General features: G+C 58.9%; 54 protein-coding genes, 1 tRNA gene and 3 pseudogenes (1 of these 58 running past the window's edge). 25 read left to right on the plus strand and 33 right to left on the minus strand.

All coding sequences use genetic code 11. The features are described 5' to 3' along the window. The first annotated feature begins 412 nt into the window (after positions 1–412). Entirely contained in the window at positions 413–1,297 is an 885-nt protein-coding gene (rarD, locus tag ACRER8_RS02790; protein WP_431744838.1) for an EamA family transporter RarD, read from the plus strand. A 155-nt stretch (positions 1,298–1,452) separates the two neighbouring features. On the opposite strand, the gene zapE is transcribed toward rarD, so the two are convergent. Beyond that, positions 1,453–2,574 carry a cell division protein ZapE gene (gene zapE / locus ACRER8_RS02795; RefSeq protein ID WP_431744839.1) on the minus strand — a complete coding sequence of 374 codons (1,122 nt, stop codon included), beginning with the start codon at positions 2,572–2,574 and terminating at the stop codon, positions 1,453–1,455. A 9-nt stretch (positions 2,575–2,583) separates the two neighbouring features. Then, positions 2,584–3,792, minus strand: a complete 1,209-nt coding sequence (locus ACRER8_RS02800) for an MFS transporter (protein WP_431744966.1) — start codon at positions 3,790–3,792, stop codon at positions 2,584–2,586. 314 nt (positions 3,793–4,106) lie between these two features. On the opposite strand from ACRER8_RS02800, the gene ACRER8_RS02805 reads away from it, so the two are divergent. The 3 genes and pseudogenes from ACRER8_RS02805 to ACRER8_RS02815 all read left to right on the plus strand — a co-directional run bounded on the left by ACRER8_RS02805 (position 4,107) and on the right by ACRER8_RS02815 (position 7,913). After that, a complete protein-coding gene (locus ACRER8_RS02805) occupies positions 4,107–5,552 on the plus strand; it encodes a SulP family inorganic anion transporter (protein ID WP_431744840.1) in 1,446 nt (481 codons plus the stop codon). A 564-nt stretch (positions 5,553–6,116) separates the two neighbouring features. Next, positions 6,117–7,055: pseudogene (locus ACRER8_RS02810) on the plus strand (HAMP domain-containing protein); the annotation flags it as partial. A 129-nt stretch (positions 7,056–7,184) separates the two neighbouring features. Next, a complete protein-coding gene (locus ACRER8_RS02815; RefSeq protein WP_431744967.1) occupies positions 7,185–7,913 on the plus strand; it encodes a methyl-accepting chemotaxis protein in 729 nt (242 codons plus the stop codon). Positions 7,914–8,059: 146 nt separating this feature from the next. Here the strand turns inward: ACRER8_RS02815 and ACRER8_RS02820 are convergent, their stop codons facing one another. Then, on the minus strand, positions 8,060–8,620 hold the full coding sequence (locus ACRER8_RS02820) for a cysteine hydrolase family protein (protein ID WP_431744841.1): 561 nt from the start codon (positions 8,618–8,620) through the stop codon (positions 8,060–8,062). Between the two features lie 52 nt (positions 8,621–8,672). Beyond that, the gene (locus ACRER8_RS02825) at positions 8,673–9,596 is read right to left on the minus strand and encodes a LysR family transcriptional regulator (protein ID WP_431744842.1); all 924 of its coding nucleotides are present in this window, start codon (positions 9,594–9,596) and stop codon (positions 8,673–8,675) included. 118 nt (positions 9,597–9,714) lie between these two features. Between ACRER8_RS02825 and ACRER8_RS02830 the strand changes: the two genes are divergently transcribed. The 7 genes from ACRER8_RS02830 to ACRER8_RS02860 all read left to right on the plus strand — a co-directional run bounded on the left by ACRER8_RS02830 (position 9,715) and on the right by ACRER8_RS02860 (position 14,937). Next, positions 9,715–10,464, plus strand: a complete 750-nt coding sequence (locus tag ACRER8_RS02830; protein ID WP_431744843.1) for a 3-oxoacyl-ACP reductase family protein — start codon at positions 9,715–9,717, stop codon at positions 10,462–10,464. 166 nt (positions 10,465–10,630) lie between these two features. Then, positions 10,631–10,720: transfer RNA gene (locus ACRER8_RS02835), tRNA-Ser, on the plus strand. Positions 10,721–11,042: 322 nt separating this feature from the next. Then, complete coding sequence (locus tag ACRER8_RS02840; protein WP_431744844.1) at positions 11,043–11,522, plus strand: helix-turn-helix domain-containing protein; 480 nt, start codon at positions 11,043–11,045, stop codon at positions 11,520–11,522. Between the two features lie 266 nt (positions 11,523–11,788). After that, a complete protein-coding gene (locus ACRER8_RS02845) occupies positions 11,789–12,082 on the plus strand; it encodes a DUF6388 family protein (RefSeq protein WP_431744845.1) in 294 nt (97 codons plus the stop codon). A 148-nt stretch (positions 12,083–12,230) separates the two neighbouring features. Next, positions 12,231–12,920: a crotonase/enoyl-CoA hydratase family protein gene (locus ACRER8_RS02850; protein ID WP_431744846.1), complete on the plus strand. Its 690-nt coding sequence runs from the start codon at positions 12,231–12,233 to the stop codon at positions 12,918–12,920. A 197-nt stretch (positions 12,921–13,117) separates the two neighbouring features. Next, entirely contained in the window at positions 13,118–13,894 is a 777-nt protein-coding gene (locus ACRER8_RS02855) for a 1-acylglycerol-3-phosphate O-acyltransferase (RefSeq protein ID WP_431744847.1), read from the plus strand. A gap of 71 nt (positions 13,895–13,965) precedes the next feature. After that, a complete protein-coding gene (locus tag ACRER8_RS02860) occupies positions 13,966–14,937 on the plus strand; it encodes a magnesium and cobalt transport protein CorA (protein ID WP_431744848.1) in 972 nt (323 codons plus the stop codon). Positions 14,938–15,124: 187 nt separating this feature from the next. On the opposite strand, the gene ACRER8_RS02865 is transcribed toward ACRER8_RS02860, so the two are convergent. The 3 genes from ACRER8_RS02865 to ACRER8_RS02875 all read right to left on the minus strand — a co-directional run bounded on the left by ACRER8_RS02865 (position 15,125) and on the right by ACRER8_RS02875 (position 19,534). Then, complete coding sequence (locus ACRER8_RS02865) at positions 15,125–15,847, minus strand: amidotransferase (protein WP_431744849.1); 723 nt, start codon at positions 15,845–15,847, stop codon at positions 15,125–15,127. A gap of 129 nt (positions 15,848–15,976) precedes the next feature. After that, complete coding sequence (locus ACRER8_RS02870; protein ID WP_431744850.1) at positions 15,977–18,118, minus strand: 3-hydroxyacyl-CoA dehydrogenase NAD-binding domain-containing protein; 2,142 nt, start codon at positions 18,116–18,118, stop codon at positions 15,977–15,979. Positions 18,119–18,328: 210 nt separating this feature from the next. Further along, complete coding sequence (locus tag ACRER8_RS02875; protein ID WP_431744851.1) at positions 18,329–19,534, minus strand: acetyl-CoA C-acetyltransferase; 1,206 nt, start codon at positions 19,532–19,534, stop codon at positions 18,329–18,331. A 281-nt stretch (positions 19,535–19,815) separates the two neighbouring features. On the opposite strand from ACRER8_RS02875, the gene ACRER8_RS02880 reads away from it, so the two are divergent. Together ACRER8_RS02880 and ACRER8_RS02885 are read left to right on the plus strand one after the other, a co-directional pair. Continuing rightward, positions 19,816–20,097, plus strand: coding sequence for a hypothetical protein (locus ACRER8_RS02880; protein ID WP_431744975.1), 282 nt, complete (start codon positions 19,816–19,818; stop codon positions 20,095–20,097). 70 nt (positions 20,098–20,167) lie between these two features. Next, complete coding sequence (locus ACRER8_RS02885) at positions 20,168–20,320, plus strand: hypothetical protein (protein ID WP_431744852.1); 153 nt, start codon at positions 20,168–20,170, stop codon at positions 20,318–20,320. A 123-nt stretch (positions 20,321–20,443) separates the two neighbouring features. On the opposite strand, the gene ACRER8_RS02890 is transcribed toward ACRER8_RS02885, so the two are convergent. The 10 genes from ACRER8_RS02890 to ACRER8_RS02935 form a co-directional block, all read right to left on the minus strand. Further along, the gene (locus ACRER8_RS02890) at positions 20,444–21,268 is read right to left on the minus strand and encodes a transglutaminase family protein (protein ID WP_431744853.1); all 825 of its coding nucleotides are present in this window, start codon (positions 21,266–21,268) and stop codon (positions 20,444–20,446) included. Beyond that, positions 21,265–22,224 (minus strand): alpha-E domain-containing protein, encoded by a 960-nt coding sequence (locus ACRER8_RS02895; RefSeq protein WP_431744854.1) that lies wholly within the window; start codon positions 22,222–22,224, stop codon positions 21,265–21,267. Before ACRER8_RS02895 ends, ACRER8_RS02890 begins: the two co-directional genes overlap by 4 nt. Before the next feature lie 12 nt (positions 22,225–22,236). After that, entirely contained in the window at positions 22,237–23,646 is a 1,410-nt protein-coding gene (locus tag ACRER8_RS02900; RefSeq protein WP_431744855.1) for a circularly permuted type 2 ATP-grasp protein, read from the minus strand. 535 nt (positions 23,647–24,181) lie between these two features. Next, entirely contained in the window at positions 24,182–24,520 is a 339-nt protein-coding gene (locus ACRER8_RS02905) for a ribonuclease E inhibitor RraB (RefSeq protein WP_120125771.1), read from the minus strand. A gap of 240 nt (positions 24,521–24,760) precedes the next feature. Next, entirely contained in the window at positions 24,761–25,009 is a 249-nt protein-coding gene (locus ACRER8_RS02910) for a hypothetical protein (protein ID WP_431744856.1), read from the minus strand. A 148-nt stretch (positions 25,010–25,157) separates the two neighbouring features. Beyond that, positions 25,158–27,227 (minus strand): LTA synthase family protein, encoded by a 2,070-nt coding sequence (locus ACRER8_RS02915; RefSeq protein WP_431744857.1) that lies wholly within the window; start codon positions 27,225–27,227, stop codon positions 25,158–25,160. Positions 27,228–27,501: 274 nt separating this feature from the next. After that, the gene (locus ACRER8_RS02920) at positions 27,502–28,392 is read right to left on the minus strand and encodes a HipA domain-containing protein (RefSeq protein WP_431744858.1); all 891 of its coding nucleotides are present in this window, start codon (positions 28,390–28,392) and stop codon (positions 27,502–27,504) included. Positions 28,393–28,529: 137 nt separating this feature from the next. Beyond that, the gene (locus ACRER8_RS02925) at positions 28,530–28,721 is read right to left on the minus strand and encodes a PLDc N-terminal domain-containing protein (protein WP_431744859.1); all 192 of its coding nucleotides are present in this window, start codon (positions 28,719–28,721) and stop codon (positions 28,530–28,532) included. A gap of 168 nt (positions 28,722–28,889) precedes the next feature. Further along, positions 28,890–29,414 (minus strand): hypothetical protein, encoded by a 525-nt coding sequence (locus tag ACRER8_RS02930; RefSeq protein ID WP_431744860.1) that lies wholly within the window; start codon positions 29,412–29,414, stop codon positions 28,890–28,892. A gap of 125 nt (positions 29,415–29,539) precedes the next feature. Then, entirely contained in the window at positions 29,540–30,076 is a 537-nt protein-coding gene (locus ACRER8_RS02935) for an ankyrin repeat domain-containing protein (protein WP_431744861.1), read from the minus strand. A gap of 450 nt (positions 30,077–30,526) precedes the next feature. On the opposite strand from ACRER8_RS02935, the gene ACRER8_RS02940 reads away from it, so the two are divergent. Next, on the plus strand, positions 30,527–30,805 hold the full coding sequence (locus ACRER8_RS02940; protein WP_431744862.1) for a DUF3509 domain-containing protein: 279 nt from the start codon (positions 30,527–30,529) through the stop codon (positions 30,803–30,805). Between the two features lie 131 nt (positions 30,806–30,936). On the opposite strand, the gene ACRER8_RS02945 is transcribed toward ACRER8_RS02940, so the two are convergent. From ACRER8_RS02945 to aroC, 4 genes are all read right to left on the minus strand, one after another. After that, positions 30,937–31,653 carry a LuxR C-terminal-related transcriptional regulator gene (locus ACRER8_RS02945; RefSeq protein WP_431744863.1) on the minus strand — a complete coding sequence of 239 codons (717 nt, stop codon included), beginning with the start codon at positions 31,651–31,653 and terminating at the stop codon, positions 30,937–30,939. 348 nt (positions 31,654–32,001) lie between these two features. After that, entirely contained in the window at positions 32,002–32,547 is a 546-nt protein-coding gene (locus tag ACRER8_RS02950) for a 1,2-dihydroxy-3-keto-5-methylthiopentene dioxygenase (protein ID WP_431744864.1), read from the minus strand. 108 nt (positions 32,548–32,655) lie between these two features. Continuing rightward, entirely contained in the window at positions 32,656–33,804 is a 1,149-nt protein-coding gene (locus ACRER8_RS02955; RefSeq protein WP_431744865.1) for an MFS transporter, read from the minus strand. 37 nt (positions 33,805–33,841) lie between these two features. Continuing rightward, complete coding sequence (aroC, locus tag ACRER8_RS02960; RefSeq protein ID WP_431744866.1) at positions 33,842–34,933, minus strand: chorismate synthase; 1,092 nt, start codon at positions 34,931–34,933, stop codon at positions 33,842–33,844. Between the two features lie 152 nt (positions 34,934–35,085). On the opposite strand from aroC, the gene ACRER8_RS02965 reads away from it, so the two are divergent. Both ACRER8_RS02965 and ACRER8_RS02970 read left to right on the plus strand, forming a co-directional pair. Continuing rightward, complete coding sequence (locus ACRER8_RS02965; RefSeq protein ID WP_431744867.1) at positions 35,086–36,081, plus strand: alpha/beta hydrolase; 996 nt, start codon at positions 35,086–35,088, stop codon at positions 36,079–36,081. A 347-nt stretch (positions 36,082–36,428) separates the two neighbouring features. Continuing rightward, the gene (locus ACRER8_RS02970; protein ID WP_431744968.1) at positions 36,429–37,214 is read left to right on the plus strand and encodes a hypothetical protein; all 786 of its coding nucleotides are present in this window, start codon (positions 36,429–36,431) and stop codon (positions 37,212–37,214) included. A 126-nt stretch (positions 37,215–37,340) separates the two neighbouring features. Here the strand turns inward: ACRER8_RS02970 and prmB are convergent, their stop codons facing one another. Continuing rightward, positions 37,341–38,249 carry a 50S ribosomal protein L3 N(5)-glutamine methyltransferase gene (gene prmB / locus ACRER8_RS02975; RefSeq protein WP_431744868.1) on the minus strand — a complete coding sequence of 303 codons (909 nt, stop codon included), beginning with the start codon at positions 38,247–38,249 and terminating at the stop codon, positions 37,341–37,343. 254 nt (positions 38,250–38,503) lie between these two features. Here prmB and ACRER8_RS02980 point away from each other — a divergent pair, with 254 nt between their 5' ends. The 5 genes from ACRER8_RS02980 (at position 38,504) to ACRER8_RS03000 (ending at position 41,899) form a co-directional block, all read left to right on the plus strand. Further along, the gene (locus ACRER8_RS02980) at positions 38,504–39,127 is read left to right on the plus strand and encodes a cysteine hydrolase family protein (RefSeq protein ID WP_431744869.1); all 624 of its coding nucleotides are present in this window, start codon (positions 38,504–38,506) and stop codon (positions 39,125–39,127) included. 234 nt (positions 39,128–39,361) lie between these two features. Next, positions 39,362–39,682: a hypothetical protein gene (locus tag ACRER8_RS02985; RefSeq protein WP_431744870.1), complete on the plus strand. Its 321-nt coding sequence runs from the start codon at positions 39,362–39,364 to the stop codon at positions 39,680–39,682. 94 nt (positions 39,683–39,776) lie between these two features. Beyond that, entirely contained in the window at positions 39,777–40,337 is a 561-nt protein-coding gene (locus ACRER8_RS02990; RefSeq protein WP_431744871.1) for a Smr/MutS family protein, read from the plus strand. Between the two features lie 592 nt (positions 40,338–40,929). Next, complete coding sequence (folE, locus tag ACRER8_RS02995) at positions 40,930–41,475, plus strand: GTP cyclohydrolase I FolE (RefSeq protein ID WP_166594933.1); 546 nt, start codon at positions 40,930–40,932, stop codon at positions 41,473–41,475. Between the two features lie 52 nt (positions 41,476–41,527). Next, positions 41,528–41,899 carry a glutathione S-transferase N-terminal domain-containing protein gene (locus tag ACRER8_RS03000; protein WP_431744872.1) on the plus strand — a complete coding sequence of 124 codons (372 nt, stop codon included), beginning with the start codon at positions 41,528–41,530 and terminating at the stop codon, positions 41,897–41,899. Positions 41,900–42,080: 181 nt separating this feature from the next. Here ACRER8_RS03000 and ACRER8_RS03005 read toward each other — a convergent pair whose 3' ends face one another. The 3 genes from ACRER8_RS03005 to ACRER8_RS03015 all read right to left on the minus strand — a co-directional run bounded on the left by ACRER8_RS03005 (position 42,081) and on the right by ACRER8_RS03015 (position 44,433). Then, complete coding sequence (locus ACRER8_RS03005) at positions 42,081–42,467, minus strand: lysozyme inhibitor LprI family protein (protein WP_431744873.1); 387 nt, start codon at positions 42,465–42,467, stop codon at positions 42,081–42,083. A 149-nt stretch (positions 42,468–42,616) separates the two neighbouring features. Next, positions 42,617–43,219 carry a glutathione S-transferase family protein gene (locus ACRER8_RS03010; RefSeq protein ID WP_431744874.1) on the minus strand — a complete coding sequence of 201 codons (603 nt, stop codon included), beginning with the start codon at positions 43,217–43,219 and terminating at the stop codon, positions 42,617–42,619. A 47-nt stretch (positions 43,220–43,266) separates the two neighbouring features. Continuing rightward, a complete protein-coding gene (locus ACRER8_RS03015) occupies positions 43,267–44,433 on the minus strand; it encodes a PLP-dependent aminotransferase family protein (RefSeq protein ID WP_431744875.1) in 1,167 nt (388 codons plus the stop codon). Between the two features lie 81 nt (positions 44,434–44,514). Between ACRER8_RS03015 and ACRER8_RS03020 the strand changes: the two genes are divergently transcribed. Both ACRER8_RS03020 and ACRER8_RS03025 read left to right on the plus strand, forming a co-directional pair. Then, a complete protein-coding gene (locus ACRER8_RS03020) occupies positions 44,515–44,958 on the plus strand; it encodes a MarR family transcriptional regulator (protein WP_431744876.1) in 444 nt (147 codons plus the stop codon). 268 nt (positions 44,959–45,226) lie between these two features. Continuing rightward, complete coding sequence (locus tag ACRER8_RS03025) at positions 45,227–46,417, plus strand: benzoate/H(+) symporter BenE family transporter (protein ID WP_431744877.1); 1,191 nt, start codon at positions 45,227–45,229, stop codon at positions 46,415–46,417. 91 nt (positions 46,418–46,508) lie between these two features. Here the strand turns inward: ACRER8_RS03025 and ACRER8_RS03030 are convergent, their stop codons facing one another. The 8 genes and pseudogenes from ACRER8_RS03030 to ACRER8_RS03065 form a co-directional block, all read right to left on the minus strand. Then, positions 46,509–47,390, minus strand: coding sequence for a methyl-accepting chemotaxis protein (locus tag ACRER8_RS03030; RefSeq protein WP_431744969.1), 882 nt, complete (start codon positions 47,388–47,390; stop codon positions 46,509–46,511). Further along, a pseudogene (locus ACRER8_RS03035) lies at positions 47,370–48,479 on the minus strand (HAMP domain-containing protein); the annotation flags it as partial. The pseudogene ACRER8_RS03035 and the gene ACRER8_RS03030, both read right to left, overlap by 21 nt. Before the next feature lie 313 nt (positions 48,480–48,792). Continuing rightward, positions 48,793–49,722: a S66 peptidase family protein gene (locus ACRER8_RS03040; protein ID WP_431744878.1), complete on the minus strand. Its 930-nt coding sequence runs from the start codon at positions 49,720–49,722 to the stop codon at positions 48,793–48,795. Positions 49,723–49,861: 139 nt separating this feature from the next. Further along, positions 49,862–51,334: a mechanosensitive ion channel domain-containing protein gene (locus ACRER8_RS03045; protein WP_431744879.1), complete on the minus strand. Its 1,473-nt coding sequence runs from the start codon at positions 51,332–51,334 to the stop codon at positions 49,862–49,864. 146 nt (positions 51,335–51,480) lie between these two features. Further along, positions 51,481–52,242: an SDR family oxidoreductase gene (locus tag ACRER8_RS03050; RefSeq protein WP_431744880.1), complete on the minus strand. Its 762-nt coding sequence runs from the start codon at positions 52,240–52,242 to the stop codon at positions 51,481–51,483. 155 nt (positions 52,243–52,397) lie between these two features. Further along, a complete protein-coding gene (locus tag ACRER8_RS03055) occupies positions 52,398–53,156 on the minus strand; it encodes a hypothetical protein (RefSeq protein ID WP_431744881.1) in 759 nt (252 codons plus the stop codon). Further along, positions 53,146–53,628, minus strand: a complete 483-nt coding sequence (locus ACRER8_RS03060; protein WP_431744882.1) for a hypothetical protein — start codon at positions 53,626–53,628, stop codon at positions 53,146–53,148. The genes ACRER8_RS03055 and ACRER8_RS03060 overlap by 11 nt, the downstream gene beginning before the upstream one ends. 367 nt (positions 53,629–53,995) lie before the next feature. Next, positions 53,996–54,156: pseudogene (locus tag ACRER8_RS03065) on the minus strand (MFS transporter); the annotation flags it as partial. A gap of 163 nt (positions 54,157–54,319) precedes the next feature. Between ACRER8_RS03065 and ACRER8_RS03070 the strand changes: the two are divergent. Both ACRER8_RS03070 and pssA read left to right on the plus strand, forming a co-directional pair. Further along, entirely contained in the window at positions 54,320–56,476 is a 2,157-nt protein-coding gene (locus ACRER8_RS03070) for a TonB-dependent receptor (RefSeq protein ID WP_431744883.1), read from the plus strand. A gap of 284 nt (positions 56,477–56,760) precedes the next feature. Continuing rightward, on the plus strand, positions 56,761–57,200 hold the 5' end (the start) of the coding sequence (pssA, locus tag ACRER8_RS03075) for a CDP-diacylglycerol--serine O-phosphatidyltransferase (RefSeq protein ID WP_431744884.1). 904 nt of this gene lie beyond the right edge of the window; the window shows 440 of its 1,344 coding nt (coding positions 1–440); it begins with the start codon at positions 56,761–56,763; the stop codon falls past the right edge of the window.

Raw genomic sequence — 57,200 nt, forward strand, 5'->3', positions numbered from 1 at the left:
CGGTTGTGTCGTTCAAAATTTACGTCGCTGACACAACGCTTTCGCCAGCAAGCCGGCTCCTACAGCATCGGCGTATGCGTAATCAGGTTTTCCAGGGCAGCTGCGAATGATCTCGACAAAATTCAGCAGCATGACTTCAATTCCTCACTCACCAGCACATCGCCGTTGACCGTGCCGAAGGTGGTCCGGGACAGGCATTTTCCGCTCAATCAGCAAGCGGTCTCGTTCTGTGCCGAACGTGCATCGTTTACTGCCAGCCGAACTGGTGTTTACCAGAATGCGGGCGAACGCCGCAGGTGGCTTCGGATAGACTGTGCGTCGTTTCCTGCAAGCGGGCCGTCAGAGCCTGACACCGGAAGCCGTCCATATCTTCCAATAAAACCGAAACCTCTTAAAAGAAAAGGGAGCCCCTGTGTACAAGGGTGTTGCGTTATCGGTCATGGCCTCCTGCCTCTTCGCGGTCATGTACTACTACACCTCATTGCTGAAACCATTGAGTGGAGAAGAAATATTCGGTTGGCGCATGCTGCTGACCCTGCCCTGCGTGACGATCTTCATGCTCTCCAGCGGAGACTGGAAGCTGGCCCGCGCTCTGGCCGCGCGTGTTCGCCAGACCCCGGTGTTGCTGGGTCCCATGGCGTTGTCAGCGGCGCTGATTGGCGTGCAGTTGTGGCTGTTTCTTTGGGCGCCGTTGCATGGGCGCAGTCTGGAAGTGTCGCTGGGCTACTTTCTGCTGCCGTTGACGATGATCCTCACCGGTCGCGTGGTCTATGGCGAGCGACTGTCCCGTCTGCAGAAGATCGCCGCCTGCTGTGCGGTGGTGGGTGTGGGCAACGAGCTGCTGCGGCTGGGGAGTTTTTCCTGGGAGACCCTGGTGGTGTGCCTGGGCTATCCGCTCTACTTCATCCTGCGGCGCAAGTTCAAGACCGACAACCTCGGCGGATTGTGGTGGGACATGCTGTTGATCCTGCCGGTGGCGGTATTGTTCATCTGCAAGGGCAACCCGTCGGTGGTCGAACAGTTCCCACGCTTCTATCTGCTGATTCCGATACTGGGTGCGATCAGCGCGTCGGCATTGGTCAGCTACATCCTCGCCAGCCGCCTGTTGGCCTTTAGCGTGTTCGGTCTGTTGAGCTACGTCGAGCCGGTGCTGCTGGTGGGCGTGGCGTTGCTGCTGGGCGAAACCATCGGCCGCGATGAATGGATGACCTACCTGCCGATCTGGCTTGGCGTGATGGTGCTGGTGGGGGAAGGGACCAAGCATGTGTTGGCGCAGAGGCGTCGGATGAATACCTGACGCAGAGGCCTGGTTCACGCCATTGATGAAATGAACCCGGCCCTGTGGGAGCGAATTCATTCGCGATGCGCACACCTGCGTCGGCTGCACCCCTTTTTCACGAATAAATTCGCTCCCCCAGAATTTCTACCGCATGAGAAACAAGATGGCAGACGTCAATGCCCGAACCGCGCCAGCTGCATCTCCTGCAAGCGGCTCAGGGTCCGGCGAAAGGCGAACGCCAGATAACCCTCGGTATACAGCTCTTGCATCGGCATCGCCGCCTCGACATACAACGGCACCTTGCGGTCGTAGCACTCGTCCACCAGTGCAATGAAACGCCGCACGCCATCATCGTAAGGCGACAGCTGCGGCAGCTCACGATCGCCCGCCACCACCTGCTCCACGCCATCCTCAGTGCCCCGGGCGATTCGACCCTCACGCTGCGACGCACTCAGGGCCGGGACTTCGCTCAGCAAGACCGCCTTGTAGCGATCGCACAGCTCGATGAAGTCCATCGCCGCCAACGGCTGTTCGCACAACTCGGCATAGCGACACCAGACCACGCTTTTGCTGCAGCGAACCACCGGCAGATGACGTCGCCCCAGCGGCACTGGCTGAATGGACACTGGCTCGCCACTGCTCAGGCTCTCGAAGACTTCGACCAGCGCGCTCGGCCCCTGCGCCTTGGTCAGCCAATAACGCTGCTGCGCCTGACCGGGATGCAGACGATGATCCTCACCGCCGTCTACCGACACCACTGTCATATAGTGATTGATCGCCGTGATCGCCGGCACGAAACGCTCACGATTGTGCCCCGTGGAATACAACTGCTCAGGCAGCTGATTGGAGGTACAGACCAGCACCACGCCTTCCTCGAACATCGCCCGCAACAGGCCACCAAGGATCACCGCATCGCCGATGTCATTGACGAACAATTCGTCGAAGCACAGCACGCGCACCTCTTGCCCCAACTCGTGAGCCAACACCTGAAGGGGCTTGGCCACACCGGTCAATTGAAACAGACGCTGATGCACCCAGCGCATGAAGTGATGAAAGTGCTGGCGGCGCGCAGGCACCTGCAGCCCTTCGAAGAAACGGTCCATGAGCCAGGTCTTGCCACGCCCGACGGGCCCCCACAGGTACACACCTTTGAGGGCGTTACGCGGTTGGCCGTCACGCAACGCCAGCCAGCATTCCTGCAGCTTATTCGCGGCCTGGCGCTGGGCCTCGTCCGGCTGAAAACCCTGCGTATCGACCGCCTGCTGCCAGGCATCCAGAGGAGACAAAACACTCATCGCAAAACTTCACCGCGTACTGGAAGGTTGATCGTGGCGTCTGGAGTAAGAAGCTCCCAGCAGGTAAAAACAGCCGCCGCCGACGATAAAGGCCGCCAGCATATAGAACATGAAGTGCGCTGGCTGCGATGCCAGGGCAAAACCGCACAACACCGGGCCCAGCGCGCCGCCGAGATTGGACAGGTTCTGCGCGCCGTAATACATGCCGCGCAGGTGAGTCGGAGCGATGCGGTCGATGAACATGTATTCGGCGGGGAACACGATGATTTCGCCCAGGGTGAAGATCGCTACCGCCAATGCCCAGTGCAGCACCGTGGTCGACAGCGCAAAACCGACCACGCCCATCAAAAACAGACTGAAACCCGCTGTCAGCCATTGATTCAGATACCGATGGCTGATGTGTTTGCCGACGAAATATTGCAGGCAGATCACCACTGCGGCGTTGACGGCTACGACGGAACTGATGACCTGGTAGGTAAATTCCGCTGTGCTGGTCGTCACCAGGTACTGCGAGATGTAGGCCGTGAACTGACCGAATACCACGGCGCTCAGCATGCCACCGACCGTGAAGCAGACCAGCCGATAGTCCTTGAGCAAAATGCGCCCCACCGCGAGGAACGATACCGGTACGTTGGCCGGGTCGGCGGAGCTGAGCTTGCGGTCACCGCAAATCCCGTAAACCACGAAAAAGCCCAATCCCAGCGCCGCAGACACGAGGAACGGTAGCTTCATGTTCCAGTGCGCCAGCCCAGCGCCAATGAACGGGCCGACCGCGTAGCCGATGTTGATCAGGGTATAGCGCACCGAGAACACCCTGCTCTGCTCGGCCACCGGCAACAGTTTGCCGAACGCGGCCTTGACCACGATATCGATCACCGAATAGGCGAAGTTGAACGACACCAGAAACAGGAAAAACAGCCACAGCCTGCCGGTCACGCACATGCCGACGAACCCGATGAAGAAGAAACCGGTGAAGCACAGGATCAGTTTGTAGCTGGACATTTTGTCGGTCAGATAACCGCCGTACAGGCTCAGCAGCGATCCCACCATCAAGGCACTGCCGACGATCATGCCGATCTCGCTGATGCCCAGAGTGAAGTTGGACGACAGATAGATCACCAGATACGGCAAGGTAATCGCCCTGCCCAGCGTCAGAAACAGCGACGACGCAAGCAGGAGATTGACTGAAGCAGGGTAATGTCTGAGGGCGGCGAGCATCCGTGTTCTGTCCTTGGTGATGGGCAGTGGTTCGTTCAAGCCAAACATCGTTACACAATGGTGGTTGACTGGACACTGAGATAAATTCATTTGGCGGATTACTCTGGAACCCACAGACAATACCTCACCCTGGGAGCGAATTCATTCGCGAAGCGGCGGTACATCCGACACCAATTTGTCGGATGAAAAACCGCATCGCGAATGAACTTGCTCCACATGTCGTCATTCGACCCAATATCTCGGCCTGGCTGGCCCGTTTGCCACACATTCCGTAACATCCCCACCCTTTGCGTTTTCCTCCTTTCAGGTACCCCATGAAACCCGCTCGTCTGCGTGCTGATGTCCTTGCCGGACTCACCTCCTCCTTCGCCCTGGTGCCCGAGTGCATCGCGTTCGCCCTCGTCGCGCACCTCAACCCGCTGATGGGCCTGTACGGCGCGTTCATCATCTGCACCCTGACCGCGCTGTTCGGCGGTCGGCCGGGTATGGTTTCCGGGGCTGCGGGATCAATGGCCGTGGTCATCGTCGCGCTGGTGGTGCAACACGGCGTGCAGTACCTGCTGGCGACGGTGCTGCTGGGCGGGTTGGTGATGATCGCGTTCGGCCTGTTGCGCCTGGGCAAGCTGGTGCGCATGGTGCCGTACCCGGTGATGCTCGGCTTCGTCAACGGCCTGGCCATCGTCATCGCCATGGCTCAGCTCGAACACTTCAAGAGCGGCGAAACCTGGCTCAGCGGCACGCCGCTTTACTTGATGCTCGGGCTGGTGGTACTGACCATGGCCGTGGTCTATCTGCTGCCACGCCTGACCCGCGCGGTACCGCCGGCCTTGGTCGCGATCCTGGGCGTCGGCGCGCTGGTGTACTTCTTAGACCTGCCGACCCGTACCCTTGGCGACATGGCCCATATCGCCGGCGGCTTGCCGAACGCCGCGCTGCCAGACATACCGTGGAATCTGGACACGCTGCGCATCATCGCCCCATATGCCATATTGATGGCCCTGGTGGGCCTGCTGGAAACCCTGTTGACCCTCAACCTGACCGACGAGATCACCGAAAGTCGTGGCTATCCGGATCGCGAATGCGTGGCCTTGGGCGTAGCGAACATCGCTTCCGGCATCTGCGGTGGCATGGGCGGTTGCGCCATGATCGGGCAGACCGTGATCAATCTCAGCTCCGGCGGCCGTGGTCGGCTGTCGGGGATCGTGGCCGGGGTGATGATTCTGATGTTCGTGCTGTTCCTCTCACCGCTGATCGAGCGCATCCCGCTGGCGGCACTGGTCGGAGTGATGTTCGTGGTATCCCAGCAAACCTTCGCCTGGGCCTCGCTGCGTGTGCTGCGAAAGGTGCCGCTGAACGATGTGCTGGCGATCATCGCGGTCACTGTCGTCACCGTGCTCACAGACCTGGCGACCGCGGTGCTGTTCGGCATCCTCATCGCAGCCCTCAATTTTGCCTGGCAACAGGCGCGCGAGCTGTATGCCGACAGCCATATCGAAACCGACGGCAGCAAGTTGTACCACCTGCATGGCACCCTGTTCTTCGCCTCCACCACACCGTTTCTCGATCAGTTCGATTATCAGGATGATCCGCAGCACGTGACGCTCGACTGCCAGCATCTGCGCTTCGTCGACTACTCGGCGATTGCCGCGCTGAAAACCCTGCGCGAGCGCTATCAGAAGGCCGGGAAACATCTGCGGGTGGTGCATCTGTCCGAGCGCTGCAAGAAACTGCTGAAACGTGCCGGGGTGCACCACGCGTAAGGTAGATTGGAACGCAGATCGCTGTGAAAGCGGACTCACTCATGATGCGGTTTCATGACACCTATGTGCCGGACGTACCGTTGCCTCGCGACTGAATGCGCATTCACAGATGAACGGCGTTCGCAGGGCACCTGCGTCAGGCGAATGGCAATATTCAGGGCGTGAACTGCGGCCATTCGCCACTTTTTCGCGCGCCCGAAGAAAAATTGTTCCAAAACTACACATTTTTTGTACACAACTTTCAGCCGGGACAGAGCTATACCGATCCGCCGAACGGCTTGGCCCCATACGTTTTAAGGTCCGCAACCCTCTTCCGCCGTCGCAACCTGACCACTCGATCAACCCAGTGGCCCACTTATTGCTCTTCGCAAGTGAGCGGCACTGTTCCATCGTGGTTGTGCGCTCGTATTTGCGGAGTTTTCTATGCCTGTCTGGCGAAAAAGTATTCAGTGGCAATTGACATTGAGCATGGGCGCCGCGCTGGTGATCAGCAGCCTGATCGTCATCGGTATCTACGCCTTTGCGCTTAACAAACTCACCGACCGTTATCTGCTGCAGCAAGCCATGCCCGCCAGCGTCGAAGCCATTCGCAACGACCTCGAACGCCTGCTGGCCGCGCCTCTGACAGCCGCCACGGACATCGCCGACAACACACTGGTATCCGACTGGCTGGGCAACGGCGAAGATCCGGCGCAACAGCCATCCTTCATCCGCTATCTGGCCAGGATCAAGGAGCAGCACAACGCGCTGACCACCTTCATCGTCGCCAAGGACAGCGGCCATTACATCACCAACAAAGGCGCGGACCGCACCTTGCAACGCGGCCCGGCGGAGAACAGCTGGTTCTACGGGTTTCTCGACAGCAACAAACAGCGCTCGCTGGACATCGACATCGATGCCACGACCAAGGTGCCGACGCTGTTCATTAACCAGCGCATCGAGCACAACGGCAGCGTGGTCGGCGTGGCGGGTCTGGGCTTCAGCATGAGCGCCCTGTCGCAGATGGTTCGCGACTTTCATTTCGGCAAGGAAGGCCAGGTGTATCTGGTCAGCCCCGACGGCAGGATCAAGGTTCATCCCAACGCAGATTTCAATGATCACGAATCGCTGAACCAACTGGTGGGCGATGCTGCGGCTGGCACCTTGCTGAGCCAGGGCGGGAACGGGCAGGCACTGGAGTTCGAGCGCAATGGTCTGGCGTATGTGGCCGTGGCCAAGCCGGTTGAGTCGCTGGGCTGGACGCTGGTCAGCGAAGTGCCACTGGCGGAGGTTTATGGCCCGGCGAAAGAGGCATTGACGACGATTTCGGCGATCAGTCTGGCGGTGGTGCTGTGCTTCCTGGGCTTCGTTGCCTGGATCGCCCGGGGCATCGTGCGACCGATCCAGCAAGTGACCACGGCATTGGTCGACATCGGTGGCGGCCAGGGTGATCTGACTCGCCGTCTGGATGACAGCCGCGCCAACGAGCTGGGCGATCTGGCGCGTGGCTTCAATCGCTTCATCGAGAGCCTGCGCCTGTTGATCGGCGATGTGCTCAAGACCAGCGAGCAATTGCGCCACAGCGTGGTGGACGTTGCGCGTGTCGTCGACAGCACGTCGAGTCGCGCGCTCAAGCAGCAACATATGACCGATATGGTCGCCACTGCCGTTCATGAGATGGGCCTGACGGTGCAGGAAATTGCCCGCAACGCCGGCGCCGCAGCGGACGTGTCGCGTAATACTCGCGAGGAAGCGGTGTCAGCCAAGAAAGTCGTCGGCGAATCCATCGGCCACATTCAGGGCATGTCCGACGGCGTCGGCACCGCAGCGGTCGCGGTGGAAAACCTCGCTACGCAGATTTCCACCATCGATCAGGTGCTCAGTGTGATTCGCAGCATCTCCGAGCAGACCAACCTGCTGGCCTTGAACGCGGCCATCGAAGCGGCTCGTGCGGGTGAGATGGGGCGGGGCTTCGCGGTGGTGGCCGATGAGGTGCGCACGCTGGCCGGTCGTACGCAGAGCGCCACCTCGGAAATCCAGCAAATGATGGGCGAGCTGAAAAGCGGTGCCGATCAGGCCGTGACGTCGATGCGCGCCGGTCAGGCCGCGACTGGCACAGGGGTGGAAGCCAGCCGGCGTACGGGCGATTCGCTGGACGCGATCGCCGGGCATGTCGAGGAGCTCACCGACCGCAACCATCAAGTCGCCGCCGCCACCGAAGAGCAGAGCACCGTGACCGAGGAGATCAACCGCAACGTACAAGGGATCGCCGATCTGGCTCAGTCCACGGCCAGCGACGTCAAAGCCTGTTTAGAGGACTGCCAGAAGTTGTCGGAAAAGGCCGAACACCTTGCAGCACAGATGGCCCGGTTCAGATTGTAAGACAGGTTCTTGCAGTCTGCCGGGATGTCACGTGCACTCGCTATTCACGGTAGGAGCCGGTTTGCTGGGGAACTGGGCGTGTCGGTCAACTCATTCGCCACTGACCCACCGCATTCGCCAGCAAGCCGGGGACGAGGGTCAGTGCCTTAGGTGATCGACTGCAAAATCTCCTGCGTCGCCAGCACCTGCGCATACTCCCCGTGCAGGTTGGCCAGCGACATGGCATGAATGTCCTCGGCGCTGCGCGGATGACCGAAAAAATCCGCGCCGTCGAAGGTGTAACAGGCGTCGTGGGGCACGATCACCTCAAACCCCAGATTGCCGCCGGTACGGGCCGTGGATTCGACGGAGTTATTTGTCACCACGCCAACGATCACCAGTTGGTTGATCCCGTCCGCCCGCAACCATCCCTCCAGCGCCGAATGGCAGAACGCATCCGGCACCTGTTTGTGCAACTCCCCTTCCCCGTCCCATGGCAGAAACGCGGGCTGGAATTCGACCCCTGATTGCCCGGGCCAGAACACCGAATCCGGCGACCGGGAAAAATGCCGGACATGAATCACCGTGCGTCCGGTGTCGCGCCAGGCCGCGAGCAACGCAAGCATTCGCTGCTCGGCGTCGGGATTGTTGCGCCGCCCCAGTCGTGGATGATTGATGCCTTGTTGCATGTCGATGATGACCAGCGCGGCCTTGCGGTGTATGTCCATAAATTCGCTTGTCGTGATGAATATGTGATTTGCAGAAACGCATGTCGATCAATCAAATCGCGCTGAAATGCCGCGCCAGCTGCTGCTCGGCAAACTGTTCGATCACGAAATCGACGAAGGCACGTGTCTTGCCGGGCAGCAATTTGTGCTCACTGTAGTAGATGCTGATATTGCCGTCTTCCACATACCAATCCGGCAACACGCGCTGCAATGCGCCACTGCGCAGATACGGCAAGGCAAAGGGCATACTCACCAGTGCCACGCCCAGCCCCTGCGTCGCGGCCCGGCACGCGGCCTCGGAATCGCTCATGGTCATGCGCACTTTCAGGCGCAACGTACTTTGCTCCTGATGGCGATGGGTCAGCGGCCAGGAGCGGATTCGCCCGGTCTGCGGCGAGCGGATCAGAATGCCATCGTACTCGCTCAAGTCTTCCGGATGCCCAAAGGCCGGTTGCGCCTGCAGCCATTCGGGGGAAGCGACGAGCACACGATGCGCCGGTGCCAGTTTGCGTGCGACGACGCCTTGAGGCAGATCGAACCCGCCCCCAATCGCAGCATCGAATCCCTGCCCGATCAAGTCGACCTGCCGGTTATCGAAGTGCCAGTCCGGGATGATCGCCGGATACCGTCGTAGAAACTCGCCCAGCAGTGGCACCACATAAAGGCAGCCGAAAATCGTGCCCACGCTGACTTTCAAGGTGCCCGCCGGGCTGCCCTGTGCGCTCGCGAGATTGGCCACCGCGTTCTGGATGGTGTCGAGACTGGCACGCACCTCGCCGAAAAATCGTTGCCCGGCTTCCGTCAAGGTCAGCCGCCGCGTGCTGCGCTGGAACAGCCGAACGCCCAGCCGTGCCTCCAGCTTGGCCACGCTCTTGCCCACGGCGGCTGGCGTCAGGCTCAAACGTCTCGCGGCTTCGGCAAAGCTGCCCACCTCGGCACTGCGGACGAAACATTCGATGCTCGTGAAGTTTTCCATCGCACTCATTCACAACTTTTGGTTTACACAGACTATATCGATTACCCGCTACCGAGAACCTAATCGGCAGCCGATACTGTCGCCATCCACTCACTGCTAATGGTTACAGGAGATCAACATGACTCACCCAACCAACCTCATCGGCAAAACAGCACTGGTTCAAGGCGGCTCCCGCGGTATCGGCGCAGCCATCGTCAAACGTCTGGCCGAACAAGGCGCCGCGGTCGCGTTCACCTTCGTCAGCTCCGAAGAAAAAGCGCGTGAATTGCAGAACAGCATCACCGCAAGCGGCGGCAAAGCCCTGGCAATCAAGGCCGACAGCGCCAGCGAGCAAGACATTCGCGACGCGGCGGCCAAAACCGTCGAAGCCTTCGGCGGCCTCGACATTCTGGTCAATAACGCGGGCGTGCTGGCTATCGCCGCGCTTGAAGAGTTCAGCCTGGAAGACTTCGACAGAACCCTGGCCATCAACGTGCGCAGCGTGTTCATCGCCAGCCAGGAAGCGGCGCGCCATATGAAGGAAGGTGGTCGCATCATCAACATCGGCAGCACCAACGCCGACCGCATGCCGTTCGCCGGTGGCGGTGTTTACGCCATGAGCCAATCGGCACTGGTCGGGCTGACCAAAGGCCTGGCCCGCGACCTCGGACCGCGCGGCATCACCATCAACAACGTGCAACCGGGTCCGGTCGACACGGACATGAACCCTGCCAACGGCGACTTCGCCCAAGTGATGCTGGGCCTGATGGCAGTGCCCCGCTACGGTCGGTCCGAAGAAATCGCCGCAATGGTCGCCTACTTGGCAGGGCCTGAAGCGGGCTACGTCACCGGTGCGAGCCTGACCATCGACGGTGGCTTCGGCGCCTGATCCCTCTCCCTCTTAACTGCACCACAGAGCCCCGGACTTCACAGCAAAGCCGGGGCTTGCCGCTTTTCGGCTTAAGCGCATGAAAATTCTGAAAAAAAGTTTTGCCTTCGCAAGAACTTTCGACTACATTAGCGCGCCTCGACAGACTGAACGTCTGAAGAGATACGGTGAAGTGTCCGAGTGGCTTAAGGAGCACGCCTGGAAAGTGTGTATACAGGAAACTGTATCGAGAGTTCGAATCTCTCCTTCACCGCCAAATTCGATGTAAACGAAACCCCCGAGATTCCTTGAGAATCCGGGGGTTTTTCGTTTTTGGCTGCGCATAACGCCAAAAGCATACTGAATGCCGGATCACGCCACGATGCCTGGCGGTCGAACTCGTTTACTTTCCGCAGAACATCAGAAAGCCGCTCATACAGCCAATCGACCAGCTACTGTCTAATGCGTTGCTATATTCATTCGGAGTAACGAGCAAGCACGAGGCTAGTTCTACGCTAGTCACCCAGCCCGTATTCCAGCCCCCATTGCGCGCTCGACCCAGACGAATAACCGAGCGCGGATCTCGCAGGAGTAGGTTGATGAACGGTATTGGCAAACGCCTGAAACAGGAAAGGAAACGCTTGAAGCTCACGCAAAGTGCCCTGGGTGCCATAGGGGGCGTGGAGGCAAATGCTCAAGGTCATTATGAAAGTGGACAGCGCTTGCCCAGGGCCGATTATCTGTTTCGAATCGCGGCAGCCGGGGTGGACATCGGGCGTGTGGTGACGGGCATCGATTCGAGCAATCGGGTGGAAGTGCCGATGCTGCCATCGCTGGGGCAGCTCGAGGACGATCGCGACAGCGCCGAAAGTGTGGTGAAGATCATCGGTCAGTTGCGTCAGAGTCTTTGGGTGACCGCCAACGCGCTGTGCGAAGTCACGAGGCTGATCGACTCCAAGGAGCAGCAGAACAACGCTGACCATGTCGAGGACCACCTGCGGGTTCTGCAAGGTGACGCCGATATGTTCGTAGCGCTGGCCCTGGCCAAGGTGCAGAAAGCCAGTCACGAGGCCCACTGAGCCTGGAGTCCGACGCTGGCAGTCGCTTCCTCCGATGGCAGCCTTGCGCCACACAGGCAGGGCCGCAATAACAGGGTCGCAGAACGTGTACAAAGGAAGGGCTTGCCAAATGGCGGGCCCTCTTCATTTCCCCCCACCAGACTTTCAGCACGACGGACGGCCCATCTTCGTCTGGCATGAGTTGCACACATCCCGCACAATCGGGCCTCACGTCAACATCCTTACATTACAAAACGTCAGCTCGACCCACAGGAGATCTACCTCACATGAATAAAGAAGAATGGATCGAAGCTGCCCTGCCGAAGTACATCGTGACCAACCCGACGTTGCAGGACGAGATTCAGGGCCTCAGCCCAAAAGATCAGCAGGATCAGACCCTCTGGGCATTCGAAGACGAAGCCGAAGCCCTGGAGATGGAAACCTGGGAGCTGGCCCTGAAATTCAGCGGCAAATCCGAAGAAGAAAAAAAGGCGCTGTACATGGCTGTGCATAAGGAAGCGGCAGAAGCCCTTGGCATGGATTGGGATGAGTACTGCGAACTGAACGCTGTCGAGCAATAACCCTCGTTTCTCTCCCTCCTTCGGGCCGCACCCTTGACTGTCCTGCACGCGGCCCGAAACCTTGACCCGTCGGTCATCCTTTACGCTTTACCTTGCCCGTTGGGGTGAGTAACGTCTGCGCCATCTCAAAACAACAAGGACTCGTCCCATGAGTGATTTGGTCGCGTATCAGCTGGACGACGGCGTCGCCACCCTGACCCTGAGCAACGGCAAGGTCAACGCCATCAGCAACGAAGTGGTCGCTGCCTTCAATACCGCGCTGGACCAGGCGGAAAAGGACCGTGCAGTTGTGATCATCACCGGCCAGCCGGGCATTCTCTCCGGCGGCTATGACCTGAAAATCATGACTTCAAGCCCCGAAGCCGCTATGGATCTGGTCGCAGCAGGCTCGACACTGGCGCGACGCATGCTGTCGCACCCCTTCCCCATCGTCGTTGCGTGCAGCGGCCATGCCGTGGCGAAAGGCGCGTTTCTGCTCCTGTCGGCCGACTACCGCATCGGTGTCGAAGGCCCGTTCAGCATTGGTCTGAATGAAGTGCAGATCGGCATGACCATGCACAACGCCGGTATCGAACTGGCCCGTGATCGTCTGAGCAAAAGCGCGTTTGGCCGCTCTGTGATCAATGGCGAGATGTACGATCCCAACGGCGCGCTGCAGGCCGGGTTCCTCGACAAGATCGTCACCCCGGAAGAACTCACCGACGCCGCGCGCACCGTGGCCTTGCAATTGAAGAAGATCAACATGAAGGCGCACAAGCAGACCAAGTTGAAAGTGCGCAAAGAGTTTTTGCAGACGCTGGACAAGGCAATCGAGCTGGATCGCCAGCATCAGTTCTGACGCCTTGCTTGCCATAAACAACGCTGCAACCTGTGGGAGTGAGCAAGCTCACTTCCCACAGTGTCAGCTGCGCCGCTCAAGCCTCGCTTCTGAAACATTCGCTTAAATTCGGCAAATACCACCCGTCTGTCCGGTAATTGCCGATTCAAGTGCACATCCGTACACTGCGCCACCTTTTTGTTATCAGAGTGGTCCGCATGCTGTTTGTCCTGCGTATGTTACTGATGGGGGTGCATTTTATTGTCGCTGGGGCTTTCGGGCTGGTGCTTGGTATCTGTCGCCCGTTCAACCCCGACAACAGCCGTTTGTGCGCCCGCCTATATGCGCTGCCTGCGATGTGGATTATGCGTCTGCGCCTCCAAGCCCAGATGGGCACGCACTTCGCCAGGTCGCGCCCGTGCGTGATCGTTGCCAACCATCAGTCCAATTACGATTTGTTCGTCCTCGGCAACATCGTGCCTCCACGCACCGTCTGTATCGGCAAGAAGACCCTCAAGTGGGTGCCTTTCTTCGGTCAGCTGTTCTGGCTGGCGGGGAATGTGCTGATCGATCGCGGTAACCCGCTGCGGGCACGTCTTTCCATTCGGCAAACCACCGAGACGCTGAGGCACAAGGACACCTCGATCTGGGTCTTCCCTGAAGGCACGCGCAATCTGGGCAAGGGTCTATTGCCGTTCAAGCGCGGCGCTTTCCAGATGGCTATCGAAGCAGGTGTGCCGATCGTGCCGGTATGCGTGAGCACCTATGTCCGCGACATGCGTCTGAATGAGTGGGACAGCGGGCAGGTGATGATTCGTTCGCTGCCAGCGATCTGCACCGCGGGCATGACCAGCGACGATATTCCTGACCTCATTGCCCTCTGCCACGGCCAGATGCAAGCCTGCATCGAACAGATGGATGCCCAATTGCACACCACGGCGGCGTCAGACCAAACCGCCGCTGAACAGCTTGTACAAAACCCTCGAACTCGTTGAAATCCGCCCACTCTGAAACAGAGACCGCGCTAAGCTGCGCAGGTCCCTCCTGACAGAAGAAGCAGATTGCCATGGGCCGAGTTGTCGCTGCAGCCGTTTACAGTGCCGGAAAGAAAGTCACCGATATCACCCTCGATGAAGGGGCTGCCTGGGCCGCCAAACCCGGGCATTTCGTCTGGATTGGCCTGGAGCAGCCCAGCGCCCAGGAGCTGGCCTCCCTGCAAAAGCAATTCGGTCTGCATGAACTGGCCATCGAAGATGCGCTGGAAATCCACAGCCGCCCCAAGCTTGAGACCTTCGGCGATGCCCTGTTCATCGTCACCTACGCGCCGATTCGTGAAAACGGCAAACTGGTCTTCATCGAAACGCATATTTTCGCCGGCAAGGGCTACATCATCACCTCGCGCAACGGGGATTCGAAGTCTTACGGGCTTGTCCGCCAACGCTGCGAGGCGCGGCCTTTGCTGCTGGAGCACGGGGAAGACTTCGTGCTGTACGCATTGCTGGATTTCGTCACCGAAAACTACCAGCCGGTCACTGAAGCCATTCACTGCGAGCTTGAAGAATTGGAGCACAGCGTCCTGAGCACCGAACTCAATGAAGCCGACATCCACCGAATCCACAGCCTGCGTCGCGACCTGCTGCGCTTGCGGCGTTACGTGGCACCGATGGTAGAGATTGGTGAGGAACTGCAGAAGCTTAGCTTCCCGTTCATCGACAAGAACATGCGCCCGTACTTCCGTGACGTGGAAATCCACGTGAAGCGGCAGATGGAGGACCTGGCCAACCTGCGCGACATTGCCAGTCAGACGATTGAAATCGGCTTGCTGCTGGAGTCCTCGCGACAAAGCCTGACCCAACGCAAATTCGCCGCCTGGGCCGCGATCCTGGCGTTTCCGACAGCAATTGCCGGGATCTACGGGATGAACTTTCAGAACATGCCGGAGCTGAGCTGGCATTACGGCTACTTTGCCGTGCTGGGGGTGATCGTGGGCGGATGTGGTGTGCTGTTCGCCAGCTTCAAACGGTCGGGTTGGTTGTAAACCTCACACCGCCTCTGTAGCAACACGGCTTCGCGCCGGTGGCGTCCTCACAACCGCCACCGCTGATACACCGCAATCATTGTCAGGAACCGGCTTGCTGGCGAACCCGGTGGATAGGTCGACATCGCGGTCGTCTGATTCGACGCGTTCGCCAGCAAGCCGGCTCTATAGGGGCCAAACTTTAGTGTCAGGCCACCTCTGGCTTGTTCGCTACAAACCGCATCATCCATTCGGCCACTGTTGTGCCATGGTGCTCCTCTTCCAGGCTGGCGATGCCCTTGCTGTATACCTGCTCCCCCAGCGCCTGCTGGCGAATGTCGAGCAAGGTGCGCGAATAATCGTGGATGAACTCGGGATGACCCTGGAAGCACAGGACCTGATCGTTGATGTGATAGGCAGCGAACTGGCAGAACTCGCTGGATGCAATCACCGTCGCGCCTTCCGGCAAGGCCGTCACCTGATCCTGGTGGCTGATCAGCAGCGTCAGCTTGTCCATCGCTGGGGTCATCCACGGTTTGGCCGGTGCCAGGTTGTAGTGGTGAATGCCGACGCCCCAGCCCTGGATCGCCCGCTCAGTCTTGCCGCCCAGCAACAACGCCAGCAATTGATGGCCGAAGCACACCCCCAGCAACTTGTCGCCTCGCTCGTAACGCTGGAGCAGGTAGGTCTTTAAGGTTTGAATCCACGGATCGGTGCCGAAGGAGTCAGCCTTGGAGCCGGTGATCAGGTACGCATCGAAACGCTCATCATCGGGCGGATAATTGCCCTGCATGACGTTGTAGACCACGAACTCGGCGGCAATGGGCTGGCGGGAGAACAACGTTTCGAACATCCGCCCATAACCATTGTATTGATCGACCAATTCCGGGCGAAGGACGTCGGTTTCCAGAATGCAGATGCGTAACGACATAAAAATACCTGAAGCGACAAGGCGAAGATGCACACGCCCAAGCCTGCCTTGAAGCCTGAATCATGGCAAGGGCCGTTTATGCCGAGCTTTCGCTACCGATACCCCGTCTTCAGCGCAGCACGCGACGGGTCAGAACCGCTTGCCATTGAGTGCCTTGTCCAGCAGCAGCGCCGGTGGCTCGAACCGTTCACCATAGTGCTGCGCCAGGTACTTGGCGCGGGTGATGAAATCCTTGAGCCCGTACTGATTGATGAATTGCAGTGCCCCGCCCGTCCACGCCGGAAAGCCGATGCCGAAGATCGAGCCGATATTGGCGTCGGCGGTCGAGCGCAGCACGCCCTCTTCAACGCAGCGTACGGTTTCGATCGCCTGAATGAACAGCAGCCGGTCGCGAATCTCTTGCCCTGCAAGCTGCGCCCCGGGCTTTTCGAAACGCGCCTTGAGCTCTGGCCACAAACGCTTCGGCGCGCCTTCCGGGTAATCGTAGAAACCGCCTCCGGCCGCCTTGCCTGCGCGGTTGTATTCGTTGAGCAGCAGATCGATCACCGCCGTGGCGGGATGCTCGATGACCGTTTCGCCCTGCTCTGTCAGGTCCTTGCGTGCCTGCTGACGAATGTGGCTCATCAGGCTCAGCGACACTTCATCCGACACCGCAAGCGGCCCCACCGGCATTCCGGCCTTGCGCGCTTCGGTCTCGATCATCACTGCCGAAACGCCCTCGCCGAGCATCGCGATCCCTTCATTGGTGAAAGTCGCGAACACCCGCGAGGTGAAAAAACCACGGGCGTCGTTGACCACGATCGGCGTCTTGTTGATCTGCTGCACGAAGTCGAACGCGCGGGCCAGGGTCATGTCGTTGGTGCGCGCGCCTTTGATGATTTCCACCAGGCGCATCTTGTCCACCGGGCTGAAGAAATGCATACCGACGAAGCGCTCCTGCCGACTGATCGCCGCAGCCAGCCCGGTGATCGGCAGGGTCGAGGTATTGGATGCGATCACCGCATAGGGCACGACCACTTGCTCGGCGGCGGAGCTGACCTGAGCCTTGAGTTCACGGTCCTCGAACACCGCTTCGATGATCAGATCGCAACCTTCCAGATCGCTGTCACGGCCGGTGGTCTTGATCCGCCCCAGAACGGCGTCGCGCTGTTCGGGCTTGATGCGGCCGTTGGCGACCTGTTTGTCCAGCAGCCTGACAGAGTACTCCTTGCCCTTTTGCGCGGTCGCGAGATTGACGTCCTTGAGCACCACATCGACTCCGGCCATCGCCGTGACATAAGCAATGCCGCCGCCCATCATCCCCGCGCCGAGAATACCGACCTTGCGCATGTGATAAACCGGCGGCGCCTTGGGCCGCGAATCGCCACCATTGAGTTCGTTGAGCTGAAACCAAGTGCCGATCATGTTCTTGGCGATCTGGCCGGTGGTGAGTTCGGTGAAATACCGCGCCTCGATTTTCTCGGCGGTGTGGAAATCCACCTGCGCGCCCTCGACCGCTGCCGCGAGGATTTTCTCTGGTGCGGGGTAACAGCCTTGGGTCTTGCTGCGCAGCATCGACGGGGCGATCGCCAGCATCTGCGCGACTTTTGGATTGGACGGTGAGCCACCCGGAATCTGAAAACCCGGCTGATCCCAGGCCTTGTGTGGCGACGGGTTGGCCAGAATCCATTCGCGGGCCTTGGTCAGCAGATCATCAGCATCGCTGGCGAATTGATCGACCAAGCCTGCCTTGAGGGCCTGTTGCGCGTTCAGAATCCTGCCTTCCATGAGCAACGGCAGGGCCTTTTCCAGCCCCAGCATGCGCACTAGCCGCACCGTGCCGCCACCGCCTGGCAGCAAACCCAGGGTGACCTCGGGCAAGCCTAGACGCACATGTTTTTCATCAAGGGTGATGCGCTGATGACAGGCCAGACACAGTTCCCAGCCACCTCCCAGTGCCGCGCCATTGATAGCGGCGACCACTGGCTTGCCCAAAGTCTCGAGCGCGCGAAGCTGTGCCTTGAGGTCGAGGGTCATCTGGTAAAACCACTGGGCACGGGACGGGTCGACCTGCACCAGCTCATTCAGATCGCCGCCTGCAAAGAACGTTTTTTTCGCCGAACGAATGATCACGCCGACAATGCTGTCCTTGTCCGCCTGCAAGCGATCGAGGGTCTGCGCCATCGCTTGGCGATACACGGCGTTCATTGTGTTGGCCTGCTGGCCGGGCATGTCGAGGGTCAGCGTGAGTATCTGATCCGGGCCGATTTCGTAGTGGATGGCGTCAGTCATGCGGTCGTTCTTCCTGAAACTGTTTTTATATGTGAAAGGTGTGCAGTGCCTGGCGTCGTCGTCCGGCGCTGCCTGCGACAAGCACGCCCCTGTGGGAGGGAATTCATTCGCAAGGGGCCGTAAAGCCGAGGCCTCTGTGCTGCTCATACGATTTTCGCGAATGAATTCGCTCCCACAGGCTCAGCGTTCGACAGATCATCGCGCCGAACATCAAACCCGCTCGATAATCGTCGCAATCCCCATCCCTGCGCCGACGCACAAGGTCGCCAGGCCATAACGCAGCTGCCGCGCTTCAAGCTCGTCGAGCAAAGTGCCGAGGATCATGCAGCCGGTAGCGCCGAGTGGATGGCCCAAGGCAATCGAGCCGCCGTTGACGTTGACCTTTTCCGGGTCGACAGCCATGTCCTTGATGAACTTGAGCACCACCGAGGCGAAGGCTTCGTTGACCTCGAACAGATCGATATCCTCAATCTTCAACCCCGCACGGGCCAGCGCCTTGCGAGTGGCGGGAGCAGGCCCTGTGAGCATGATCGTCGGATCGGTGCTGGTCACGGCGGTCGCGACGATGCGTGCACGGGGACGCAAACCCAGTTCCTGACCTTTTTGCCCAGAACCCACCAGCATCAACGCCGCGCCATCAACGATGCCCGAACTGTTGCCAGGTGTATGCACATGTTCGATACGCTCGACATGGCTGAAAACCCGCAGCGCCGTCGCGTCGTAGCCCATCTGGCCGATGGTCTGGAAACTGGGCTTGAGGTTACCCAGACCCTGCAGCGTCGAATCGCCACGAATGAACTCATCATGGTCCAGCAACAACAGGCCGTTCTGATCCCTTACCGGAATCAGCGAGCGATTGAAGGCGCCATTCTCCCGGGCGCGGGCAGCTTTTTGCTGGGATTGCAGGGCAAACCTGTCAACGTCATCGCGACTGAAACCTTCAATCGTCGCGATCAGGTCGGCACCAATGCCTTGCGGAGTGAAGTGGGTATGCAGGTTGGTCAGCGGGTCGAGCACCCAGGCGCCGCCGTCGCTGCCCATCGGCATCCGCGACATCGACTCCACACCGCCGACCACCACCAGATCCTCGAACCCGGAGCGGATTTTCATCGCACCCAGATTGACCGCCTCAAGGCCCGAGGCGCAGAAGCGGTTAATCTGGACCCCCGCCACGCTGATGGCCCAGTCAGCGACCAATGCGGCAGTCTTGGCGATGTCGGCGCCTTGATCGCCGATCGGCGTCACGCAACCCAAAACGATGTCCTCGACCTGAGCCGTGTCCAGATGGTTGCGCAGCTGCAATTCTTTCAATAGCCCCGCAACCAGATTCACCGGTTTGACGCTGTACAGCGCGCCGTCGGCCTTGCCCTTGCCTCGGGGTGTACGTAGTGCATCGAAAATAAACGCCTCGGTCATCGTATCCCTCGCTGGCCTGTAGATATTTTTATTTTGCGAACAGCACATCCGTCACCCAGATGGTTTCAATGAGCAAGCTGCTCAATGCGCTGACCGTGATGGAGACTAGCTTGTTGTAAGAAGTTTCGGACTCGGACGAATGGTAGTGAGCTATCGGACTCTCCACGATTCAGTCAAACGTGTCTAGCAAGCGAGTGTTTCGTGCTAGCCAAAGGCCTTATCACCATTTCTCCTAACCAAATCGAATTGTTCATAGCGAAGCGATCTAAGCCACGCGGCACGTGGGCTCTAAGGTTAGGTCTGTAGCAGAGGCGCAACACAAAAAAGATTCTTACAGCGCCGCCGTCACCGATCGATTGTCGGGACACCTGCTCTTTGGATTTCACCTCTGCCAGCTGCCGCTTCCTTTTTCCGTGAAGCAGGTGAGCTTTTGTTGCTTAGGAATAACAAGAAAAGGCCATTACGCCATGTTCAAACATTCGAAAGTACGTCAAGCCGGGCTGATTGTTTTCGCCACCACACTTCTGCTGATTCTGCCGAACCTGACCCGCTTGTTCGGCTGAGCCAGTGCATTCGCGCTTGCGCCAGAGCGTATTTGTGTCCACTTCTTTCCATCAAAGGATAGGGAGTTGAGTGCATGCGTCAGTGGTTGCAGTCTTCGCACTGATGCGCGTCAACGGGCTTGGGAATAACGTGATGAATGCGGGCCGCAGCATCATCAACGGCGGAGCCTGCGATCAGTTGCACAAGGTGCTTTATCACATGACCGCCGATCTGGTGAGGTAACGGCCTGACGGCAAGTCAGGCAGCGCCAGGGCATCTAAACGAACGCTTTTTTCTGCAGCAGCATGCTTGCGAGCGGTGGCGATTTTGAGAACGCCACCGTCGCAAGCCATGTTGCTACTGGGCTTATGACTGCCGCTGCACCTGCATCTGCACCACCGGCGTCACGGGTGCCGAAGGCGACACCACTACCTTGGCGTGCATCTGCTCACAGCCACCGCCACGGCGCATCCCGCGCACCGGGCAGGTGTCGAGGTAATCCAGACCCACCGCCAGTTTCAAATGCCGCTGGGGAATCGCCAATTGGTTGGTAACGTCGAAGCTGTACCAGGCGTCGTCAATCCATGCCTCTGCCCAAGCGTGGCTGGCCAGGTGTTCGCTGGTGTCGCTGTAGAGGTAGCCCGACACGTAACGCGCCGGCACACCAAGACTGCGCGCACAGGCCAGGAACGCGTGGGTGTGATCCTGACAGACCCCTGCCCCATTGGCGAACGCCTGAGCAGCGCTGGTATCGACCGCGCTCGAACCCGGGGTGTAAACGATGCGCTGATTCAGCGCCTGCATCAGATCGATCAATGCGTTGCGATCGGTGCGCTTCTTCGTCTCTTCGGCGGCAAAGGCACGAATCGCATCATCGGCTTCGGTCAGGCGAGTGAAGCGCAGGAACGGCAGCGAGGACTGACTTTCATGCTCGGCCTCACGCTTCTCATCGATTTCCACCTGTCCACGCGCACCGATGACGATGGCCTCATGGGGCTCGTCCATGGTCAGCACGTGCAGGATATTGCCGAACGGATCGAGCTGCGCACGCACCGGCCGCGGCAGCGACAGTTGCCAGCTGAGCACCTGCTGGCGCTCGCTATCATGTGGGGTCAGACGCAAATACTGGATGCTGGCGCGGACCTGATCGTCGTAATGATAGGTGGTCTCGTGGCTAATCGAGAGTCTCATGCCGCCTCCAGATAAGAAGTGTGAATAACGTTACCGAGTTGGGCCAGCAGCGGAATGAATTCGTTCAACCATTCATGCAGGCCTTCGCCGAGGATTTCGTCGATGCCGGTGTAACGCAGGCGGGCATCGAGTTCGGCCGCCAGCCGCTGCGCCGGACGCCCATTGGCGCCGGGAAGACTGGCCAGAATCATGTCCAGTTCCTCAAGGCAGGCGCGTAATGAGCGTGGGATATCGGCGCGCAACAGCAACAGTTCGGCGACCTGGCGCGCACCCGGCGCATCGCGATAGACCTCAGTGTAGGCCTCGAACGACGACAGCGCGCGCAGCAAGGCGCTCCACTGGTAGTAACCGGCCGCGGAGCTATCTGCCGCCGCGTTGGCCAAAGGCCCGCGCAATTCGAGCATCTCGTAACGCGCATCGAGCATGCGCAAGGTGTTGTCGGCGCGTTCGATGAAGGTCCCCAGACGAATGAAGCGGAATGCGTCGTTGCGCATGATGGTGCCGTAGGTCGCGCCACGAAACAGGTGGGAACGCTCCTTGACCCACTCGCAGAACCGGCTCATGCCGTAGCGGCTGAGGCCCTGTTCAGCGATGCCGCGAATTTCCAGATAGGTTGCGTTGATGTTTTCCCACATGTCCGCCGTAATGCGTCCGCGCACCGCATGGGCGCTGGCCCGCGCGGCAGCCAGACAGCTGAAAATACTGGCCGGGTTGGCGGCGTCCAGAGCGAAGAAATGCAGCAAGCGCTCGGCGTGCAATTCGCCGTGGCGCTCCAGATAATCATCCAGGGTTCCGGTAATCAGCAGTGGCATGGCGATTTCGTTGAGGCCATCCCCGCGCCCGTCCTGAGGCATCAATGACAACGAGTAACTGACGTCCAGCATCCGCGCGAGGTTTTCCGCCCGCTCCAGGTACCGTGACATCCAATATAAATCCGAGGCAGTTCTACTTAGCATTGGCAGGCATCCTTAATCCTCGACCACCCAGGTGTCCTTGGTTCCGCCACCCTGCGACGAGTTCACCACCAGCGACCCCTCGCGCAATGCAACGCGGGTCAATCCGCCAGGAACGACGCGGGTTTCGCGGCCAGACAGCACGAAGGGGCGCAGGTCGATGTGTCGCGGGGCGATGCCGTTCTCGACGAAAGTCGGGCAGGTCGACAGGGACAAGGTGGGTTGAGCGATGTAGGCGTGTGGCTTGGCTTTGAGTCGCGCACGAAAGGCCTCGATTTCAGCAGCGGTGGCCGCCGGACCGACCAGCATCCCGTAGCCGCCGGAGCCCTGAGTCTCCTTGACCACCAGATCACCGAGGTTGGCCAGAACGTGAGACAGCTCCTCAGGCTTGCGGCACTGCCAGGTCGGTACGTTTTTCAGGATCGGCTCTTCGTCGAGGTAGAAGCCGATCATGTCGGTCACGAACGGATACACCGATTTGTCGTCGGCGACGCCGGTGCCGATGGCATTGGCCAATACCACATTGCCCGAGCGATAGGCCGATAGAAGTCCCGGTACGCCAAGCATCGATTCGGGGTTGAACGCCAGGGGATCGAGAAATGCGTCATCGAGCCGCCGATAAATGACGTCGACCGCTTTCGGGCCGTCCGTGGTGCGCATGAACACGCGGTCGTCGCGCACGAACAGGTCGGCACCCTCGACCAGTTCGACACCCATTTCTCGAGCCAGAAACGCATGCTCGAAAAAGGCACTGTTGAAACGACCCGGCGTCAGCACCACGACGCTGGGGTCATCCAGCGGGCTTGAGCTTTTCAGGGTATCGAGCAACAGATTCGGATAATGATCGACGGGGGCGATGCGTTGCGCGGCGAACAATTCGGGGAACAGGCGCATCATCATCTTGCGGTCTTCGAGCATGTAGCTCACGCCGCTGGGCGTGCGCAGGTTGTCTTCGAGGACGTAATAGGTCCCGTCGCCATCGCGCACCAGGTCAACACCGGAAATATGGGAATAAAGGTCACGGTGGAGAGTCAGGCCTTGCATCGCCAACTGGTACTGTTCGTTGGCCAGGACCTGCTCGGCGGGGATGATTCCAGCCTTGATGATGCGTTGATCGTGATAGAGGTCGGCGAGGAACATGTTCAGCGCCTTGACGCGCTGGATGCAACCGCGCTCGACCACGCGCCATTCACTGGCGGGGATGCTGCGCGGAATTGTGTCGAAAGGGATCAGGCGCTCAGTTCCCTGCTCGTCGCCGTACAACGTGAAAGTAATCCCGGCGCGATGAAACAAAAGATCGGCCTCACGCCGACGCTGAGCCAGTAACTCAGCTGGCGCTTCGCCCAGCCAGCGGGCGAATTCCCGATAATGCGGACGGACAGCCCCGTCCACATCGTACATCTCATCATAAAAGGTGCGGATCATGCCGTACTCCTTGTCACCATGGACCCAAGGGCCTTCGCAAGGCCCGTGCCAGCGGCATAAACGCTTTGAAATCAAATCGTTAAAGAAAGCGACAGACAGCCCCGCACCATTCCTGTGCAAGATGCGCCCTCACCCGTTCTTACCCGCTTCAAAGAGAAGCGTCCTACTGCTCAGAAATCTATTGGCAGCATAGTCAGACTTGATTTCCTGACAGGACATTGTTTCAAGATAATGGCGACATTGACGCAGACAAGCTCACCCTGGACTGTCAGAGCGAACTTCTGCAACACCGGACTTCTTCAAGAAATTCCCTTTAGGCCGCTCAAATCGAGCGGCCTTTTTTTGCCCTGTTTTTGCCGGGGGACTAGTCGGCTAGCACAACGCAGAGGGTCGTTGATCCAGCGCACAGAGCCGCGCTTGCAACTGTGGGAGCAAATTCATTCGCGAGAGATTGGCACAGCCGATACATCTTCATCGCCTGTATCCATGTCTCGCGAATGAATTCGCTCCCACAGTTGTAGGTGCAATTCGCAAACTAGTGAAGCCGCTTGATTTCCTGCTTCACCCCCCAACCCTCGACCTCGCCATCCAGTCCCAGAATTGCGGTCTGGAAATCTTGTTCGAAGTCACCAATTCCGTCGTAAGTCGCGTACATTAATTTGCTCAACTGCAGGTGCCACGCGCCGTCCTCTCGGGCGTTAATCTGGGTATTGAGAGATTCACCGCGAAACTTTTCCGCTGCCTGACGCGCCCGCTCCTCGTCCGGGAAGACTGCGTAGAACTCGATGGGATGGATACGTGCGAAATCGAAACCGCCTTCTTTCATGCGGCGCAGTACATGACTGCTGATGTCTTCCTGGTAGGTCGTGCTCATGAAACGTCCTCCTATGCAACGATAGATAGAGTTTCAACTATCCCGAAACGCCCTCTAGTCGAGAGGGGTCAAGCGACAGATCATCTGCCGCCTGGGACTCAAGCATGTCGCTGAGAAGGCTGGTGCTGCTTTACAAATCAGGCATCTATACGCGAGCTGGCTCGGATAGATGCTTCACCGGCCTGCCTTGGAGACTACGCCCATTACTGGCGCGTTGCCAATTGGCAAATCGCGTCGATCTCACAGGCGTTGCTCCGATGCTTCCACGATGGAAATGATCCGTACCGCGTTTTGTTCTTTCAATATTTCGGCTGTGGGCGCATTTGATCGACCGTCCAGATCATTCAGATCGAGCTCATTGACGACCGGGAACAGAATCGGGCGCAGATGCTGCGCGGCCTCCTCCTCACTGGGACGGTGCTCGAGTTCAAGATTGTGGGTCTGCTGCACGCCATCTTTATCCTGAAACGAAATAGTCCAGACTTTCATCAATGTCTCCTCAGTCAGGCCGCACGCCGGCCTACCGAAATCGGACTGCGCTTTTTCGGCATTCGTTCAACGTTTTTGCCGTGGGCAGTGGTTGTTTTAGAGCAAAAAAAAGAGGCCACCAGGGCCTCTTTTTTATCCGGCAGACAGCTTACGGCTTGGCGTCTTTAACCCCGGCCGTGTTGTCCAGCAGGCTCTTGGTCGCGGTCTGCAGGAAGCTGTCGAGCTTCTTGCGCAGCTCGGCGACGTCTGGAGCATTCGGCATCATTTCGGCGTGGGGCTTGGTACCCAACTCGTAGCTGTAGACCTTCGGTTCCATCTCTTTGGGTTCGATCAGGATGCGGTTGCCGGTGACCAGCGCAACGGTCTGTTCGCTGCCCGATGGTTTGATCACGCCGAAGCCCAAATCGCCCGCTGGCAGGTTCAGAAGATCTCGGCCCCAGCACTGATGCACAGTGTCGCCACCCACACGACCCATGATGGTCGGCACGATGTCGATTTGCGTGCCGACGATGCTGCTGCGCTTGCCGAACTTGTCTTGCAGGCCCGGCGCGATCATCAGCATCGGCACGTTGAAGCGACCCAGGTCCATTTCGGTGATCTGCTCGTTGTTACCAAAGCCATGATCGCCGACGACAACGAACAGCGTGTCCTTGTAATAGGGCTCTTTCTTGGCCTTCTCGAAGAACTGGCCCAATGCCCAGTCGGAGTAACGCATCGCCGTCAGGTGCTCGTCCAGCGTGCCATGGCCCGTCACGCGCTCCACCGGAAGATTGGTGGGCAGCGCATATGGCGTGTGGTTGGACAGGGTTTGCAGCAAGGCATAAAACGGCTTGCCCTTGGCTTCACGGGCTTTCAGTTCCTCGGCGCCACGGTCGAACATGTCCTGGTCGGAGACGCCCCAGGTCGGATCGGAAAATACCGGGTTGACGAAGTCGTTACGGCCGATGAAGTTGGTCATGCCCTGGTTGCTGAAGAACCCGGACTGGTTGTCCCAGGCGAAGTCGCCGTTGTAGACATACACATCGTCGTACTTGCGCGCGCTCAACAGCTGCGGCAAACCGGACAGTTTGTGGCTGCCTTCCGGGGTCTGCATCAGGTACTCGAAACCTGGCAGGTTCGGGAAGCAGGCCATGGTGGCGAACATGCCCTGGTGGGTGTGCGTGCCGTTGGAAAAGAAGTGGTCGAACAGCAGGCCCTCTTGCGACAACTTGTCGAAGTACGGCGTGATGTTGGATTCATCGCCCAGCGCGCCCACCGAGTGACCGGCGAAGCTTTCCATCAGGATCACCACGACGTTCTTGATCTGCAGCGTGTTACTCGCTGGCGGCGTGAACTCGCGGCGAATGGCAGCGGTGGCCGGATCGACCAGCTTGTCGTTGGCAGTGAGCAGCATGTCGCGCACCGTCTGCTGGGCTTCAGGCTGCGGCAGCGTGGCCTTCCAGATGTTGTCACGGTCTTCGGACATGCGGCTCTTGGCGGCGGCAATCAGCGTAAGCGTGCCGTTCAGGCCCAGGGTGTTGGCGAAGTTCGACTCGGTGGTGTAGGCATCCCCCCAACGCAGTGGCGGGCCCTGACGCAACGTGCCGCGAGCCGCTATCACCGCGACCGCCAGACACAGCACGAACACCGCAATACGCGTGTACCACGGCGCGACGGCGCGATTGCTGGAGCTGCCGATATTGAAGCCGCCACGGGGACGGGTCAGACGGTCGATGCCCTTGAATACCAGACTCAACAGCCAGGTCAGCAACGCCCACGCCAGCAGATAACGCACCACCGGATAGCCGTACCAGATCATGCTCAGTACGGTTTTCGGGTCTTCCTTGACGTACTGGAAGACCAGACCGTTCAGACGCTGGTGGAACTCGCGGTAGAAATCCATCTCCATCAGGCCGAAGAACGTGGTCAGGCTGGCAACCAGCGTCAGCCAGAAACGGAACAGGCCGCGGGCCGCCATCAACCGGGCGCTGAACAGCGACAGCAGCAGCGGGATCAGGATGTAGACCACCAGCCGCAGGTCGAAACGCAGGCCGTTGCCGAATGCCTCGATGAACGTCGAGGCCGGCGTTGCGCCGATCCCTTCACGGTTGTAAACCAGCAGCGCAATGCGCAGCAGGGTGTACAGAACCATCAGCGCCAGCCCGCTCAGCAGCGTATAAGCCAGGTGCGATTTGACGGTAGGTTGCGGCGCGCGCGCCGGGGCGTCCGGTTTGGCCATGTGTTGTAGGATCCGTTGGATTCAGGTTTAAGTTCGAAAAGCCTATGCGCCCGGTGGCATCGTAACGATGGTCCGGGCGCGGGGGGCAAATATTACGTGATCGCCCGGTGTTTACCACCAATGAGGCTCATTCTTCATGAGCCTGAGACGCAAGACAGCGAGTCAGCACTGCCAGTGGGCGGGAAACGGCGCGCGGATTTTCCCGAAAAAGCAGTGAAAATTCCGTTGTTTGAAGCGGGCTCTAATATTTGCTTACAAAGCCACGTTGCGCCTGTCAGCGGTCGAAAGTCTGGGCGTATAGCCCGACGGCATACTCGATCGCCTTGAATACGTTCGGCGCATGTTCGGCCAAGGGCGCATTTTCTCTTAGAGACTCATACACAGCGGCAATCAGTCGCTCAAGCCGCGGCACAGGTTTGCGGATGTTGCACGCGGTGGCCAGCTCCAGAATTCCCTGCCGCGAGCCGAACAGGCTTTTCGATCCGGCTAGCCTGAGGGCCAGCGAATCCTCTTCTATATAGGCGGTGGTATTGACAATGTCGTATGCCGGCGCCAGATGCGCATCGCCCCCCAATGGGTCACGGTAGAGCAATCCGAAGTTTTTCAAATGCGCATCACCATTGCCGACCATGCAGCTTAAGGCCACGATGTCGAAGAATTGCTCAAGCGAAGTCGGAATATTCACAGGCGCACAGAACAGCTGAATGGCCCGCGCGATCTTTTCGTAACTGGAGTCGTACTTCTGCTCGGTTCCCAGCCCCATCAAGACTGCCATGTCCTCGAAGCCGATCGGGCGTTGGTCGGACTCACGGTCGAAGCGACGCATGACGAACAGCTGTCGATTATCCGAAAGATGGAAGTCGGGTACCGGCATGCCTGCCCTGCGTGCCGCATCCATGCAGACATACTCGTTGATCGCCAGCCCGGGAAAATCAGCCCGTCCCGATTTCACGATCAGCTCGGGCATCAACAGAGTGGCCTTGGGATCGGCCTCGAATGCGACTTCGGGCACGATGACCTTGGGCTGAACCCCGGAAATACCCGTGCGCAGAATGTAGCTGTCCACCAGTTCGGCAAACAGGTCGTGTGCGCCGTCCCAGCTGAGGATCTGTCCCAGACTCCGCCCTTCGACATCGCGTCTTGTGCCCAGCAGTTCGTCGATCATCGCAGACTGGACCGCAACACGCCCAACAGGCGAGCCGCTCCCTACCTGTTACCCGTGGTCTCATGCAACGCTTCACAAAAAACGCCTGATTGCTGGCAAGCAATCAGGCGTTGATGTTCTGAAGCCCTGTCGACAGTCTAGATTCGGACGTTGCCTCGCGGACCTGCGATGGCCCAGATGATCAGGCCGAGAACCGGCAGCAATACAATCAGCAGCACCCAGAGAATCTTCGCCCCTGTTTCGGAACCGCTCTTCAAGACGTTGATGATGGCCCAGATATCGAGAGCCAGAATGATCAGTCCAACCAGACCATTAAAGGTGGAACCCATGGTGTCGCTCCTTATTGAAGGCTTGCCCAGTTAGGAGTGGTGGGCCTCGGCGAGGGTTCCGTCGGTCGGGTGGGATATTTGTGCTGGCAACAATCGCTGACTCTATTGCGGCAGCAGGGACTGTCGGCAGTAGCGTTTTGAACTCGCTACCGCTGACACGCCGGATTCCTATGACTGCGCCTTCAATGCCTCCAGCGCAGGCTCGATGAGAATGCCCAACTCGACCCCCAACTCCATCACCCGCTTCTGGTCATTGCCATACACCAACACGGCCTGCAACTCGTCATCCAGTGGCTCGGAGAGATTCATCAGCACGTAGCCGCCCATTTCCCTGTTCATGCTGTCCAGCTGTATCTGAATTCGATTCAACGCGATCAACGGCTCGGTCTTGGCCAGTTGCCTGGGCTTGATGTTGAAAGCCACGTTCGGGCCAAACGACGCTGTAATCTCGCTGAAAAGGTCCATGTAGGTATCAGCCTGAAACATCACAGTTTCAGGCAGGCTGCCGACCACCACCCACTCGCCCAGGGGAATCGGGAAGGTGTCGTCGTAATTGATGTCGGGATTGGCAGCCAGAAAAACGTCTGGCTCGGCGTAGGCCTGGGCGGCTTCGTCGGCAATCTTTTCGATTTCCTCTTCGCTCATGCAGCCGGAGCTGATCTTGCTGATGAATTCGATGAGTGAGGCTTTCATGGCGTCGTGATCCGGAGCGAAAAAACAGGCGCGAAGGATAGCTGGAAATCCTTCGCGCCTCTATTGATTCACACTGCCGCACCATTGTCCGAGACCGCAGCGCTGTGGCTAAACGCAACGTCGGCTCAAACTCCCAGTCGGGTGAGCTGTTCGGCGGTATCGGTAGCGCCCATGGTTTGTGCAGCCATCAACGGCGTCACACCCTTGGCATCCTGAATATGTGGGTTGGCGCCCTTGGAAATGAGGTAGTCGACGATCGCGGTTCGATTGAACATTGCAGCCATCATAAGGGCGGTCCTGCCGTCAGCTGACGCACCTTCGACCTCTGCCCCGCCTTCTACCAGAATCCGCACCACTTCCAGGTCCCCTTTGAAAGCCGCACCGACGATCGGGCTCTGGCCGCGGTCGTTACGAATCTCCGGGTCAGCCCCGTGCTTGAGCAACACCTTCACGGCCTCCTGATGACAGTGATAACTGGCCAGCATCAGCAACGTGTCACCCTTGTGAGTGCGCAGATTAGGCGTCAGGCCCTTTTCCAGCAGACGATCCAGCATCGGCGCGTCTCCAGCCCGGGCGCGGTCGAATACCTGTTCGGCAAACTCCAGCGCTTCCTCGTCCGACATGCGAGTCGCGGTATCCGGGGTTTTCAGTGTGTCAGACATTCCATTTCTCCTGTAGCGCCGCACATAGGCACGCATGATCGATCATTTTGCTGCGGCAAATCCTCAGAGACGCCTGCATGAGGGCAAGTTCCCGCAGATGCTGCGAACAATGGCAGTGGCCAAGACGCTACGCCAGAAAACCTTTTTGATGACCGTGATAGGCACAGCCGTCTATCGCCATCGTAGAAAATCGCTGTCACGTGTTGAAATAAATCCAGCATATCGCTGTCTCAGATTTCAACAGCGCCTCTTTTATCCCGCCTCTCCCAGTCTCCCCTCCGGCAAAATGCAGGATGCTCGATAGCCATTCTTGCAAATTGCACGAAATCGAAAATCCGTAAAATTTGCAACCTTCTGATTTATAAAGAATTTATTTATTGCCCAATACTGGCACAGTCGCTGCACTAGTCCTTCCAAGCTTGTAATCACTGAGCAATGGAGCCGCTAGACATGACTTTCATCCAAGAAAAATTCGTTTCCGTATTTTCCGATTTCGAAGTCAACACCCAGCCTCGTCCAGACGGTGGCTTGTTGTTGTCGTTGCGCAATGGCGAGGGTAAACAGATCCGTCGCTCGGTCTCGTACGCTCAGCTTCATACGCCTGTGCAGCTTGAATGGGTAATCAGCGCAATCCGTCGTGACCTGGCAGCCCAAGCCAGTGAACTGCCGGCGATCTCGATGCTGCAAAGTCAACACCGTTTCGACCTGCCGACTTATCACACTCGATAAGCCCAGCAACTGCCTGTCTGAAGCAATCCCTCTTATAAATACCGCGACGGCGCCCCAGCGCCATCGCGGTTTTTTTTGGCGCGCAGCTGGTCACCCCCGGCGAAGCCTGCCGCGTCGTTATTCGGATGTCGTTATCGGATGATGCCTCGGCAGAGCGCCTCGCCTACCGCCTGAGCCCGATTGGTGACGCCGAGCTTGGCGTAGATACTTTTGAAATGGTGTTTGACCGTGGCCTCCGAGACCTCCTTGATCAGGGCGATCTCCCACGCGGTCTTGCCCTCTCTGGCCCACTTGAGGATTTCCAGTTCCTTGCCGGTCAAGGCGCGGGTCTGAAACTGCCGCCCCTTACCGGCGACGTGCAGCATCGGCACCAGGCTGGTCAGCAGATAACGGTCGTTATGGCTGAGCGGTCGCTCCATGCCATTGAGCGAGCAAACGGTTACCACGCCCCGGTTGACCCGGGTCTCGCTGGTGTATCCGTAGGAAAGCGCGGGCAGCAATTCGCAGTCTTCTACGGCGGCCATGTAGGCTGGCGACGGTGGATAGGTATGGAACGCCTCTTGCCAGTCGAGAAACCCCAGGTTGTGGCGGAAGCAGCGAATGACCGGATCTTCGATCATCAGTCGCCCCTGGCCGTAGAGGTCCTTCCAATAGCTGTCGACGTTGGATGTGATGCAACTGAGCAGCATGCCCTCACGATATTGATAAAGCATCGCTCGCGCACAGCGACATTCCGCTCTGAGCCAGTCGAGGGCGTTGGCGATTGCCGCATTGCCGTCCTGTTCGGTGATGCTGCTGACCATTTGCTCAATCAACGGACTCAGCGTCCCTGTTTGTACGTTTTTCATCTACCCCTCCGTTCAAAAAACGTCCTGTGTCGTCCCTGGGTGCTCTTTAGAGTTTTAAGTTGATTACGGCCGCTAGACGCGCAAAGTCCTGCACGAAAATTCACCAGCAAGGCGCGTCCAAAGGCCGTCAGGCTCCGACGGGCTAAGGGTTACACAGTCCAGAGGGGTTAAACATAAGGGCGAAAACAAACAGGCATGCCTGACCGATAAACAGGCCGCTTCCCACAAAACAACCAAAACTTGCTTACATTTCTGATGATTTAGAAACAAAAACAGCCGCTGTCGATGACCGCGGCCGTTGGCAAAAACGATAGAGCGGCGACTCGAAAACGTCGACTGATGGGTGTGTCAATCTTCCAGACGCGGAAATTGGCTGGCGATTTGCTCGCCGGTCGGTTTCGCCGGCTGACCGTTCGGTTTACTGAACAAACGAATCGCAACCACGCGCGGGTTCTCGCCGATGTCGAACCATTGCCGGGTGCCAAGCGGAACAGAAATCAGATCATTTTTCTCGCACAGTACGGCGTACACGAAATCACCGATGTGCAACGAATAAAGACCACGACCGGCGACAAAGAAACGTACTTCATCCGATCCGTGTTGATGCTCGTCGAGAAACCCGGCGCGCAGTTGGTCTTTTTGCGGGTGATAATCGTCGACGCTGAGCACCTCGGCTGCCACGTGGCCGCGCTCGGCCATCAACCGATCGATCTGCTCGCGGTAAGCGCCGATCAACTCGTCGGGACCAACGCCAGCGACGACCGGGCTAGCTGCTGGCAAACGTTCGAAGCCAATGCCCTGCTCGGCGAGCGTCGAGGCGATGTCGTCGAAATGGGTCAGGACCTTGTTCGGCAACTCCGGAGAGGACACGTGATAGACGGAGAGAATGCTCATTGCGGGGTTCCTCGGTTCAATCGCTCACCGACGCGATGATCGGCCAGACGCGGGTTCATTCAGGCAATCGATAACAATATGTTTCAATGTGTACCGGCAGCGCGCGGGTCAAGTGCGCTCCTCATTCATGCGCATGGCCGCCAGCATCGCGGCAGTCAGCGCAGCCACGCTGGCAAGAGCGAAAGTCCATCCCGCGCCCAGCGCATTCCAGCTGTAACCGGAATACAACGCGCCCATCGCGCCGCCCGTGCCGGATAACGCCGCATACATCGCCTGTCCCTGGCCTTGCTGACGCGGGCCGAAACTGCGTTGCAGAAAATGGATGGCGGCCGCATGAAAGCTGCCGAATGTGGCCGCATGCAACAGCTGGGCAAAGATCAATACCGGAAGATGATCGGCGAGGCTACCCAGCAAAAGCCAGCGCAGCGAGGCCAGGACAAAGCTGGCGATGAGCACGTGACGCACGCTGAAGCGCTGCAGAATACGGCTCATGGCCAGAAACATCAGCACTTCGGCGACCACCCCGACCGCCCAGAGCATGCCGATGATTCCCCGGCTGTAGCCAAGGCGCTCGAGGTGCAACGTAAGAAAGGTGTAATAAGGGCCATGGCTCAGTTGCATCAACGCCACGCAGACATAAAAAGCCAGCACGCCGGGACTGAACAGTTGTTTCAGGAAGCCCTCGCCTGCAGGACGCTGGGTCGACACCGGCGGCTGCGCATTGGGCACCCACCAACTGCTGGCAACAATCCCGGCCATGATCACCAGCAGTGCTTGCGGGTACAGATCAAGGCTGAACCACTCGAAAAGACGCCCCAGTCCGACCACCGTCAGGATGAAGCCGATCGAACCCCACAGACGAATCTGACTGTAGCGCGCGGTCTGGCCCTGCAAATGCGCGAGGGTGATGACCTCGAACTGCGGCAACACCGCGTGCCAGAAAAAAGCGTGCAGCGCCATGACCATGGCCAGCCAGGCGTAGGACTTGTCGACAAGAATCAGCGAGAAACACGCCAGGGTACAGACCGCGCCAAAGCGTACGATGGCCAGACGCCGACCGGTGTAGTCACCCAGCCAACCCCAGATATTCGGCGCCACGCAGCGCATCAGCATGGGAATGGCCACCAGCTCGCCGATACGCGCGCTGGGAAACCCCAAGTGATCGAAGTACAACGCCAGAAACGGCGCCGTCGCACCGAGCAACGCAAAATAGAAAAGATAGAAGCTGGACAGTCGCCAGTAAGGAAGCGCCGCCACGTTCAAATGCCCGTGGCAGCGTTACCGGATTGCGGCATTACAGCTGACCCAGAACCGGCGTTGTGACCCGCACGTCCAGATTTTGCCCGCGATGACGCAGCAAATGGTCGAGCAGCACGATCGCCATCATGGCTTCGGCGATCGGCGTCGCGCGAATGCCTACGCATGGGTCGTGACGGCCCTTGGTGATCACGTCGACCGGATTGCCATCGATGTCGATCGAGCGGCCCGGGGTGGTAATGCTCGACGTGGCTTTCAATGCCAGATGGGCCACGATCGGCTGGCCAGAGGAAATGCCGCCGAGAATGCCGCCGGCGTTGTTCGAGACGAAACCTTCGGGGGTCATTTCATCACGGTGCTCGGTGCCACGCTGGGCGACGCTGGCGAAACCGGCGCCGATCTCGATGCCCTTGACCGCATTGATGCTCATCAACGCATGGGCCAGCTCGGCATCCAGACGGTCGAAGATCGGCTCGCCCAGCCCCGGCATCACGCCATCGGCGACGACCGTGATCTTCGCACCGACCGAATCCTGATCGCGACGCAGCTGATCCATGTAGGCTTCCAGCTCTGGCACTTTGTCCGGGTCGGGACTGAAGAAGGCGTTCTGCTCAACCGACTCCCAAGTCCTGAACGGGATCTCGATTGGCCCCAACTGGCTCATGTAGCCGCGCACCGTGATGCCCTGGGTCAGCAGGTATTTCTTGGCGATGGCCCCCGCCGCGACACGCATTGCGGTTTCGCGGGCTGAACTGCGGCCGCCTCCACGGTAATCGCGGATGCCGTATTTGTGGTGATAGGTGTAATCGGCGTGGGCCGGACGGAACAGATCCTTGATCTGTGAATAGTCCTTGGACTTCTGGTCGGTGTTGCGGATCAGCAGGCCAATGGCAGCGCCGGTGGTCTTGCCTTCGAACACGCCGGACAGGATCTCGACTTCATCGGCTTCCTGGCGCTGGGTGGTGTGGCGACTGGTGCCGGGCTTGCGGCGGTCCAGATCACGCTGCAGGTCTTCCTGCGACAGCTCGACACCCGGGGGGCAGCCATCAACGATGGCGACCAGCGCCGGACCATGGCTCTCGCCGGCGGTGGTGACAGAGAACAGCTTGCCGAAGGTATTGCCGGACATGCGAGAGGCTCCGAGAAATCGACCAAAAACCAAAAAACCAAAAACAGAGCGCGCCAGTATACGCAGGCTGAACGTCTATATCACGCGATCACGCGCGAACCTTATTCGATCGGCTGCGTCCAATTTCACACTTTATTGATGATGGCCTTGCGATGCTACGTGGTATGTCCCTGATTTGCGGCTTGCTGCCGCTGCGAGTAATCGCCTTGACCCTCACTCTGCTGTCCTCTCTCGCTAACGCGGGCACGCCGGTCGTCCTGCAACGTCCCATTTCCCTGGATACCGGGACGGGCGAGCTGTACGGCACCCTATTGCTGCCCAAATCCAAGATGCCAGTGCCGGTGGTACTGATCATTGCCGGCTCCGGCCCGACCGATCGCGACGGCAATAACCCCGATGGCGGGCGCAATGACAGCATGAAACGCCTGGCGCTGATTCTGGCCAGGCACAACATCGCCAGCGTGCGTTACGACAAGCGCGGCGTAGCCGCCAGCCGACCTGCCACGCCGGACGAGCGCAACCTGAGCATCGAGAAATACGTCGATGACGCCGTGGCCTGGAGCGAAAAGCTCAAGGCTGACCCGCGACTGGGCCAGTTGATTCTCATGGGCCACAGCGAAGGCGCGCTGGTCGCATCTCTGGCCGCTGAGCGCGCAGGTGCCACGGCGTTGATCTCCGTCGCCGGTACGGGACGACCGGTTGATCAGGTCGTGCGCGAGCAGTTGCAGTACCGCCTCCCGCCTGATCTTCTGGCGCGCAGCGAGGAATTGATCGAGGAGATCAAGGCCGGCAAAACCGACGACAACGTACCGGAGCCGCTGCAAGTGGTCTTTCGCCCGAGCGTGCAGCCATATCTAATCTCGTTGTTCCGGCAGAATCCGGCTGCGGCCTTTGGCAAATTGAAGATTCCGACGCTGATTCTGCAAGGACGCAATGACATGCAGGTCGGCGTAGGCGACGCTGAATTGCTGCATCAGGCCAAACCGGACTCGCAATTGGCGATCATCGACGGCATGAACCACGTGCTGCGTATCGTGCCAATGGACATGAAGCGGCAACTGGCTTCCTATAAGGATCCGCAGTTGCCCCTTTCCAGTGAGTTGTCTGACCGCATCCTGAAATTCATCGGTTCGGTGCCGGCGGCTTAGAGATTGGACGTCGCTGCAGCACGGCTTGCCGATGGTGGCGTTTTTCCAAGCGCCGCCTGACTCTTAGGAGCCGGTTCGCTGGCGAACACGATTATCGGTCAAATCTACATTGCCTGACACAGCCGGTTCGCCAGCAAGCCGGCTCTTACAAGTACATGCGCTTGTATGATCCTTGGTATTTTCCCTGGCACCGAGACCATACACCCACGCTGCTACCAAGCGGTATATCAACGGGGCTTGGACGTTTCCTCCCTTCAGATTCGTCGAAAACGGCCGATAGCGGGTTGCTGGCATTGTGTTTGCCGAGCAATGTCGAGAACAGGATCGCCGTGATGACAGAATCAACGATGGAAGCCGAAGCGGTCGCTCAGGCTGACGCCAAAGAAGGTGAAGTGGCCGCTCCGGTATTGTGGGAGGACGTGCACGCAGAACATCTTTCAATGCTGCGTCTGGCGCCGCTGCCGACGGACCGCGCTACGGGCGGCCGTCCACTGCGCTTTGTCGAGTTCGGTCGCGCAGAACGCCACAGCAAGGATTTCAGCCTGCTGCGCATGAGCTACAACTTGCCGGGACAAAAGACCCGCAAGGAACAGAACAATCTGGATATCTGGGTCGACCATGCCAATCGTGCGGTCCGCGTCGGCCCTGAATCCGGCTTGCGGATCGAGCCTTGGAATCGGGGGTTGGGCCGCTTCATGCTCGCCCAGGGCATCCATTGGGCGCAGAAACGCTGGTCCGAGTACCGGATCGAGGGCATCGCCCTTGCCAACAAGGATGCGCTCAACGAAGACACTCGCATGCGCCGCGATCACTTCCTCAAGGTTCAGGGTTTTGAGGTGGCGTATGCCGACCCTCAGCACCTCAAGGGTATCGTCAGGAAGGCCAAGATTGGCAACCTGAACAACAGCTGGAACACCGACAAGGTGCAAATCGTCGAGATTCTCGATGCCGCGCAGATGTTGCAGCAAGCCGAGCAGAAGATTCAGGAACAGGAAGTCACGATCAAGAAGGCCGAAGACAAGGTCAGCAAGTACCGCCGCGACGACAGCGGGCTGCGCTTTACCATTGCCTGCCTGGTGACCTTTGCGGTGTTTCAGGCGGGGCTGTTGATCTGGATTGCGACGCATCGCTAGCCTGGACACCAAAAAAACCTTGTAGGAGCCGGCTTGCTGGCGAATGCGGTATGTCAGTTACCGTTGACGGATCTGACCCAACACGTTCGCCAGCATGCCGGCTCAGACAACGGGTGTCGTCAACACCTACACCCGCGCGGCAAACACTGCCTGATGCGTCCGGCATTGCTCTGCCGTCAACATGAACACCCCATGCCCTCCGCGCTGGAATTCGAGCCAGGCGAAATCCACTTCCGGGTATAGCGCTTCGACGTGCACCTGGCTGTTGCCCACTTCGACGATCAGCAAGCCCTTCTCGGTCAGGTGATCGGCAGCCTGAGCCAGCATCCGGCGCACCAGATTCAGACCGTCATCACCGCAGGCCAGCGCCAGCTCGGGCTCGTGTTGATATTCGTCGGGCATGTCGGCGAAGTCTTCGGCATCGACATACGGCGGGTTGGAGACGATCAGGTCGAAACGCTGCCCCGGCAAACCATCGAAACCGTCGCCCTGAACGGTGTAAACGCGTTGGTCCAGACCATGACGCTCGATGTTCTGATTCGCCACTTCCAATGCTTCGAAAGACAAATCCGCCAGCGCTACTTCGGCATCCGGGAACACGTCGGCGCAGGCAATGCCGATACAGCCGGAACCGGTACACAGATCGAGAATGCGCGCAGGCTCGGTCGCCAGCCAAGGCTCGAAACGCTGTTCGATCAGCTCACCGATCGGGGAACGCGGGATTAGCACACGCTCGTCGACGATGAAGGACATGCCGCAGAACCAGGCTTCGCCCAGCAGGTACGCGGTCGGGACGCGCTCGGCAATGCGGCGCTGGATCAGACGCTGCACATTGACCAGCTCGTCGTCTTCCAGATTGCAGTCCAGATAGTTGTCGGAAATTTCCCAAGGCAGGTGCAGTGCGCCCAAAACCAGCTGTCGGGCCTCGTCCCAGGCGTTGTCGGTGCCATGCCCGTAGAACAGGTCTTCCCCGTGAAAACGGCTGACAGCCCAACGGATATGATCGCGCAGGGTGCGCAGGCGGGAAGTGATCACGGCAGAGACTCCTTGAAAAAGCGACGGGCGATTCTAGCAGCCATCCATCCAACAAACGATGCCTGCGCCCGACAGCGGCCCGCCCCGAAAAACTTTCCACCACCTTTCACCAATTTTGCAGGCAATATGACAGCAACCGCGACCTGCTCGACGGCTTGACGCCCGGTAAAAAGCGACGCCTGTGAGCATTGAGATTCACAGAATCGCTCAGCCAGTGGACAATGTGGCAAAAGCCCCACTCGAAGGAGCCCCAGATGTCTGTTCCAAACAACGGTCCAAAGACCATGTTTCAACTCAGTGGCCGTGAATACGCAGCGGCCACTTTGAGTAATGCCACGCTGATCATCATCGACGCGCAGAGAGAATACCTCAGCGGCCCCCTGGCCCTGACCGGAGTTCAGGAAGCGATCGATAACATCGTCAAACTGGTCGACGCCGCGCGCCTCGCCAAATCGCCGATCATCCACGTCCGTCACCTGGGGACCGTCGGTGGCATGTTCGATCCGCAGGGCGAGCGCGGAAAATTCGTACCGGAATTGCAGCCTCAGGGCGACGAGATCATCATCGAAAAACGCCTGCCGAATGCGTTGAACGGCACCGTCACCACGGACGATCGCAAGACCCTGCACAGCCTGCTGGAAAATCTGGGCCGCCTGGATTTGGTAGTCTGCGGTTTCATGAGTCATTCCAGCGTCAGCACCACCGTGCGGGCGGCCAAGGACTACGGTTTCCGTTGCACCCTGGTTGAAGACGCCTGCGCCACCCGCGATCTGCCGACCCCGACCGGGGTGATCAAGGCCGAACTCGTGCAGCAGGCCGAGATGGCAATCATGAACGACAACTTTGCCAAGCTGGCGCTGACCAAAGATCTGATCTGACCGATCGACATCAGGAGCTGACCCTTGATTCGCAGAGCCTTGACCCCGCCGCGAACATCATTTTCCGTCAGTTCCTGAAGAAAAAGCGTACAAATGCAGTCATCAGGTTGTGTGAACCGTTTCACATAACCGCCTATCTGTTTATCACTCGTGTTTGCGCTTCGAGCGCTGGCCAGACGGGAACCACCCGGACATAAGCTGGTCAGAGCGCCGATACCCATAGAGGAAGTCGGAATGAAGATATCCGATGGTTTCGATGCCCGTCGCTTGCGCCCAAAAGGCCAGAGCAACTGGCGGATGCGCTTTGGCGCTGTAATCTCCGCAATTTTCGCAACCGCCGGCGTACTGCTTGCGATGGCTGGCGTGGCCAGTCTGATCGGCCATCCGGCGGCGCTGGGCGAGCTAAACGCCAGTCCCGCGGGTGCCGTGGTGAGCATTGTCGTTGGCCTGTTTCTGCTCTACATCGGTGTCTGGCTCTGGCGCCGCAGCCGTCGTCGCCGCCGTCGTGCTGGTGAATTGAACATGTCTCCTCATTTGATGAAGAAGCACGACTGACCCCGCCCCCGCGTCTTGCTCAGCCCTTTGATCTTTTTAGTCGCGCCGATGATGGCGTGACTTGGTTAAACTGGCGTCCTTCGCGGAGACCAACATGCAAGACGACGATTTTTCCCTGTTCAGAAGTGAGATTCGTGGCGTAAAGCCGATCAAGACTGAACACGCCGACGTAGGCAAACCCAAAACCGACCGTAAGAATCTGGCCAAGCTGCGGCAGGCTGCGACCGTGCGCTCTGACGCGACCATTACCGTAGACGGCCTCTCCGATCAGTTCGTGATCGATGTCGGGCCTGAAGACACGCTGTCCTGGGCGCGAGACGGCGTTCAGGAAGGCCAGATGCGCAAGCTCAAGTTGGGGCAGATCAGCTTCGAAGGCAGCCTGGACTTGCACGGCATGAGCGTGGAACTGGCGCGGGAAACCATGTGGGAATTCCTGGCTGAAGCCACCAAACTGGAAATCCGCTGCGTGCGCATCACCCATGGCAAGGCCGTACGGCTGGACGGCAAGCGACCGATGATCAAAAGCCACGTCAACACCTGGTTGCGGCAGCATTCGCAAGTGCTGGGCTTTACCTCATGCCTGGCCAAACATGGCGGCGCGGGCGCGGTGTATGTGATGCTCAAACGCACGATGATGGAAGGTCGCGACGAGTAAGGCTGGGGTTGGCGCAAACGAGTAATCCGGATCATGGCAGGCGTCAGAACTGAAATTGATACCTTGGCCGCGTAGAAACGAGAAGGCCGCGACAGAAGAACACGTCCGTCGCGGCCTCATTCGGCGTTTCCAGCGGGTTCAGGCAATCGGACATCGCCACCGACCCCGCCAGAAAATCAGCGGTGGTAATAACCAGGGCCCGAACCGTAGCCTCCTCGCCCCTCGGAATAATGACCACCATCGTAATGACGATGATCCCTTCCGCCGTGTCGGCCCCATCCGGGACCAAAGAAACATCCGGAAACCGACGATGTCAGGGCGATAATCAACGCGACTTTCGCAATTCGGCTAAACATAAGTTCACTCTCTTCATCCGGGCATTTCACCCATTAACTCAGACACCGGACGGATACATTTCGACGTAAACCCTCGGTAAAGGTTAGGTAAAGGCCGCATCGAGACGAATCCGGCGTCGACATGCCGCAGGTTTGTCACTCGCACGCCGTACCCCTCCCCGCCCAGCTACGCTACTATGTGCGCCTTTGCAGGCGAGCAACCCTGCGTTTTTTGAACCCACACGGAACACAACCCTGTGACACTGGAACAGAACTACACGGCGATCCTTGGTCAACTCGGCGAGGACGTCTCCCGCGAAGGCCTGCTCGATACCCCGAAACGTGCGGCCAAAGCCATGCAGTATCTTTGCCGCGGCTACCAGCAGACGCTGGAAGAAGTCACCAACGGCGCGCTGTTCAGCTCCGACAACAGCGAGATGGTGTTGGTCAAGGACATCGAGTTGTATTCGTTGTGCGAACACCATCTGTTGCCTTTCATCGGCAAGGCGCACGTGGCCTACATTCCAAGTGGCAAGGTGCTGGGCCTGTCCAAGGTCGCGCGCATCGTCGACATGTTTGCCCGTCGCCTGCAGATTCAGGAAAACCTCAGCCGTCAGATCGCCGAAGCCGTTCAGCAGGTGACCGGGGCGTTGGGCGTGGCAGTTGTCATCGAGGCCAAACACATGTGCATGATGATGCGCGGTGTGGAGAAGCAGAATTCTTCGATGATCACGTCTGTGATGCTCGGCGAATTCCGCGAAAACGCCGCCACCCGCACCGAGTTCCTCAGCCTGATCAAATGATCCGGGCATTCAGAAGCGCCGCAACCGATGTTGCGGCTGCGAGGTTTCAAGCATGTTGATGAAGGCATTGAGGGTCGGCCTTGGCCAGTTGGTCATTTTGGGCGACTTCCTGACCCGTCCCAGCAAGAAAAAACGTACGCCTGAGGCTCAGGCGAAGGTCGAGGCTTCGGCCAGAGACCTGACGCTGTATCAGTTCAACGCCTGCCCGTTCTGCGTAAAGACGCGCCGCACCCTGCGCCGATTGAACGTTCCGGTGGCGCTGCGCGATGCGAAAAACAATGAGCTGGACCGCCAGACCCTGCTCAATGAAGGCGGCAAGATCAAGGTGCCGTGCCTGCGCATCGAAGAAGCCGGACAGACCGTGTGGATGTATGAGTCCAAGGTAATCATCGATTACCTTAACCAGCGCTTTTCGGCGGTTTGAACCACGCCAGACCTTGCTGACTTAAAGCTTGGCGACCGCCCCCTGCGGCAGCGAATTCATTCGCGATTCGGTTTTACAGACGATGAACATTTATCGACTGCACCGGCCTTTCGCGAATGAATTCTCCCACAGGTTGACTGGGTTGCCCCTGACACTTGCTTCATGTCTGAGATCGCGCCCTTCAACGCGGGCAGCCCTCTTCCCGACACGCCGTATAAGCCTTCAACTGTTCGACTCGCACCTTGGTCTGCTCAGACAGGCACTGCGCCTGCACCAGCGGCCACATGCTACCGCCATCCTCACGTTTGCCGGCCTGATACTGGCAATCGGCATCACGAAACGCGATCCATTTCTTCTGCGCATCCTGCAGCGCCTTCTTGCGTTGCGCAGTGGTCAGGTACGACATCTGCGCCTTGTACTGCTTGTTCAACTCGGCATCCAGCGCCGCGTATTGTTTGCTTGCGCATTGATTCATCGTGGCCTGATTGGCATCGCAATCCTCGGCTTGGGCAGAACAGCCGATCCCCAAGGCCATGAGCATGCCGAGCGCTATCATCATGTACCGCATTGAATTCTCCATTTTTCCTTGAATGATCGCCGGACCAGGCCAGACGGGGCGCAGCTTAAGCGCTGCGGTCCGGTTTTTTACCGGACACAACATTCAGACATAAAAAAACCGGCCACTGCTGCCAAGGCCGGTTTTTTATTCTTCAGAGGTCAATCCAGCATGCCGACATAGCCCGGCTGCTGCTTGACCCGCTCCAGCCAGGCTTGGATTGCCGGGAACTGGGCCAGGTCGAAACCGGCCTGATGGGCGACGTGTGTGTAGGCGTAAAGCGCGATGTCGGCGATGGAGAACTGCTCACCCACCAGGAACGGCGTGCGCAGCAGCTGCTGTTCCATGACTCTCAACGCCTTGTAACCGCGCTTGTGCAACGACCGATACTCTTCCAGACGCTCTTGCGGCAGCCCCAGATAAAACTGAATGAAGCGCGCCACGGCGATGCTCGGTTCATGGCTGTATTGCTCGAAGAACTGCCACTGCAGCATCTGCGTGCGCAGGCGCGGTTCGGTCAGCAGATAAGGCGTGCCTTCGGCCAGGAAGTTGAGGATCGCATTGGACTCCCACAGGCAGGTGCCGTCCTCGAGTTCCAGCACCGGAATCTTACCGTTGGGATTCTTCGCCAGAAACGCCTCGGTTTCGGTCTCGCCATTGAGAATGTCGACCGGTATCCATTGGTATTGCGCGCCGAGCAAATTGAGCATCAGCTTGATCTTGTAGCAGTTGCCTGAGTTGTAATCGCCGTAAACCTTGTACATCTGCTGCTCTCCCCCTCAATCCTGCGGTGATGCGTGGGCGCAATGTATCAGGCCGCAAGGGCCGTTTGCGCGTGTCTGATGACAGCTGCCAGTCGTTTCAGTCCTTCGTCCAGACGTTGTGGATCGATGTGGCTGAAGTTCAGGCGCAAGTAACCGGGATTGGCGTCCGGGTCAGTAAAAAATGGCTCGCCGGGCATGAACGCGACGTTTTGCGCCAGCGCGGTGTCGAGCAGCGAACGGGTATCGAGTTTCTCGTTAAGCGTCAGCCAGAAGAACAACCCGCCTTGGGGGCTGTTCCACTCGGCCAGATCACTGAAGTGACGTTGCAACGCGGCTTCGAACTGATCGCGGCGAGTGCGGTAGAAGCCGCGCAACTCCAGCAGGTGCTGTTGGTACTGCTCGCTGCCAATCCATTGCAGAGCCTGCCATTGGCCGACGCGATTGGTGTGCAAATCAGCAGCTTGCTTGAGTTTCAGCAGATGCGGAAACAGATCGGCGCTGGCGATTAGGTAACCCACACGTAAACCGGGCATCAGGGTCTTGGAGACGGTCCCGGTATAGATCCAGCTGGCTTTCTGCAGGCGACTGACGATCGGCCGGGCGCTGCCACCGTCGAAGGTCAGCTCGCGATAAGGCTCGTCTTCGATCAGGGTCACGCCGAATTCATCGAGCAACGCCGCCACCGCGTCCCGCGCCGTCTCGCTATAACGCACGGCCGACGGGTTCTGGAACGTCGGGATCAGATAGGCAAAAGATGGCTGGTGCTGTTCCAGACGCTGACGCAGCACATTCAGATCCGGTCCTTCGGCCAGCAAAGGTACGGTCAGGCAGTCGGCGCCGAACAACTGGAAAATCTGCAGCGCGGCCAGGTATGTCGGGCCTTCCAGCAAGATCTCCGTGCCTTTGTCGATGTACAGTTTGGCCGCCAGATCCAGCGTCTGTTGGGAGCCGCTGACGATCATCACCTGGCTCGCCTCGCAAGCAATCCCCAGTGCCCGGGCCTGAGCGGCAAGCGCTTCACGCAGCTGCGGCTCGCCCTCGCTCATGCCGTACTGGCCCATGCTGCGCGGCATGCCGGACCACTCGCTCTGCGGCAGCATGGCCTCGGCGGGCAGACCACCGGCAAAGGACATCATCTCGGGACGCTGGGCAGCGGCGAGGATTTCGCGAATCAGAGAACTCTTCAAACGGGTGACGCGTTCAGAAAAAGCCATGAGATCACCGCTGGCGGAAATAAATGGAAATACGTCAAACTGCTTGACCGAAATTACGACGACACACCCGGATACGTCAATATGCTTGACCTTAAAAAATCTTCGACCCAGCAAATCGCCATGGAAGCCTTTTTCTTCGGCTATCAGGCGTTCACGGCCAAGGCCGACGCGATGCTCGAACGCCGGGGACTGAGTCGCGTGCATCAGCGCATCGTGTTTTTCATCGCCCGTTACCCTGGCTTGAGCGTGAAGCAATTGCTCGGTGTGCTCGGAGTGAGCAAGCAGGCGCTGAACACGCCGCTGCGCCAGTTGATGGAGATGGAACTGGTGCTCAGCGTTGCGCCCGAAGACGACAAGCGCAAACGCCTTCTGCAGCTGACAGCCGAGGGGGCGAAGTTCGAAGAGTCCTTGCGACGTGAGCAGGTGAAATTGCTGCAGCGGGTGTTCGCCGAGGCCGGACGTGAAGCGGTGGATGGTTGGCTGGCGGTGAATCAGGCGTTGGGCAACACGCTCGGTCGCAGCTGAGAACACCGCCGGGATTTAGCACACACATTGCTGTGGCAGCGAATTCGTTCGCGATGGGTTATTTCAAACGATAAATCCCTATCGACTGTACCGACGTCTGGCGAATGAATTCGCTCCCACGGGTCCGTCGTCGTTCAGGCGCTATTGGACAGGCATTACACCGCGCCAAACTGTGCCGATTATTGCGCTTGTGGCTGTATCGCAACGAACCGTCACAACTGCGTATAGGCTTGCAGCTCATCACATCGCAGTTCCAAGGAACGACCGCATGACTGACGCGACCCACCTTCCCTTGCGCCCGCTGACTGATTCCTCGCCCTCGGCCATCGTCGCCGGTTTCATTGCGATGATGACCGGCGTCACCAGTTCGCTGGTGCTGATCTTTCAGGCCGGGCAAGCAGCCGGCCTGACTTCGGCGCAGATTTCTTCGTGGATCTGGGCGCTGTTCATGGGCATGGCGGTCTGCAGCATTGGTCTGTCGTTGCGCTATCGCTCACCGATCACCGTGGCCTGGTCGACGCCGGGGGCCGCGCTGCTGATCACCAGTCTGGGTCATGTGGCCTACCCCGAAGCCATCGGGGCCTATATCACCAGTGCAATTCTGGTGTTCATCTGCGGCATCACCGGCAGTTTCGAAAAACTGGTCAAACGTCTGCCCACTTCGCTGGCGGCAGCACTGCTGGCAGGCATTCTGTTCAAGATCGGCAGCGAAATTTTCGTCGCTGCGCAACATCGCACCGGACTGGTGCTAGGCATGTTTTTCACCTACCTGATCGTCAAGCGCTATTCGCTGCGCTACGCGGTGCTGGTCACGCTGCTGGTGGGGGTGGCGCTGTCGGCGATGCTCGGCATGCTCAATTTCAGCGGCTTCAATCTGGAGGTCGCAGTGCCGGTCTGGACCACACCGTCGTTTTCGCTGGGCGCGACTATCAGCATTGGCATTCCGCTGTTCGTCGTCGCCATGACCTCGCAGAACATGCCTGGCATTGCCGTGCTGCGCGCCGATGATTATCAGGTGCCCGCTTCGCCGCTGATCAGCGCTACCGGTCTGATCTCGCTGATCACGGCCCCGTTCGGCGCCCACGGCATCACCATGGCGGCGATCAGCGCCGCGATCTGCACCGGCCCGCACGCCCACGAGGACCGGAACAAGCGCTATACGGCAGCTATCTGGTGCGGGATTTTCTACGCCATCGCGGGAGTGTTCGGCGCGACCCTCGCGGCACTGTTCGCAGCCTTTCCCAAGGAACTGGTGCTGTCGATCGCGGCACTGGCGCTGTTCGGCTCGATCATCAACGGCCTGACGGTTGCCATGAGCCAACCGAAGGAGCGTGAAGCAGCGTTGATCACCTTCATGGTCACGGCGTCAGGGCTGACGCTGTTCTCCATTGGGTCGGCGTTCTGGGGCATTGTGGCAGGGGTGTTGACGTTGGTGATTCTTAACTACCGCAAAGCCTGAGGCTATCGCCACTGTGGGAGTGAGCTTGCTCACTCCCACAGGTCATGCATCGTCTGTCAGATCAACTGCATGTTTCGGCTATCGGGTGAGGTCACAATCTGAAATGCCCCACCATCCCCTTCAATTCCATTCCCAGCGATGCCAACTCGATACTGGAAGCGGCGTTGCCCTGCATCGCCAAGGCTGACTGATCGGCGCTGGCGCGGATGCTGGTGACACTGCGGTTGATCTCTTCAGCCACCGAGCTTTGCTCTTCGGCCGCCGCGGCAATCTGCTGGTTCATCTGCTGAATCAACGACACCGCCGCGGCAATGCTGCCCAACGCGCTTTCAGTCTGCAGCGCATCGCTGACCGCCAGCTTGACCAGTTCGCCGCTGCTCTGAATTTGCGCCACCGATGCCTGCGCCCCGCTTTGCAGACTGGTGACCAGACGCTCGATTTCTTCGGTCGACTGTTGCGTGCGCTTGGCCAGTGCCCGCACCTCATCAGCGACCACCGCAAAGCCCCTACCCTGCTCACCCGCGCGTGCTGCCTCGATGGCGGCGTTGAGGGCCAGCAGGTTGGTCTGTTCGGCGACGCTCTTGATCACGCCCAGCACCTTGCCGATGTTCTGGATTTCGGCGCTGAGGTTTTCGATGCTGTGGCTGGCCGAGTTCGCCGACGTCGCCAATTGCTCGATCCGCTGCATGCTCTGCCGCACCACCGCCTGTCCGCTATCGACCTTGGTGTCGGCGGTCTGCGCGGCCAGTGCCGCTTCCTCGGCGTTGCGCGCGACATCGTGCACGGTTGCGGTCATCTGGTTCATGGCCGTGGCCACCTGCTCTGTCTCTTCCTTCTGGGTGCTGACCTCCAGATTGGTCTGTTCGGTGACCGCCGACAATGAATGCGCAGATGTCGCCAATTGCTCGATACCCGCTTGCAACCCGCTGACAATGCCGCTCAATCCCGCGCCCATCTGTTGCATGGCCTGCATCAGCTGGCCGATTTCATCCTTGCGGGCAATCTGCACGTTGCCGCTCAAGTCGCCTGAAGCAATGCGCTGGGCAATGGCGATCACGCTGCGCAAGGGCGCGACGATGATGCGAGTGATCACAAAGGAGGCGATCAAGCCGACGAACAGGGCCAGAACCGAGGAACCGATAATCATCAGCGAGTTGGCTTTCAATTCACCGAGCATCGATTGGTCTTCAGCGTCGTAAGCCTGATCGACCTGCTGCCCCACGGTTTTCGCATTGCTGGCCAGCTGCTGTGAGACTTTGGCCTCGTCCGCCAGCAGGCCGGTGTATTCGTTGAGTTTGTCGCTGAAGTTGGTGATGTGCCCGCTGACTTCGGTCAACACGGTGAGATAGCCCGGGTCCTTGATCACACCCTTGATCTGCTCGGCCAGTTCCTGAGCCTGCACCGCCTGCTCGATATTGCCGGCCTTGGGTTCTTCACCCGAGCCGGTCTTGCGGCTCTTGTCCAGGCGCACACGGGCCTCGTCCATGGCCTGCATCATCAACTTGGAAATCTGACTGATCTGACTCGACTGCTCGATGAATTCCGAACCCTGCTGACCCTGAGAATCCTTGAGGTTATAGGCTCCGTCATCGGCAAGCCCGGCCTGCAGCACATCCAGGTTGTTGGCCACACTGGACACCGACCAACTGGCCATTTCCAGTGCCAGGTCCTTGCTCTGACTGATGCTGACGAACTCGTCGAAGGATTTGCGGTAGGCGGCCAGCGCTTGTTGGACTTCACTCATGACCTGCTGATTGACTGCCGAAGTCGTCTTGAGCTCTTCGGCCTGGGCGTTCAACCGGTCAAGACCGGCATGCAGTTCGTCGACGACCTTGGGGTCGCTGTGCAGCGCGTAGTCCTGCTCCTGCAGACGTACGCGATTGAGTCCGGTATTGAGAGCGGTCATCTCTTTGAGGCTGTCAAAATGCACGCTGATCGAACGCAACGACCAAACCCCGATCGCGGCAACCAGGGCGGTCAACAATAGAACGAGGACGAATCCGATACCCAGTTTCTTCGCCATTCCGAGATTGGCAAAACGCGATTGCACGGCCGAAATCATAATGTTCAGTCCCCAATGCACAACTAGAAGGCACACATAACGAGGCCATGTTCAGCACAGCCATTCAATTTTCGTGCAGATTCGCAACGGGCCAGCCGTAAAACAAGCGTCCGAAGCCGGCATAATGGCAAATAGCTACGCCAAGGTCGCTTACAGAATGGTTATCGGCGCAAGGACAATCTTCAACAGGGCTGCGGGCAGGTCTGGAGCCGTAATCAGGGCTGCGATGCGACGAAAGGTAACGCGCCATGACGGAGCAAAACCGGGCATTGGGGGGAAATCTGTGCGCCGGTAACGCTCGCTGTAGGGTGCATCAACGGGCAGCAGAGGCAACCGTCAGCGTCCCTGCATCGGCATCGAGGGTGGCACGACTGCCCAGTGCCACCGCCAGATTCCGTTCGCCATGACCAATTGGCAAACCGCCCAGTACGGGAATGCCGAGATGACCAAGGCGCTCGCTCAACACATCAAAAGGTCGGATGGAATTATTGCCATGCCCCGGTTCGCTGAACTGCCCGACCGCAACGCCTGCCAGGCGTTTGAGCAAACCGCAGTTGCCCAGATGGGTCAGCATGCGATCCACCCGATAGGCCAGTTCGCCCACGTCTTCGATCAGTAGAATCGCGCCATCGAGGTCTGGCATGAATGGCGTGCCGACACAGGTGCTGAGAATGCTCAGATTGCCGCCGAGCAAAGTGCCGTGGGCGACGCCGCAAGTGCGCACGCTGAAGGTCGGCTCGTCCCGGTCAGCCTCTACCACCAGCGGCTCGGTGCTCATCAGCGCATGCCTGAGGGTGCTGGCGAACAGGCCGCCCCGCTCCAGTTGCGCGGCGACCGGTCCATGAATAGTGACCAACCCGGTGTGGGACCACAGCGCGGCGTGCAAGGCGGTGATGTCGGAGAAGCCCACCACCAGCTTCGGATCGCGGCGCACGGCAGCGTAGTCGACATGTTCGAGGATTCGCTGGACGCCATATCCGCCCCGCGTACACAGCACCGCGCGGACTTCAGGATCGGCCAGCGCGTCGTTCAGGTCGGCGGCGCGGTTGGCGTCGCTGCCGGCCAGAAAGTGCTCGGCATCCAACGCATGGGGGTAGACCTTGGGCCGCAGTCCCCAGGAAGACAGTTCGCGTACCGCCGCTTCAACTCTTGCCTCGGCCACAGGGCCGGCAGGCGATACCAGAGCGACGGCATCCCCCGCGCGCAGTACACGGGGGTTTAGGGGCGGGCGGGACACAGGCATTTCAACGACTCGACTGGCTTTCGAATGAACGGGCAATGTAGAGCACTCCCTGCGTTGAATCCAGAGGCGGGTATCGTTACGCCTCGCGAGACTTTCCTGAACGCGACCGTGGAAACGGCATGGCGAACCGTGAGAATTATCAGCTCATCTTGTCATTCGGCCCCGGCACACGACTGGCCTGAAAACGTGTCACATTCTTGCGCAGCCAACCCATGAAGCCGCTCGGATCGGTAAGCACCGGCTTGGTTTCCAGCATCGCGGCACGTGCCTTGGTGCGGAATTCCGCAAGTCCGGCCAGTGCCCCGACCAGCTCGCTGTGTTCTTGTAACCAGGGCTCCAGATCGGCCTTGTCGATGCGGTAAATCATGCAATCGGTGTAGGCGCAGAAGCGGCCCACCGTCGGCGTCCCGTCGACAAAAGCGGTCTCCCCAAACAGCTCGCCCGGCCCCATGCGTCCTATTTCCATCCAGCCATCCGGTCGCTGAATCGACACCGACAGCACGCCAGACTCGATGATGTACAGCGCATCGGGCAAAACGCCTTCGGCCAGCACCACATCCTTGGCTGAGTACGCGCCAAGGCGCATGTGATGCTCGAGCTGGGCGCGGTCTTCGTCGCTGAGCATGCGCAGTGCGCCAACGGTGTTGAGCACCGCCGATTGCCGGGTCGACGGGCGCGATTGATCCATGCGGGTTTCAGTGGCAGCCAGTTGGCGATGGATGAGGTCGTACAGTTGATTGCGCACCGCCGAGCGACGGTCGCGGGACTTCACGTAGCCGGTGACTTCGTACTCGACGCTGCGCATCCCGGATTTCACCACCACCGCCGACGCCTTGGGCTGGGCCAGCAATTCGCGGCAACCGAGAATCGCCTTTTCCAGCGAGTCCAGTACCAGACTTGGACGCAGACGCGTCGGCAGTTCGATGCTTAGGCTGATGGAATGGAAGTGGTCGGGGCGGCTGAAATTGACGATCCGAGTCTTGGCCGCCATGGCGTTGGGAATCACCGCCATGCTGCCTTCGGCAGTCAGCAGATGGGTGGAGCGCCAATCGATCTCTATGACCTTGCCTTCGATGTCGTCGACACGAATCCAGTCATCGACGCGAAACGGTTTGGTGGCATTGAGCACGATGCCGGAAAATACGTCGCCCAGCGTGCTCTGCACCGCCAGGCCGAGGATGATGGCCACCGCGCCGGAGGTCGCCAGCAAGCCCTTGACCGGCAAATCCAGAACATACCCGGCAGCGGCCACGACAGCGACAAGGAAGATGATCGCGCCCATCACGTCTTGCAGCAGATGGCCCTTGCCGCCGACGCGCGGCTCCATGACTACTATGGCCAGCGCGGTCAGGGTTCGCGCGCCGAACAGCCACCAGGCGATAGTCAGGATCGTCGCCAGCACATGGCGAGCCACGGACCACTCGGCCGGCACCGGATATAGAGGGCTTAAACCACCGTCGAGCAATGCCATGCTGAACAGGACGAACAACACCAGTCGGCAGACCAGCTTGCGCCGCAGCAGCCTGGGATGCATCCACTGCCAGAGCACCAGATCGATGACTATCAACACAGACGCGCTGATTAACGGGTAGGCAAACCACAAGTGCTCCATCGGTGCTCCCTGAAGATGAACAGCCCAAGCAGCTTAGCTGAATACGTGCGGGAGATAGTGCTCAGCAGCACGGCTTGCTGGCGCTGGCGCATTCAAAATCGCCATCGCCGGCAAGCAGGACTGCGACAGATGAGGGCGTTACCCGATCAAAACGCCGTAACCCCACCGTCCACCGCCAGCGAATGTCCGGTGGTGAAGGCTGCGCCGTCGCTGCACAGGTACAACACGGCGCTGGCGATTTCCTCGACTTTACCGATCCGCCCCACTGGATGCATGGTCGCGGCGAACTCGGCCTTGCGCGGGTCGGCCTCATGGGCGCGGCGGAACATGTCGGTGTCGATCACCGCGGGGCACACCGCATTGACCCGAATATGCTTCTTGGCGTACTCGATCGCGGCCGACTTGGTCAGCCCGATCACCGCATGTTTGGAGGCCGCGTAGATACTCATCTTCGGCGCCGCCCCCAACCCCGCAACCGACGCGGTATTGACGATCGCGCCGCCACCCTGGGCCAGCATCACCGGTAGCTGATACTTCATGCACAGCCAGACACCTTTGACATTCACGCCCATGATCGCGTCGAATTCGGCCTCGCTGCCCTCGGCCAGACGTCCCTTTTCAATCTCGATACCGGCGTTGTTGAACGCATAGTCGACTCGACCGAATACCTCGACGGCCTTGGCCATCATCTGCTGCACCTCGACTTCCCGGGTCACGTCGCAGAGCAGGAACAATGCCTCGCCACCCGTCTGACGAATCAGCTCGGCCGTCCCTTCCCCGCCCTCGCCGTCCACATCCACCACCACAACCTTCAGGCCCTGCTCGGCGAATGCCAGTGCCGTCGCCCGTCCAATACCCGCAGCGGCACCGGTTACCAACGCAACCTGTCCGGAAAAAGTCATGCTCATTTAACAGACACCTTTTTGATTTGTGGGTAGGTGATCAGCGATGTCGGCCGCTGGGTATCGTGACCACACGGGACAATCTATCAACCACACCCACCGTCCATACCAAAATCGAGGAGCCAACTACCTGTGCATGAGTTCCAGTGATCTGAGGCTATCTACCGCTTTTGGCACGCTAAAGCGCCCGTCGACAGCGTTGAGGGATACCACGCAAAGTGCCCACGCTTGGTGTCCCCGTAGACCAGAAATATCACAACGTAGTTAGTAATGGTTTGCTTGAAAATCGTCCTGTATTTGATACGAAGCCGCAGCGCCACCGGGAAGAAATTTCTGACCGATGCAGCATCGGCCACGCTGGACGAATGTTTGTCCCAGGTATTCTGCGGGTGTTCGACGCTGGCATCGTAAAAACAGTATTGCCCTTTAGCCAAAGAAGGGAACAACTTGGTATTGATCTCCTCAATCGATACCACCGGAAATTCAAATTGTTGGCCTGCGTCTATCGTTATCCCTCGTCCGCCTATCTTTTTATAAAGCAGGCTACGCTGAACGGGGATCAACTTTGACGCCGCAATCGGTTCGTTTTCCTTCTCCCGAACTGGGTAGACCGTGATGTCTTCAGCTCGAAGATCGGATGAATTTTTTAACGTCACTGTCAGGAAGCGCCGATAGCCGTCATAGATATTCGAGCCAATCGAGACCTTTTCCACTAACACTTTGGTGGGATGAGTAGCCATCAAGTATGCGTCTTGAATATTGGACTTCATCTGGATAGGGCAACTGATATTGACCGGCGCCGACGTATTGTTGGCGATCGGACTACACGGCCCATAGGTACTCTCATCGCCAGCGGCCGCTGCGGGTGCCAGCCACAGTGCTGTCACAACTACGGAGACTGACCTGACGTCAATGTCCATTGATGTTGACCGTGCCATTGCCGTTGATGATGGGACTATTGGCCCCATGGGTAACCTGCCGCGGGACGAGCGGTTGCTGGGCCGGTGTCGCTACGAGCAATTTATCAACCAACACGTCAAATACATGGATCCGGCATTGGTTGGCTTCCTTCATCGCCTCCAGCACTTGCTCCTTCAATACGCCGTAGTGCGCTTCATTCTCGTAGTTACCCGAAAGGCGAATATCGGCTTTCAGTAGCTTCTTCACCAGGGCAGCAGTTTCAACATCGATAACAGCGCCCACCTTCGTTTTACTCTGCCCACCGCCATGCGGAGCGTCGTCGCATATGGTTTTCGCCGCTTTCAGAATGTAATCCCGGGCCAGTTGCTGAGCCGCATCGTCGCTTCCAGGATAGGTCGCTACAGCAGCCGACGCGGCGCCTGTAGCAATCAACAGCGCACTCCCAATGACTACTTGCTTTATCAATCCCACACTTACAGTCCTTTTCCCATACGTTATGCACTCCAACCATGATGAGCACTGAACCATCTGAACATCAGGTATCTCAGTCAGACTTCCACAACCATTAACGGCAATCGTCAGAAAAACTTTACTCCGGTGATTCGACTGGTTTGTGTAGGAAGCGGTGTATCAAAAAACGTCATGGGGTTTCGATATGAACGGCTGTTCATTAAGCCGGCCTACCTAGCCTTGAGCACCCTGCAGGTCTATTGCGACACGGTGGTTATATCGGAGCCAGGCGGAATTACTGCTGTCGGATACAGCATGTAAACATTGAAGATCTTGTCGAAACCGACGATCAGGAAGAAATCCCAGCAGGTAACCCATCAGATTGTCGCCCCACTGCAAGTGTGATGATCCTTTCAGCTTCCCTAACTCGTGGATATGCCCGAATGCAGTACGCAAAGGCTGCAGCCAGATATCCTGACACTGCTTGAATACCGCCAGGGGGATATCGCTGAGGCACTGCCATGCCGGTAGGCCCAGGTCGGCCAGCAGGAGCTTGACCTGATAAATGGACTCAGTATCGATGTGAAAAGAATGTAAAAAATTTCGTAACAACTGATAACAATTCGCAATCACTTCCTGATAGCATCCGCAACAAGACGTACTCGCATTGCCAAGGAGGCTCAATCACCACGCGCTTTATCAGGATTACCCCATGGCTCTATGCTTTCCCTCTCGCCCGACCCTCCTCGCCCTGTGCTGCTCCTTCAGCGTCAGCGCCTATGCCGCCGACCAGGCCATCGAACTTGGTGCCACCGCTGTAGATGCCCAAGCTTTCAAGCAAACCCCGAGTGATCTGCCCGAAGCATTCGCGGGCGGTCAGGTCGCGCGCGGTGGCCAGATGGGCGTTCTGGGCAATCAGGACAACATGAGCGTGCCGTTCACGATGACCAGCTACACCTCGAAAATCATCGAGGATCAGCAGGCCGAGAACGTAGGCGACGTATTGCTCAACGACCCATCCGTGCGCGAGTCCGGGGGGTTCGGCAACCAGGCTCAAGTCTTCACCATCCGCGGCTTGCCTTTGAGCGGCGACGATATTTCCTTCAATGGCCTGTATGGCGTGCTGCCTCGGCAGATCATTTCCGTCGACTCCGTGGAGCGCGTCGAAGTCTTCAAGGGCCCCAACGCCTTTATCAACGGCGCCAGTCCCACGGGCACCGGCCTCGGCGGCAGTGTCAACCTGCAACCCAAGCGTGCGCAGGACACCCCGACCCGTCGCTACACCCAGGACATCAGCACAGACGGGCGCATCGGCGAACACCTGGACCTGGGGCAACGGTTCGGTGAGGACAATCGTTTCGGCGCCCGCGTGAACCTCAGCCAACGCGAAGGTGAAACGGCCATCGACGACATGGATCAGCGCTCGAAGCTGTTCATTGGCGGCCTGGACTACCGCGGTGACAATTTCCGTCTTTCCACTGACTTCGGTTATCAGAAAGAACGCATCAACCATCTGCGCAACAACGTGCAGCTGGGCACCGGATTGACGGGCATCCCCCACGCTCCGGACGCCGACCACAACTATGGCCAGGACTGGACCCACCAGGAAAGCGAAGATACGTTCGGCATGGTGCGGGGCGAGTGGGACCTGAGTGACAGCTGGACCGCCTACCTGGCGGGCGGCGGCAAACGTACCCGTGAAGTCGGCACCTACGGCACACCGGTACTGAATAACGCGACGACGGGCGCGGCGACCATTGGTGGCTCGAACATCAATCACAACGAAGAAAACGGCACCGTCATGGCCGGTTTGAACGGCAAATTCCAGACCGGTCCGATCAGCCATCAGGTCGCGCTGGGTGCTTCCAGCATCTGGACTCGCCAGGAAAACGGCTTCGTCTTCTATAGCGGCACGCCGACCAACATCTACAACACGCCATCGGTGCCCAAACCTACCGCGGTCACCTTCGCATCGGGGGATCTCGGCGATCCTGATCTGGCGGGCAAGACGCGCAACCGCAGCCTCGCGCTTTCCGACACCGTGGGTCTGTTCGATGACACGCTACTGCTGACCTACGGGGTTCGTCGTCAACAGTTACGCGTCGAAAACTACGACGTGGGCACGGGCAGCCGTACCGCGCTCTACGACGACGGCATCACCACGCCGGTGTATGGCATCGTCTATAAGCCGATCGAAACGCTGTCGCTGTACGCCAACCGTATAGAGGGCCTTGCCCAGGGCCCGACTGCTAGCGGCAATGTGGTGAACGCAGGGCAGTCATTCCCGCCAGGTCGAACCAAGCAGCTAGAGGCCGGTATCAAACTCGACATGGGTACTTTCGGCGCCAATCTGGCTGCATTCCGTATCGAAAAGCCTACCGACGGTTTCATCCAGGGCGATGTCTTCTTGCGCGATGGCAAGCAGATCAACCGCGGCGTCGAATTCAGCGTCTATGGCGAGCCGGTTGAAGGCCTGCGGCTGGTGGGCGGCGCGACTCGCCTGGAATCCAAACTTGAAGATACCGCCGGCGGAACAACCGATGGCAATCACGCCATCGGTGTACCGACCTTCCTGATGAACGCCAGCGTCGACTGGGACGTGCCGAGACTGCAAGGGGTGGCGTTGAACGTGCGCTTCCTGCGCACTGGCGGGCAATATGCCGATCAGGCCAACAATCTCAGCCTGCCGAGCTGGAACCGCTTCGATGCAGGCGCGCGCTACGGCTTCAAGGTCGCGGAGAAGGACGTGACCCTGCGGGTCAACGTCGAGAACATCGCCAACAAGGATTACTGGGCGTCGGCCAACGGCGGTTACCTGACCCAGGGCGATCCGCGGCTGGTTAAGTTCTCGGGCACCCTCGATTTCTGATCACCGAAGCTCGAAGCCAAGATGGACGATTAACCGTGGGACCGAATTCATTCGCGAAAAATTGACCAGACGACCGTCTTTGTCGTTGTACTGGCCTTCGTGAATGAATTCGCTCCCACAGGGTAATGCGCCGTTCCCTCTATCGGTCAATCCTGAACCCACGCCGCCCGTGGCGCGTCGGCTGAAGATTCGCTGAACAAGTCTCCGATCCCGCTGCCAAAAGCACCACAAGGCGCACTCTGGTGTAAGCTCGTGCGCTGTTGACTCGACCCATCGAGAGGCTTATGCGGGCTCCCTTCCGACGTTCTACCCTTGCCGCGCTGCGCGGTTTCGAATCGTCCAGCGCGGCGATCACCATTCTGCCGAGCGCCGCCGACTATCGCCGTACGCTGCTGGAGAAAATCGCCTCGGCAACGCAACGTATCTACATCGTCGCCCTTTATCTGCAGCAGGACGAAGCCGGGCAGGAAATCCTCGACGCTCTCTATGCCGCCAAGGCCGCCCGCCCGGAGCTGGACGTCGTAGTGCTGGTGGACTGGTTCCGGGCCCAACGCGGGCTGATCGGCGCGGGCAAGCAGGCGGGCAACTCGGCGTGGTATCAGGCGCAGAACCTGGAGCACGATCAGGAAGTGCCGATCTATGGCGTGCCGGTGCAGACCCGCGAGCTGTTCGGCGTATTGCACCTCAAAGGCAGCATCATCGACGACTGCGTGCTCTACACCGG

Source organism: Pseudomonas sp., from assembly GCF_050739935.1.
Classification (GTDB): Bacteria; Pseudomonadota; Gammaproteobacteria; order Pseudomonadales; family Pseudomonadaceae; genus Aquipseudomonas.

Bases quoted from the DNA above. Each gene is read 5' to 3' on its own strand.
- ACRER8_RS03025 (WP_431744877.1), top strand. From the start codon at position 45,227: ATGACTGACGCGACCCACCTTCCCTTGCGCCCGCTGACTGATTCCTCG.
- ACRER8_RS03010 (WP_431744874.1), bottom strand. From the start codon at position 43,219: ATGTACAAGGTTTACGGCGATTACAACTCAGGCAACTGCTACAAGATC.
- ACRER8_RS02915 (WP_431744857.1), bottom strand. From the start codon at position 27,227: ATGGCCAAACCGGACGCCCCGGCGCGCGCGCCGCAACCTACCGTCAAA.
- zapE (WP_431744839.1), bottom strand. From the start codon at position 2,574: ATGAGTGTTTTGTCTCCTCTGGATGCCTGGCAGCAGGCGGTCGATACG.
- ACRER8_RS02865 (WP_431744849.1), bottom strand. From the start codon at position 15,847: ATGTCGTTACGCATCTGCATTCTGGAAACCGACGTCCTTCGCCCGGAA.
- ACRER8_RS02800 (WP_431744966.1), bottom strand. From the start codon at position 3,792: ATGCTCGCCGCCCTCAGACATTACCCTGCTTCAGTCAATCTCCTGCTT.
- ACRER8_RS02890 (WP_431744853.1), bottom strand. From the start codon at position 21,268: ATGAGACTCTCGATTAGCCACGAGACCACCTATCATTACGACGATCAG.
- ACRER8_RS02860 (WP_431744848.1), top strand. From the start codon at position 13,966: ATGGGCCGAGTTGTCGCTGCAGCCGTTTACAGTGCCGGAAAGAAAGTC.
- aroC (WP_431744866.1), bottom strand. From the start codon at position 34,933: ATGTCCGGCAATACCTTCGGCAAGCTGTTCTCTGTCACCACCGCCGGC.
- ACRER8_RS02985 (WP_431744870.1), top strand. From the start codon at position 39,362: ATGAAGATATCCGATGGTTTCGATGCCCGTCGCTTGCGCCCAAAAGGC.
- ACRER8_RS02970 (WP_431744968.1), top strand. From the start codon at position 36,429: ATGGAAGCCGAAGCGGTCGCTCAGGCTGACGCCAAAGAAGGTGAAGTG.
- ACRER8_RS03000 (WP_431744872.1), top strand. From the start codon at position 41,528: ATGTTGATGAAGGCATTGAGGGTCGGCCTTGGCCAGTTGGTCATTTTG.
- ACRER8_RS03030 (WP_431744969.1), bottom strand. From the start codon at position 47,390: ATGCAGGCCATGCAACAGATGGGCGCGGGATTGAGCGGCATTGTCAGC.
- ACRER8_RS03040 (WP_431744878.1), bottom strand. From the start codon at position 49,722: ATGCCTGTGTCCCGCCCGCCCCTAAACCCCCGTGTACTGCGCGCGGGG.
- ACRER8_RS02825 (WP_431744842.1), bottom strand. From the start codon at position 9,596: ATGGAAAACTTCACGAGCATCGAATGTTTCGTCCGCAGTGCCGAGGTG.
- ACRER8_RS02870 (WP_431744850.1), bottom strand. From the start codon at position 18,118: ATGACTGACGCCATCCACTACGAAATCGGCCCGGATCAGATACTCACG.
- ACRER8_RS02940 (WP_431744862.1), top strand. From the start codon at position 30,527: ATGACTTTCATCCAAGAAAAATTCGTTTCCGTATTTTCCGATTTCGAA.
- ACRER8_RS02840 (WP_431744844.1), top strand. From the start codon at position 11,043: ATGAACGGTATTGGCAAACGCCTGAAACAGGAAAGGAAACGCTTGAAG.
- ACRER8_RS02990 (WP_431744871.1), top strand. From the start codon at position 39,777: ATGCAAGACGACGATTTTTCCCTGTTCAGAAGTGAGATTCGTGGCGTA.
- ACRER8_RS02855 (WP_431744847.1), top strand. From the start codon at position 13,118: ATGCTGTTTGTCCTGCGTATGTTACTGATGGGGGTGCATTTTATTGTC.
- ACRER8_RS02905 (WP_120125771.1), bottom strand. From the start codon at position 24,520: ATGAGCACGACCTACCAGGAAGACATCAGCAGTCATGTACTGCGCCGC.
- ACRER8_RS02980 (WP_431744869.1), top strand. From the start codon at position 38,504: ATGTCTGTTCCAAACAACGGTCCAAAGACCATGTTTCAACTCAGTGGC.
- ACRER8_RS03055 (WP_431744881.1), bottom strand. From the start codon at position 53,156: ATGGACATTGACGTCAGGTCAGTCTCCGTAGTTGTGACAGCACTGTGG.
- ACRER8_RS02935 (WP_431744861.1), bottom strand. From the start codon at position 30,076: ATGTCTGACACACTGAAAACCCCGGATACCGCGACTCGCATGTCGGAC.
- ACRER8_RS02820 (WP_431744841.1), bottom strand. From the start codon at position 8,620: ATGGACATACACCGCAAGGCCGCGCTGGTCATCATCGACATGCAACAA.
- ACRER8_RS02930 (WP_431744860.1), bottom strand. From the start codon at position 29,414: ATGAAAGCCTCACTCATCGAATTCATCAGCAAGATCAGCTCCGGCTGC.
- ACRER8_RS02945 (WP_431744863.1), bottom strand. From the start codon at position 31,653: ATGAAAAACGTACAAACAGGGACGCTGAGTCCGTTGATTGAGCAAATG.
- ACRER8_RS02965 (WP_431744867.1), top strand. From the start codon at position 35,086: ATGCTACGTGGTATGTCCCTGATTTGCGGCTTGCTGCCGCTGCGAGTA.
- ACRER8_RS02925 (WP_431744859.1), bottom strand. From the start codon at position 28,721: ATGGGTTCCACCTTTAATGGTCTGGTTGGACTGATCATTCTGGCTCTC.
- ACRER8_RS02845 (WP_431744845.1), top strand. From the start codon at position 11,789: ATGAATAAAGAAGAATGGATCGAAGCTGCCCTGCCGAAGTACATCGTG.
- ACRER8_RS02805 (WP_431744840.1), top strand. From the start codon at position 4,107: ATGAAACCCGCTCGTCTGCGTGCTGATGTCCTTGCCGGACTCACCTCC.
- ACRER8_RS02895 (WP_431744854.1), bottom strand. From the start codon at position 22,224: ATGCTAAGTAGAACTGCCTCGGATTTATATTGGATGTCACGGTACCTG.
- ACRER8_RS02875 (WP_431744851.1), bottom strand. From the start codon at position 19,534: ATGACCGAGGCGTTTATTTTCGATGCACTACGTACACCCCGAGGCAAG.
- ACRER8_RS02910 (WP_431744856.1), bottom strand. From the start codon at position 25,009: ATGAAAGTCTGGACTATTTCGTTTCAGGATAAAGATGGCGTGCAGCAG.
- ACRER8_RS02920 (WP_431744858.1), bottom strand. From the start codon at position 28,392: ATGATCGACGAACTGCTGGGCACAAGACGCGATGTCGAAGGGCGGAGT.
- ACRER8_RS03005 (WP_431744873.1), bottom strand. From the start codon at position 42,467: ATGCGGTACATGATGATAGCGCTCGGCATGCTCATGGCCTTGGGGATC.
- ACRER8_RS03050 (WP_431744880.1), bottom strand. From the start codon at position 52,242: ATGAGCATGACTTTTTCCGGACAGGTTGCGTTGGTAACCGGTGCCGCT.
- ACRER8_RS02815 (WP_431744967.1), top strand. From the start codon at position 7,185: ATGGTCGCCACTGCCGTTCATGAGATGGGCCTGACGGTGCAGGAAATT.
- ACRER8_RS02950 (WP_431744864.1), bottom strand. From the start codon at position 32,547: ATGAGCATTCTCTCCGTCTATCACGTGTCCTCTCCGGAGTTGCCGAAC.
- ACRER8_RS02900 (WP_431744855.1), bottom strand. From the start codon at position 23,646: ATGATCCGCACCTTTTATGATGAGATGTACGATGTGGACGGGGCTGTC.
- ACRER8_RS03020 (WP_431744876.1), top strand. From the start codon at position 44,515: ATGCTTGACCTTAAAAAATCTTCGACCCAGCAAATCGCCATGGAAGCC.
- ACRER8_RS03070 (WP_431744883.1), top strand. From the start codon at position 54,320: ATGGCTCTATGCTTTCCCTCTCGCCCGACCCTCCTCGCCCTGTGCTGC.
- ACRER8_RS03045 (WP_431744879.1), bottom strand. From the start codon at position 51,334: ATGGAGCACTTGTGGTTTGCCTACCCGTTAATCAGCGCGTCTGTGTTG.
- ACRER8_RS02830 (WP_431744843.1), top strand. From the start codon at position 9,715: ATGACTCACCCAACCAACCTCATCGGCAAAACAGCACTGGTTCAAGGC.
- ACRER8_RS02850 (WP_431744846.1), top strand. From the start codon at position 12,231: ATGAGTGATTTGGTCGCGTATCAGCTGGACGACGGCGTCGCCACCCTG.
- ACRER8_RS03015 (WP_431744875.1), bottom strand. From the start codon at position 44,433: ATGGCTTTTTCTGAACGCGTCACCCGTTTGAAGAGTTCTCTGATTCGC.